The 56,790-nt window shown below is 62.3% G+C and carries 53 protein-coding genes (1 of these 53 only partly in view); 33 read left to right on the forward strand and 20 right to left on the reverse strand.

Annotation, left to right across the window (positions count from 1 at the left end; all coding sequences use genetic code 11):
• The 6 genes from dhaL to LD110_RS14165 all read left to right on the forward strand — a co-directional run.
• Positions 1–52: the end of a dihydroxyacetone kinase subunit DhaL gene (gene dhaL / locus LD110_RS14140; protein WP_225499457.1), read on the forward strand. Its footprint begins 1,703 nt before the window's first position; 52 of the gene's 1,755 nt are visible here — the last part of the coding sequence; its start codon lies beyond the left edge, outside the window; its stop codon occupies positions 50–52.
• A complete protein-coding gene (locus LD110_RS14145) occupies positions 49–546 on the forward strand; it encodes a ribose-5-phosphate isomerase (protein WP_225499458.1) in 498 nt (165 codons plus the stop codon). The genes dhaL and LD110_RS14145 overlap by 4 nt, the downstream gene beginning before the upstream one ends.
• Before the next feature lie 3 nt (positions 547–549).
• Positions 550–1,512: a 3-hydroxyacyl-CoA dehydrogenase family protein gene (locus tag LD110_RS14150; protein WP_225499459.1), complete on the forward strand. Its 963-nt coding sequence runs from the start codon at positions 550–552 to the stop codon at positions 1,510–1,512.
• Between the two features lie 20 nt (positions 1,513–1,532).
• Complete coding sequence (locus tag LD110_RS14155; RefSeq protein WP_225499460.1) at positions 1,533–2,300, forward strand: SDR family NAD(P)-dependent oxidoreductase; 768 nt, start codon at positions 1,533–1,535, stop codon at positions 2,298–2,300.
• A gap of 248 nt (positions 2,301–2,548) precedes the next feature.
• Positions 2,549–3,898 (forward strand): MFS transporter, encoded by a 1,350-nt coding sequence (locus tag LD110_RS14160; RefSeq protein ID WP_225499461.1) that lies wholly within the window; start codon positions 2,549–2,551, stop codon positions 3,896–3,898.
• Between the two features lie 7 nt (positions 3,899–3,905).
• Complete coding sequence (locus LD110_RS14165) at positions 3,906–4,835, forward strand: triose-phosphate isomerase family protein (RefSeq protein WP_225499462.1); 930 nt, start codon at positions 3,906–3,908, stop codon at positions 4,833–4,835.
• Here the strand turns inward: LD110_RS14165 and LD110_RS14170 are convergent.
• Positions 4,737–8,348, reverse strand: coding sequence for a TM0106 family RecB-like putative nuclease (locus LD110_RS14170; RefSeq protein ID WP_225499463.1), 3,612 nt, complete (start codon positions 8,346–8,348; stop codon positions 4,737–4,739). The genes LD110_RS14165 and LD110_RS14170 overlap by 99 nt on opposite strands.
• Positions 8,349–8,465: 117 nt before the next feature.
• On the opposite strand from LD110_RS14170, the gene LD110_RS14175 reads away from it, so the two are divergent.
• A complete protein-coding gene (locus LD110_RS14175) occupies positions 8,466–8,909 on the forward strand; it encodes a nucleoside deaminase (protein ID WP_225499464.1) in 444 nt (147 codons plus the stop codon).
• Between the two features lie 102 nt (positions 8,910–9,011).
• Here LD110_RS14175 and LD110_RS14180 read toward each other — a convergent pair whose 3' ends face one another.
• Positions 9,012–11,312 carry a hypothetical protein gene (locus tag LD110_RS14180; RefSeq protein ID WP_225499465.1) on the reverse strand — a complete coding sequence of 767 codons (2,301 nt, stop codon included), beginning with the start codon at positions 11,310–11,312 and terminating at the stop codon, positions 9,012–9,014.
• A 331-nt stretch (positions 11,313–11,643) separates the two neighbouring features.
• On the opposite strand from LD110_RS14180, the gene LD110_RS14185 reads away from it, so the two are divergent.
• Complete coding sequence (locus LD110_RS14185; protein ID WP_225499466.1) at positions 11,644–12,072, forward strand: CBS domain-containing protein; 429 nt, start codon at positions 11,644–11,646, stop codon at positions 12,070–12,072.
• Positions 12,073–12,161: 89 nt separating this feature from the next.
• Here LD110_RS14185 and LD110_RS14190 read toward each other — a convergent pair whose 3' ends face one another.
• Positions 12,162–12,458, reverse strand: a complete 297-nt coding sequence (locus tag LD110_RS14190) for a hypothetical protein (RefSeq protein WP_225499467.1) — start codon at positions 12,456–12,458, stop codon at positions 12,162–12,164.
• Between the two features lie 88 nt (positions 12,459–12,546).
• Between LD110_RS14190 and LD110_RS14195 the strand changes: the two genes are divergently transcribed.
• From LD110_RS14195 to LD110_RS14230, 8 genes are all read left to right on the forward strand, one after another.
• A complete protein-coding gene (locus tag LD110_RS14195) occupies positions 12,547–15,111 on the forward strand; it encodes a Tex family protein (protein WP_225499468.1) in 2,565 nt (854 codons plus the stop codon).
• A 244-nt stretch (positions 15,112–15,355) separates the two neighbouring features.
• Entirely contained in the window at positions 15,356–16,210 is an 855-nt protein-coding gene (locus tag LD110_RS14200) for a MurR/RpiR family transcriptional regulator (RefSeq protein WP_225499469.1), read from the forward strand.
• Positions 16,211–16,281: 71 nt separating this feature from the next.
• Entirely contained in the window at positions 16,282–17,214 is a 933-nt protein-coding gene (locus LD110_RS14205; protein WP_225499470.1) for an NAD(P)-dependent oxidoreductase, read from the forward strand.
• A gap of 12 nt (positions 17,215–17,226) precedes the next feature.
• Positions 17,227–18,771 (forward strand): aldehyde dehydrogenase, encoded by a 1,545-nt coding sequence (locus tag LD110_RS14210; RefSeq protein ID WP_225499471.1) that lies wholly within the window; start codon positions 17,227–17,229, stop codon positions 18,769–18,771.
• Positions 18,772–18,839: 68 nt separating this feature from the next.
• The gene (locus LD110_RS14215) at positions 18,840–20,003 is read left to right on the forward strand and encodes an amidohydrolase (protein ID WP_374200348.1); all 1,164 of its coding nucleotides are present in this window, start codon (positions 18,840–18,842) and stop codon (positions 20,001–20,003) included.
• A gap of 11 nt (positions 20,004–20,014) precedes the next feature.
• Positions 20,015–21,514, forward strand: a complete 1,500-nt coding sequence (locus tag LD110_RS14220) for a DUF3100 domain-containing protein (protein WP_225499473.1) — start codon at positions 20,015–20,017, stop codon at positions 21,512–21,514.
• A 166-nt stretch (positions 21,515–21,680) separates the two neighbouring features.
• Entirely contained in the window at positions 21,681–22,016 is a 336-nt protein-coding gene (locus LD110_RS14225; protein ID WP_225499474.1) for a helix-turn-helix transcriptional regulator, read from the forward strand.
• Positions 22,013–22,495: an SRPBCC domain-containing protein gene (locus tag LD110_RS14230; protein WP_225499475.1), complete on the forward strand. Its 483-nt coding sequence runs from the start codon at positions 22,013–22,015 to the stop codon at positions 22,493–22,495. Before LD110_RS14225 ends, LD110_RS14230 begins: the two co-directional genes overlap by 4 nt.
• A 26-nt stretch (positions 22,496–22,521) precedes the next feature.
• On the opposite strand, the gene LD110_RS14235 is transcribed toward LD110_RS14230, so the two are convergent.
• Together LD110_RS14235 and LD110_RS14240 are read right to left on the reverse strand one after the other, a co-directional pair.
• Positions 22,522–22,911, reverse strand: coding sequence for a DUF1622 domain-containing protein (locus LD110_RS14235; RefSeq protein ID WP_225499476.1), 390 nt, complete (start codon positions 22,909–22,911; stop codon positions 22,522–22,524).
• A 50-nt stretch (positions 22,912–22,961) separates the two neighbouring features.
• The gene (locus LD110_RS14240; RefSeq protein ID WP_225499477.1) at positions 22,962–23,822 is read right to left on the reverse strand and encodes an NAD-dependent epimerase/dehydratase family protein; all 861 of its coding nucleotides are present in this window, start codon (positions 23,820–23,822) and stop codon (positions 22,962–22,964) included.
• A 225-nt stretch (positions 23,823–24,047) separates the two neighbouring features.
• Here LD110_RS14240 and LD110_RS14245 point away from each other — a divergent pair, with 225 nt between their 5' ends.
• The 6 genes from LD110_RS14245 (at position 24,048) to LD110_RS14270 (ending at position 29,435) form a co-directional block, all read left to right on the forward strand.
• Entirely contained in the window at positions 24,048–24,656 is a 609-nt protein-coding gene (locus tag LD110_RS14245) for a hypothetical protein (RefSeq protein ID WP_225499478.1), read from the forward strand.
• Positions 24,657–24,733: 77 nt separating this feature from the next.
• Positions 24,734–25,759, forward strand: a complete 1,026-nt coding sequence (locus LD110_RS14250; RefSeq protein WP_225499479.1) for an adenosine deaminase — start codon at positions 24,734–24,736, stop codon at positions 25,757–25,759.
• A 198-nt stretch (positions 25,760–25,957) separates the two neighbouring features.
• Positions 25,958–26,848, forward strand: a complete 891-nt coding sequence (locus tag LD110_RS14255) for a glycosidase (protein ID WP_225499480.1) — start codon at positions 25,958–25,960, stop codon at positions 26,846–26,848.
• Between the two features lie 421 nt (positions 26,849–27,269).
• Positions 27,270–28,088 (forward strand): hypothetical protein, encoded by an 819-nt coding sequence (locus LD110_RS14260; protein WP_225499481.1) that lies wholly within the window; start codon positions 27,270–27,272, stop codon positions 28,086–28,088.
• Between the two features lie 118 nt (positions 28,089–28,206).
• A complete protein-coding gene (locus LD110_RS14265; RefSeq protein WP_225499482.1) occupies positions 28,207–28,959 on the forward strand; it encodes a hypothetical protein in 753 nt (250 codons plus the stop codon).
• Between the two features lie 161 nt (positions 28,960–29,120).
• Complete coding sequence (locus LD110_RS14270; RefSeq protein ID WP_225499483.1) at positions 29,121–29,435, forward strand: acylphosphatase; 315 nt, start codon at positions 29,121–29,123, stop codon at positions 29,433–29,435.
• Between the two features lie 101 nt (positions 29,436–29,536).
• Here the strand turns inward: LD110_RS14270 and LD110_RS14275 are convergent, their stop codons facing one another.
• Positions 29,537–30,400, reverse strand: coding sequence for a ribokinase (locus tag LD110_RS14275; RefSeq protein ID WP_225499484.1), 864 nt, complete (start codon positions 30,398–30,400; stop codon positions 29,537–29,539).
• A gap of 33 nt (positions 30,401–30,433) precedes the next feature.
• Complete coding sequence (locus LD110_RS14280) at positions 30,434–31,216, reverse strand: GntR family transcriptional regulator (protein ID WP_225499485.1); 783 nt, start codon at positions 31,214–31,216, stop codon at positions 30,434–30,436.
• 156 nt (positions 31,217–31,372) lie between these two features.
• Here LD110_RS14280 and LD110_RS14285 point away from each other — a divergent pair, with 156 nt between their 5' ends.
• From LD110_RS14285 to LD110_RS14295, 3 genes are all read left to right on the forward strand, one after another.
• Entirely contained in the window at positions 31,373–32,836 is a 1,464-nt protein-coding gene (locus LD110_RS14285; RefSeq protein WP_225499486.1) for an MFS transporter, read from the forward strand.
• Between the two features lie 192 nt (positions 32,837–33,028).
• Complete coding sequence (locus tag LD110_RS14290) at positions 33,029–34,024, forward strand: nucleoside hydrolase (RefSeq protein ID WP_225499487.1); 996 nt, start codon at positions 33,029–33,031, stop codon at positions 34,022–34,024.
• A gap of 186 nt (positions 34,025–34,210) precedes the next feature.
• Positions 34,211–34,564: a GNAT family N-acetyltransferase gene (locus tag LD110_RS14295; RefSeq protein ID WP_225499488.1), complete on the forward strand. Its 354-nt coding sequence runs from the start codon at positions 34,211–34,213 to the stop codon at positions 34,562–34,564.
• A gap of 105 nt (positions 34,565–34,669) precedes the next feature.
• Here LD110_RS14295 and LD110_RS14300 read toward each other — a convergent pair whose 3' ends face one another.
• Complete coding sequence (locus LD110_RS14300) at positions 34,670–35,422, reverse strand: metalloregulator ArsR/SmtB family transcription factor (protein ID WP_225499489.1); 753 nt, start codon at positions 35,420–35,422, stop codon at positions 34,670–34,672.
• 29 nt (positions 35,423–35,451) lie between these two features.
• Between LD110_RS14300 and LD110_RS14305 the strand changes: the two genes are divergently transcribed.
• On the forward strand, positions 35,452–35,619 hold the full coding sequence (locus tag LD110_RS14305) for a hypothetical protein (RefSeq protein ID WP_225499490.1): 168 nt from the start codon (positions 35,452–35,454) through the stop codon (positions 35,617–35,619).
• Positions 35,620–35,711: 92 nt separating this feature from the next.
• On the opposite strand, the gene LD110_RS14310 is transcribed toward LD110_RS14305, so the two are convergent.
• On the reverse strand, positions 35,712–36,626 hold the full coding sequence (locus tag LD110_RS14310) for a hypothetical protein (RefSeq protein WP_225499491.1): 915 nt from the start codon (positions 36,624–36,626) through the stop codon (positions 35,712–35,714).
• A gap of 615 nt (positions 36,627–37,241) precedes the next feature.
• Here LD110_RS14310 and LD110_RS14315 point away from each other — a divergent pair.
• Together LD110_RS14315 and LD110_RS14320 are read left to right on the forward strand one after the other, a co-directional pair.
• Positions 37,242–38,357 carry an FHA domain-containing protein gene (locus LD110_RS14315; RefSeq protein ID WP_225499492.1) on the forward strand — a complete coding sequence of 372 codons (1,116 nt, stop codon included), beginning with the start codon at positions 37,242–37,244 and terminating at the stop codon, positions 38,355–38,357.
• Between the two features lie 60 nt (positions 38,358–38,417).
• Complete coding sequence (locus LD110_RS14320; RefSeq protein ID WP_225499493.1) at positions 38,418–39,779, forward strand: MFS transporter; 1,362 nt, start codon at positions 38,418–38,420, stop codon at positions 39,777–39,779.
• A 53-nt stretch (positions 39,780–39,832) separates the two neighbouring features.
• Here LD110_RS14320 and LD110_RS14325 read toward each other — a convergent pair whose 3' ends face one another.
• Positions 39,833–41,050, reverse strand: coding sequence for a multidrug effflux MFS transporter (locus tag LD110_RS14325; RefSeq protein WP_225499494.1), 1,218 nt, complete (start codon positions 41,048–41,050; stop codon positions 39,833–39,835).
• Positions 41,051–41,618: 568 nt separating this feature from the next.
• Between LD110_RS14325 and LD110_RS14330 the strand changes: the two genes are divergently transcribed.
• Positions 41,619–42,503 carry a patatin-like phospholipase family protein gene (locus LD110_RS14330; RefSeq protein WP_225499569.1) on the forward strand — a complete coding sequence of 295 codons (885 nt, stop codon included), beginning with the start codon at positions 41,619–41,621 and terminating at the stop codon, positions 42,501–42,503.
• 98 nt (positions 42,504–42,601) lie between these two features.
• On the opposite strand, the gene LD110_RS14335 is transcribed toward LD110_RS14330, so the two are convergent.
• Positions 42,602–43,939 (reverse strand): amidohydrolase family protein, encoded by a 1,338-nt coding sequence (locus tag LD110_RS14335; protein ID WP_225499495.1) that lies wholly within the window; start codon positions 43,937–43,939, stop codon positions 42,602–42,604.
• A 572-nt stretch (positions 43,940–44,511) separates the two neighbouring features.
• On the opposite strand from LD110_RS14335, the gene LD110_RS14340 reads away from it, so the two are divergent.
• A complete protein-coding gene (locus LD110_RS14340) occupies positions 44,512–44,835 on the forward strand; it encodes a hypothetical protein (RefSeq protein ID WP_225499496.1) in 324 nt (107 codons plus the stop codon).
• Positions 44,836–44,838: 3 nt separating this feature from the next.
• Here the strand turns inward: LD110_RS14340 and rox are convergent, their stop codons facing one another.
• Together rox and LD110_RS14350 are read right to left on the reverse strand one after the other, a co-directional pair.
• The gene (rox, locus tag LD110_RS14345) at positions 44,839–46,260 is read right to left on the reverse strand and encodes a rifampin monooxygenase (protein WP_225499497.1); all 1,422 of its coding nucleotides are present in this window, start codon (positions 46,258–46,260) and stop codon (positions 44,839–44,841) included.
• Positions 46,261–46,401: 141 nt separating this feature from the next.
• Positions 46,402–46,794, reverse strand: a complete 393-nt coding sequence (locus tag LD110_RS14350) for a TetR-like C-terminal domain-containing protein (protein ID WP_225499498.1) — start codon at positions 46,792–46,794, stop codon at positions 46,402–46,404.
• A 352-nt stretch (positions 46,795–47,146) separates the two neighbouring features.
• Here LD110_RS14350 and LD110_RS14355 point away from each other — a divergent pair, with 352 nt between their 5' ends.
• Positions 47,147–47,542 (forward strand): hypothetical protein, encoded by a 396-nt coding sequence (locus LD110_RS14355; protein ID WP_225499499.1) that lies wholly within the window; start codon positions 47,147–47,149, stop codon positions 47,540–47,542.
• Positions 47,543–47,563: 21 nt separating this feature from the next.
• Entirely contained in the window at positions 47,564–48,154 is a 591-nt protein-coding gene (locus tag LD110_RS14360) for a hypothetical protein (RefSeq protein WP_225499500.1), read from the forward strand.
• Positions 48,155–48,206: 52 nt separating this feature from the next.
• Here LD110_RS14360 and LD110_RS14365 read toward each other — a convergent pair whose 3' ends face one another.
• Entirely contained in the window at positions 48,207–48,881 is a 675-nt protein-coding gene (locus LD110_RS14365; RefSeq protein ID WP_225499501.1) for a hypothetical protein, read from the reverse strand.
• 615 nt (positions 48,882–49,496) lie between these two features.
• On the opposite strand from LD110_RS14365, the gene LD110_RS14370 reads away from it, so the two are divergent.
• Positions 49,497–52,589 carry a DEAD/DEAH box helicase gene (locus tag LD110_RS14370; RefSeq protein ID WP_263855251.1) on the forward strand — a complete coding sequence of 1,031 codons (3,093 nt, stop codon included), beginning with the start codon at positions 49,497–49,499 and terminating at the stop codon, positions 52,587–52,589.
• Between the two features lie 386 nt (positions 52,590–52,975).
• Here the strand turns inward: LD110_RS14370 and LD110_RS14375 are convergent, their stop codons facing one another.
• The 6 genes from LD110_RS14375 to LD110_RS14405 all read right to left on the reverse strand — a co-directional run bounded on the left by LD110_RS14375 (position 52,976) and on the right by LD110_RS14405 (position 56,606).
• On the reverse strand, positions 52,976–54,250 hold the full coding sequence (locus LD110_RS14375) for an NAD(P)/FAD-dependent oxidoreductase (protein WP_225499503.1): 1,275 nt from the start codon (positions 54,248–54,250) through the stop codon (positions 52,976–52,978).
• Complete coding sequence (locus LD110_RS14380) at positions 54,240–55,010, reverse strand: alpha/beta fold hydrolase (protein ID WP_225499504.1); 771 nt, start codon at positions 55,008–55,010, stop codon at positions 54,240–54,242. The genes LD110_RS14375 and LD110_RS14380 overlap by 11 nt, the downstream gene beginning before the upstream one ends.
• A 260-nt stretch (positions 55,011–55,270) precedes the next feature.
• Positions 55,271–55,483 carry a hypothetical protein gene (locus LD110_RS14385; protein ID WP_225499505.1) on the reverse strand — a complete coding sequence of 71 codons (213 nt, stop codon included), beginning with the start codon at positions 55,481–55,483 and terminating at the stop codon, positions 55,271–55,273.
• Between the two features lie 165 nt (positions 55,484–55,648).
• Complete coding sequence (locus LD110_RS24085; RefSeq protein WP_374200345.1) at positions 55,649–55,915, reverse strand: transposase; 267 nt, start codon at positions 55,913–55,915, stop codon at positions 55,649–55,651.
• Between the two features lie 35 nt (positions 55,916–55,950).
• Entirely contained in the window at positions 55,951–56,343 is a 393-nt protein-coding gene (locus tag LD110_RS14400) for a type II toxin-antitoxin system VapC family toxin (RefSeq protein WP_225499506.1), read from the reverse strand.
• Positions 56,340–56,606 carry a type II toxin-antitoxin system Phd/YefM family antitoxin gene (locus LD110_RS14405; protein ID WP_225499507.1) on the reverse strand — a complete coding sequence of 89 codons (267 nt, stop codon included), beginning with the start codon at positions 56,604–56,606 and terminating at the stop codon, positions 56,340–56,342. The genes LD110_RS14400 and LD110_RS14405 overlap by 4 nt, the downstream gene beginning before the upstream one ends.
• Positions 56,607–56,790: the final 184 nt, after the last annotated feature.

Raw genomic sequence — 56,790 nt, forward strand, 5'->3', positions numbered from 1 at the left:
TCACATCATCTCGACCCGGGCCGCCCAGGTCCCGGAAGGAGCGCAGGCATGAGCGCAGGAAACGGCTGGCGGATCGTCGTTGGCAACGATGAGGCAGGCGTCGAATACAAGGAAGCACTGAAGGCGCTGCTGGAAACTGACCCTCGGGTGGCATCCGTGGAGGACATCGGAGTCGGCACGAATGACTCGACGGCGTACCCGCATGTCGCCGTCGACGCGGCCCGGCGGGTTGCCGACGGCGCTGCCGACCGCGCTTTGCTGATCTGCGGCACCGGACTGGGCGTCGCTATCGCGGCGAACAAAGTTCCCGGAATCCGCGCCGTCACCGCCCACGACAGCTACTCCGTTGAGCGATCAGTCCTGAGCAACAACGCCCAGGTCTTGACCTTTGGCCAGCGGGTGATCGGCTTGGAACTGGCCAAGAAACTGGTGGGTGAATGGCTTGACCACCGCTTTGACCAGAACAGTGCGTCCGCTGCCAAAGTGGAGGCCATCTGCTCCTATGAACCCGAGTACACAGCATCCGAAAACACGAAGGCATCCTGATCAATGACTGAGAATCCCATGAAAAAGTTCGCCGTAGTCGGATCCGGCTACATGGGTGGCGGCATCGCCCAGGTGCTGGCCCTCGGCGGTGCCCGCGTTGCGCTGGCCGACGTCTCCGCCGAAGTGGCGCAGAAGAACTACGAGCGTCTGCTTGTGGAGTCGGACCAGTTTGTGGCGGACGGGCTCTTCCCCGAGGACGCCACCGCCGTCCTCAAGGAAAACCTGTGGGTGGCCAAGGACATCGAAGAGGCCGTGGCGGATGCTGACTTCATTGAAGAGGCCGTTCCCGAGGTCATCGAGATCAAGCACCAGACCCTGGCTCGCATCAGTGCCGCGGCCAAGCCAGAGGCAATTATCGGTTCCAACACGTCCACGATTTCCATCGCGGAACTGTCCAAGCCTGTGGCCAACCCGGAGCGGTTCCTGGGCGTGCACTTCTCCAACCCGTCGCCGTTCATCCCGGGCGTGGAGATCATCCCGCACGCCGGCACGTCAACCGAAACCGTGGCCGCCGCGCGCCAACTGGTCCACGGCGCGGGCAAGGAAACGGCTGTGGTCAAGGACGTCACCGGCTTCGTCCTCAACCGACTGCAGTACGCACTCTTCCACGAAGCTGCCCAGCTGGTGGAGCAGGGCGTGGCGACGGCCGAGGATGTGGACACCCTGGTCCGCACCACCTTCGGTTTCCGGCTGCCATTCTTCGGCCCGTTCGCCATTGCGGACATGGCTGGCCTGGACGTGTACAACTTCTGCTACAAGTCCCTGCAGACCGATTTCCCGGAGCGCTTCGCAACGCCGAAGATCCTCAGCGACTTGGTGGAGGCCGGCAAGCTCGGCACCAAAACCGGGGCAGGGTTCCTCAACGTTCCGGCTGAGCGCACGCCTGAGCTGGTCGCCTACCGCAACAAGGCCTACGTTGCAATGCAGAAGCTCATTGAAGAGCTTGGCCCGGCACCAATCAACTGACCCTTAATCAGGAGAGACCTTTGACTAATTTCCCCGCTGAACGCACCGCGATCGTCACAGGTGCCGTTTCGGAGCGTGGCATCGGCCGCGCAACCGTTAACTACCTGGCCGCCCAGGGCTGGAACATCGGCATCATCGACTTGGACGACGCCCTCTGCAAGGCAGCCGCCAAGGAAATCGAAGCCGAATACGGCGTCAAGGCCCACGGCGTGGGCGCCAACGTAGCCAGCGAAGCCGCTGTCCGTGCCGCGATCGACGAGATCGAGGCCGAACTGCCCCAGATTGTTGCGCTCGCGAATGTGGCGGGCGTCAGCTCTCCCATCGCTTACCTGGAGCTGGAGCCGGCCGAATGGGACCGCGTTCTCAACATCAACCTCAACGGTGTTCACTACGCCACCCGCCGCGTGGCTGAGTCGATGGCGAAGAACCGGATCGGCCGGATCGTGAACATTTCCTCCGTGTCTGCCCAGCGCGGCGGCGGAACGTTCTCCAAGACGCCGTACTCAGTGGCCAAGGCTGGTGTCATCGGCCTGACCCGCGCCACGGCACGCGAACTCGGAGAGTTCGACATCACTGTCAACGCGATCTCCCCGGGTCCCATCGACACGGACATCATGGGGGGAACGCTCAGCCAGGAACGCAAGGACGAACTCGTCAAGGACCTCGTGGTCAACCGGGTGGGCTCCACCCGTGACATTGCCGCCGCCATCGCCTTCCTCGTCAGCGAGGACGCCGGATACATCTCCGGCCAGACGCTGAATGTGGATGGCGGTCTATACATGCACTAGGTCACGCACGCATGAAGACCTGGAACCGAGTAACCAGTTTGAGCAAGGAACGCAAGATCTACTTGGCCATCGGCGTGCTCGCCTGCCTGGTGGGAATTGTGCTCATAGCCTATCCCCGCTGACGATCCGCCGGAAAGCCGGCGGACCCTTAGTGGGCCTACTTTCGAGGCCGGAATTCCGGCCCCCGACATCACCATGGGCCGGCACTCACCGGCACACCCCAACCCAATTACTCAATGAGGAGTTAGATGTCTGTCGCAACTACATCCACACAGGAGCTCTTAGAGACCCCGGTCCTCAAATCGGCCATCTCCAAGGCCTCGCGCCGGCTGATGCCAATGCTGGTGATCCTGTACGTAGTGGCCTTCCTTGACCGCACCAACGTTGGCTTCGCCGAAGCTGCGCTGCACGTGGACAAGGGAATCACCGCTGGTGCCTACGCCCTGGGCGCCGGAATTTTCTTCATCGGCTACGCCCTGTTCGAAATCCCCAGCAACCTGCTCCTGAACAAGTTCGGTGCGAAGGTCTGGCTGGCACGCATCGCCATTACCTGGGGCATCGTGTCCTCGTGCTTTGCCTTTGTGCAGGACGAGACGTCCTTTGTGATCCTCCGCTTCCTGCTGGGCGTCACCGAGGCCGGCCTGTTCCCGGGCGTCATCATGTTCCTTGCCGCCTGGTTCCCCAACAAGGTCCGCGTGAAGATGTTCGCCATTTTCTACCTGGCACAGCCCTTCTCCCAGATGATCGGTGCCCCGCTGTCCGGCTGGCTCATCAACATCGGTGACCAGGTCCCCGGCATCGCGGGTTGGCAGGTTATGTTCTTCGTTGAAGGTATGCTCGCGGTCCTCGCAGGCATCGCCGCGTACTTCTTCCTTATCAACGGCCCGCAGCAGGCCAAGTTCCTCAGCCAGGAGGAGAAGAACGCCCTCACCGAGGTTATGGCCCTTGAAGACACCGTCAAGGAAGAATCCGGTCCCCGTGGCGTGCTCGCCTCCATGCGCAACGGCCGGGTCTGGTACTTCACCGTCATCTACTTCTGCCTGCAGATTGCCGTGTACGGTGTGACGTTCTACCTGCCGCAGCAGGTGTCGCAGCTGACGGGCCAGAAGGTGGGTCTCGCCGTCGGTCTCCTGGCCGCCATCCCGTGGTTCTTCGGAATGTTCGCCTGCTACTTCATCGGCAAGGCTGCCAACACGGTTGCCCGCCGCCGCATCTGGGGCACCGGCCTGTTCATCTCCACCGGGGTCTGCATCTTCGGTTCGGCCTGGGCCGGCTCCAACCACCTTCCGGCGCTTGGCATCATCTTCATCACCCTGGCCGTGTGCAGCTTCCTCTCCACAGGTCCGATCTGCTGGGCCTACCCGACGGCATTCCTCACCGGTTCCGCCGCCGCGGCCGGCATCGGCCTGATCAACTCGCTGGGCAACCTGGGTGGCTTCGTGGCCCCGATCCTGCGCACCACGGTCAACGAGGTCACGGCTTCGGACACCGGCACCATGGGTGTCTACGCCCTGGGTGTGCTGCCCTTCCTGGCGGCACTGATGATGTTCGGAACACGCGTGTTCAAGAACAAGGCCGACGAACTGCTGGGTAAGTAAGCAATTCATGAAGCAGCTGTTGCCCGAAAATGCCCTCGCAAACGCCGAACTGTTTGTTGGCGTGAGCACCAAGATGTACCTCGGCTACCAGCGGTCGCTGGACTGGTTGGCGCAGCTGCGCGCAGAAGTGGACTCCCGCCCGGCCGTCGCGGCCGGGCGGGTTGTCCCGTTCGTCATCCCCTCGTTCCCTGTGTTGCCTGCGGCGGCGGAAATCCTGGATGGTTCTCCGGTGCTGCTCGGCGCCCAGAATTGCGGGTGGGCGGACGGTCCATGGACGGGTGAGGTCTCGCCATCCATGCTCGCCGAACTCGGCGTGCGGGTCGTCGAAATCGGGCACGCGGAGCGGCGCCGCCACTTCGCGGAGGATGACGCCGTCGTGGCGCGCAAGGTCCGTGCAGCGATCGACGCCGGGCTGACGCCTCTCTTGTGCGTCGGCGAAGACGCTGCGCCGGGTGCGTCTGCAACGACGAACGATTCCAGTGGAGGCCACCGCTCAGGTGGCTGTGGTACCGAGACGCAGGAAGGCCTCCTGTCCGAACGCGAGGCTGGGCGATCTTCAGAGCAAAGCGGTCCCGCCCAAGCAGCTAATGTCGTCTACCGGCAGATCGAGGCGGCCGTGGGCGGCGACTGGGGACTCGCCTCGCATCTGGTGATCGCCTATGAGCCCGTTTGGGCCATCGGCGCGGCCCAGCCGGCCAGCCCGCGGTACGTGTCCGACGTCGTTCTTCGGCTCCGCGCGCTCCTCGCCGACCGCGACCACGGCACCTCCCTGGCTGGGCTCCCCGTCATCTACGGCGGTTCCGCCGGGCCTGGCCTCCTTCCGTCGCTGGATGGGGTTTCAGGACTGTTTTTGGGCAGGTTTGCCCACGATCCTGCGAACTTCGGGACGGTCCTGGACGAGGCTCTGGCGCTGGCAGAGGGCCACAAAGCCGCCTAGGTCTTCCAAGCCGTCGGGATGGAACGGCAGGTAATTTGTCAGTTCCGGTGACCGAACCAGCACGGCTCGCCACTGACCCCGTGAGATGGCCACGTTTATTCTGTTGCGGGACAGCAGGAACCGCATGCCACGCGGTACTTCCTTTGGGGCCGAAGCAGCCATGGAAACTATGACGACTGGTGCTTCCTGGCCTTGGAACTTGTCCACGGTCCCAATACGGACCCTTTTTAGACCGGCGGTACGAAGATGCTGCAGGATGAGCTGGACCTGGGCGTTGTAGGCGGCAACAACCAGAATGTCTTCCTCGTCCAAGGGCCGCACATCGGGGGAATTCCGGGGATCCAGCCACGGTAGTCCAAGGTGCGCCCTGACTTGGCGAACCACTTCCTCTGCCTCTTCCACAGAATGGGTGGAGTTCCCGGTGTGGCTGACGTAGACGCACTCCATACCCGCAGCCGCCCCTTCAAGTTTCCGGGACGCCGTGATGGGAGCGGAGTTGAGCCGTCCGTCATAGGACAGCTCGGATACAGCTGCACAAAGATCCGGGTGCATCCGCCACGACTCCGCCAGGAAGTAGCCCAAATCCGCGGGAAGGGTGTGATGGCCGTCCGACAACCAGCCCAAGGCGGAGCGGTCGACGGGCTGCGGGTGTATGCCTGTGGTGACCTGCGGGAGTTGCTGTGGGTCACCAAGCAGGAGCATTCGCTTGGTGCAGCGGCTTACCGCCAGGGTATTGGCCAGGGAGAACTGGCCAGCCTCGTCGATGACCAGCAGATCGAGGGACGCGGGAGGCACCGCAGCTCCAGTCATGATCCAGGCGGTCCCACCAATGAGGCAGCCTCCCGGCTCGGACAGCAACTCGGCCACGTCGTCTTTGGTCCTGCGGCTCCAAGGCATTTCGCCATCATGCTTCATGTCCTTGGCCACGATGTTTGGATCAACCCCCGCCTTTTGGATGGCGGTACACAGCATGTGCTCGATCATCTCGTTCGATTGACCGATTACGCCGACCTTCCATCCGCGTTCCACCAAGCGGGCGATTACTAGTGAACCCACATGGGTTTTGCCTGTCCCCGGAGGACCCTGCACCGCCAGATAGGAATGATCCAGGTCGGCCACAGCCGCTGTGATGGCGTCAGCGTATCCATGGGGGCCAGGTTTCACTGCCGGGAGTGAGGGCAGGCTCGCAAGTCGCGGTGGCCTGCGCCGCAGCAGGTCCAGGGCAGGATCCCTCGGCCAGGACGGCAGGAGGGACCGGACCCTGTGTGCAAGCTCGGACAACGACTCCCGCTGCCCCTTGGTGTTGACAGGCGCGTCCGGAGTCAGCGCCATGGGAAGCTGCGCGAAAGGCTCTGCCTTACTGGGGAGTATCTCCCGGACCACCAACGTCTCGGGTGAATCCTCGGGGGCATCAAGGATTTCGGTGCCCCACCCGCCCGATCTTCCTGCGGCACTCAGCTGCTTGCCGTTGAAGGCCTCCGGTACCGGCGAGTCGTACATGCGGAAGTACGTCTTGCCAGCTTGGAACCCTGAACCTTCAGCCGGGTGGCCGGTCAGCCTTAGCTCCCGGGAGGGGTTCCGCTTCCCGGGCAGAAGCGCCCAATCCTGCAAAACCTCGCACTCGTGGACGACGAAACAATCCCGGGTGTTCTCCCACTCCGCTACGGGCTGGTCCAACCGATCGAAATGGCCCCACCAAAATTGCTTGTCTTCCCGCCGGTGATAGCCCACGGACGCAGCCACCATGGCAATGGCTCGTGCATCTGGAGTGGCCTGCTCTTGGTCCGGCAGCTCAGCCACATACGCCAAAAGAGCGGTTTCTTCCGGCGCGGCCTGGTACTTCGCCGGTTCGGTTTCCGGACGATGTTCCACGGCAGGCTCGATTTCACGTCCAATGGAGGCCTTTGCTGCCAACTCCAGCAGCCAGTCACGGAGCCTCAGCGTGGAAAGGCAGTCGTACTCGTTGTAGTCCCGGATGCTCTCCAGAATGAGCGCGGCTTCGGCAGGATTTCCGGTGTCCCGGGCCGTGCAATAGTCCGCGTAGGCCACCACGGAGGCACCGGCGTCGGTCACGTCTCCAGAGCGCAGGTGCTGCCCCATGTACAGCGGCTCAAGTTTCTTGATGCTGTAGGAGCGTTCGGAGATCCGGATGCTGTGGCGGACGGTGTCGTAGAGATCCACCAGGACTCCGTCCCGCAGGAGAGTGTCCACGGCGTCCTCACCCACGGTATGCCTCAACGAGAGATGCCGCAGCGCAGTTTTCTCATACGCGGCGTAGTGGTAGATGTGCATGTTCGGGTACTTCTCCCGACGGTCCGCCACGTAGGCAAGGAAGTCCATCAGGGCCCGACGTTCCTCCGAGCGGGTATGCGCCCAGAAAGGCCGGAATACGGTCTGCCCGCCATCCTCAACAGGAGGCTCGATGACCCCGAACAAATACTCCAGGCCCCACTCACTGGTCACCGGGTCCTGCCACAGCGGATCGCCTTCGAAATCAAAGAAAATATCCCCTGCATCCGGCTCAGGAAGGCGGCCAAGCGTGTTGCCTTCGCGCAGCTGGTAGCTGACGGTCCGGACGCCGCCGTCCTTGTCCGGCGCCTGAACCGTCCCGTCCGGTTCTTCCACCCCGGTTTGCATTCGGGCCTGGGCCCGAAGGCGAAGGAATACGGAGTCCCCGCTTGCTTCTGCTTCGGCCAGCTGGTCGATGGTCTGGATACCGCTTTCGATGAGCTTCTTCCGACGGGACATCCCCATACCGGCCACCAGGAGCAGGTCCCGGTGCAACTCAACCTGCTCCGCGCAATACGGGCACCGGCCACAGGCTTTATACCGAGGATCTCCCCAAACCACCGCTTCCGGCGAATCCACATGCGCCTGGGCCAAGGCCAGGAAACGTGCCCTGCGCTCACGGAAGACCGGGAGGATGTCCGCTAGTCGGTGGCTGCTGTGCTCACCGCTGCCGAGCACCAGGGTCACGTCCGATGCGGGTTGGATGCCTTCCGCCAACAATTGGTCCGCATAGGCGGCCAACTGCAGAAGGGCAGTGACCTTGGCATGGCGAGCCAGCTTTGTGTCGTACACGGCGTAGGAGCCATCCGGCATCTTTACCAGGAAGTCGGAGCGGCCGTGGAACTGGCCGTCAAAAAACGCAGCCTGGAAGACCACGTCCGCGCCGGCACGCAGTGCCGCCATGGACTCCTGGTGCTTGGCACTCAAGGTGGCTCGGTCCATGTCGGTCGCCGGAACGACGTCGTACACGCCCCGGGCAGTGGCCGGATCCCAAATACCGAAGTCCGCCACAAAGCCTTCCAGCACGCGATGCTCATGCAGGTCCCCCAGGCGTGCAGTCCGCTCCAGCATGGCGTCCTCCGGAGCCTCGAAAACCGGGCTACGACCAAGCTTTTCGTCCAGTTTCCGAAGGATCTGGTACTCGCACTGGGAAGCCGTGACAAGGTCGCTCGCCGAAAAGACGAGGTCCTGCCCGGCGGCATCCACCGACTCCAGAAAGAACATGACGTTCCCCGATTCCCTAACCCGTGCCCTTGGCGCATGAACATTCCCATGCCCGTTGGTATCTTTGAGCCAAGCTACCAAAGGCCTCCGACAAGATAACCCGGAAGGCGGACCACGATGCCCGAAACACCAGACCCAGGTTTCGAAGCGGCCTTTGACGCTGCAGTCCAAAGCCTCAGCGAGGGCGGAATCCCCATCGGCGCGGCCCTCACCCGGGAAGGCGAGATCATCGCCGTCGGGCATAACGAACGCGTCCAGGAAGGTGACCCGATAGCGCACGGCGAGATGTCCGCGCTGCGGGCCGCAGGCAGGCAGCAGAGCTACCGCGACACCACCCTCTACACCACCTTGGCACCGTGCGCGATGTGTGCCGGAACCATCATCCAGTTCAAGATTCCGCGCGTCATTGTAGGGGAGGACGTCACCTTCCCCGGCGAGCTCGAATGGCTGCGCTCGCGGGGAGTCGACGTTGTTGTGCTGGGTGATCAGCGCTGCATCGACCTCATGCGGGACTTCCAGGACGCGCGTCCGGAGCTGTGGGCCGAGGACATCGCCGAATAGGCCGCTCGTCGAAGATCGGGCAGGGCTGGGGGGCCCCGCTCAGCGGAACCCCTCAGCCCTGTGTGACGGTTTTGGCCAGCGACCCTGGCCCAGCGGATTCGGTTACTTGTTCGTCTTGCGGGTGGTCCTCCTTGCCGTGGTCTTCTTTTCAGCGGTCGGCGACGGCGCCAGCTCCCGTACTTGGGCCACCACATTGGGGTTCGCGCCACGCTGGTCCAGATCGTTCGCGAGGGTCTCCACCTCTGCCTGCGCGGCTGCGGTGTTGTCCGCCTTCACGTGCAGCGCTGCGCGGAGTTCCACGAGATCCCTGTAGGCCAGGTTGCTGGCGGGCGACGTCGACTGGCGGTAGCTTTCCAGGCCTGAATTGGTGAGTTCCAGCGCCCTCTCCGGATCCGCGGTGTGATGCTTCACCATCGCGTCGTCCTCCCGCCGGTAGAAGTCGTCACCAACGCACTGCGCGACGGCGGTGGCCGCCTTCACGCCCAGCGGCTCGCCGGCGAAGCGCTCGGCCGCCTCGGTCAGCGCGTCGAGTCCCTTGGACAGATGCGGTGACATCGAACCATCAAAGGCCAGCGTGAGCCCCACTTGGCGGGTGAAGAAGTCCGGGGCGAAGCGGTCCTCTTCCTTGCTGGCGGGATAACCGATCCGGATGGGGAGGGTATTGGACGTCTGCAGCATCCCGTCAGTGTGATAGACGGCCCGGACCAGGTATTGGCCGGGCTCGTCGAAAATGAAGCCGCCTGTTCCGAAGGCCAGTTGGATGAGTTGGCTGTGGCGGTCTTCGCCCTGGGTTTCCTGGCCCGGTGCCAACGTAACCATCTCCGGTATTCCGTAGAAGCAGACCACGGATTCGTACAGGACGGTGGAACCATTCGGCCTCTGCACGAACACCGTGGTGTTGCCATAGCGCGGATCCAGCCGGCCATCCACTTGCAGGGGCATGCCACTGACGTTCCGCAGCCGGAATTCCAGGGCAACCGGCTCCATGAAGTCGAAGTGCTTCTTGCCCGTCACCGTGAACTCGAGGTCAGTGTCCGGACTGGAAACCGACATGGCGCCGGGAGGCGATTCGAGGTGCCCGCCGGAAGCCCAGGGGTCGCCGCCCATGATCACCGAGGCACGGTCGCCGTGCCGCATGTGGATCAGTTCATCGTCGTCGAAGCGGAAGCGGAAGTTTGCCCAGAAGGTGTCCGCGCCGTTGATCTGGTCGTACTTCCAGTCGTAGTTCATCCAGGACAAGGAGCTTGGCCGGGCCTTGTTCCAGGAGTGCAGGAAGTTGAAGGCGTGCCCGGCTTCGTGGACCCAGGTGTAAAGGAAGTGGCGCATTGCCCAGGCCTGATCCTGCGTAGTCGGCGAGGACACGAGGTTGGTGAACCAGGAGTGGTTGCGGAAGACGGCGAAGCCTTGCCGGTCCGGGCCTTCGCCGGCGCCGCCGAAGCCTGCCGCGGCGTCGAACATGATGCCGCCGACGCTTGAGGTGTCGAACGTACCGGCCTGGACGCCCCAGAGGTTCCAGGCGGGCCAGCCCGAATTGAATTTGCCGAATGAGGTCTCCATGGCGTCATGGAGTTCACCCACGCTCCAGGTAGCGAAGCCAGCCGCGCTGTCATCGATGACGGTGTGCGTGGGATCGATGGTGACGTTGATGCCGGCATCCCGGTAGGCGGATTCGATGGTGAGCGTTCGGTCGGAGAGGTCGGCCGGGCGATTGTTGTGCATGTGCGTGCCGTACACGGGAACCTTTGGTTCCACGTCCACCGAAGCGCAGTAGTCGAGTTCCAGGTTTACATCCCGGAAGCAGTCGGACTTGAAGCCTAGGGCAAAGGGCTGTTCCACGGTGCCGCCGGTTGTGAACGTGGCGGTGGCACCAGTGATGGCGCCCATGAACCAATTCACTGTGATGTCCACCGTGGTGGGCGGGTGAACGCCTTGCCAGTAACGCACAGTACCCGTGATGCGAACCCGGCAGCGCGACCAGGTGACAACGGGATTGTCGACGATCCAGGATTCGACATATGTCTTGGTGACCCTGAACTTGGGGAAGCCACCCACGAACCGGCGGGCGTAGAAGTCGCCGCTGACCTTGTTCATGGCGGGGGACTCGGAGTTCTTCCTGGGGTCGATGTCCAAGCGCATGTCAAGGGAGCGGCCAAGGAGGTATCCGCCTGCCTGGTCCCCTTCATATCTCCCGCTTACGGCCGAGGCACGCCAGCACTTCCACCGGTCGTCCGGTGGGAAGGGTATGGGTCCCGGCACGGGAAAGGGATCCGGGTGGGGGAGCGGGATCGGGTGGGGGTCCGGCAGAGGTTGCGGAAGGGGCTGTGGGGGAATGGGGTTCGGGCCGGGGATGGGTCCGTCGGGGGCAGGGGTGTAGGAGGAATCTGGGACGTTGGGGATGTCCATCGTGGGTTCTCTCTCGCTGAGCCAAGGAAAAATAGGTGCGATGCCGACTGTGAACTGCGGCAGTGACGGAGTCAGGGCGGGCCCTTAGCGAGTGGCGGCGAAAGTCCCGGAAGAAGTCAGAGGTGGCCTATGCCCAGAAGCCGTGAGTAACCAAAACGGAACAATACTCCATCGAATGGATTATTGCCAGAGTCTGCGAGAAAATCCTTAAAGAGCCCTCTGGCCAGCACCGAAATTCAGCTAGCCATCGAATGCCCCTCGGCGTAGGCTGACAGCATCGGCGCCGGAGCCGAGGCCCTGCGTCGGTGAAACCATTGACGAAGGAGGACCCATGAGCGTTGTACGTGAATTCATGACCACGAATGCCCAGTGCATCCGGGAAGACCAGACATTGATGGATGCAGCAGTCCTGATGAGGGACCAAGACTTCGGTTCGCTGCCCATTTGCGGTAGCGACGGGAAGCTGAAGGGCTTCATCACGGACAGGGACATTGTGCTCAAGTGTGTGGCTGAGGGCCTTGATGCCAGGTCGACACTGGCGAGGGACCTAGCCCAGGGTAAGCCGTACTGGATTGACGCAGATGCAAACGTCGATGACGCCATCCGCGTCATGGAGGAACACCAGGTCAGGCGCCTACCCGTCATTTCCGATCACAAGCTGGTCGGCATCATTAGCCAGGGCGACATCGCCCGCAACTACACCGAGCAGCGTGTTGGAGAACTGGTCGAGCACCTGTCGGCCAAGCCCACCACTGCCTGACGCCTCACGGCGCCAGCCCGCAAACCAGCGCCACGGATGCTATCCGTGGCGCTTTGTTGTGCAATTGCCTTGGTCCGCCAATGCGCCGGCTACAGGAACGCCTCCCTGCCGGTGCCCTCCCTGAGGACCAGTTCGCCCTCCTCTATGGAAGCCAGCAGGCTTTTGGGCTTTCCGTGCAGTTTCACAGACGCCTCCAGCTTGCGGCTGGGAACTTCGACGGCGATAGTGGCGCCTTTCGCGGGCAGCTCCACAGTCATTTCCGTCGCCATTCCGAGGAGAAGCCTGGTGGACACATCCTTGTCCCTGGCTGCTTCCTTGCCATTGACAGTGACCACCACCTCATCCGACTCGAATCCGTCCTGGAGGATGACTAGGAGTTCCTGCATCCTGTCACTCAAGCACCGGCGGTGGCGATTGTCGAGTAGCAGCAGGCGGTGCTGTGGGCTGCGGGCACATCCGCCCGGGTTTTCGACAATGTCAGACCCCCATGGGCACAATGACGGAGTGAGCCAACACCTTCAGAGTCCCGACGCCGCTATCCACGCCCAGATCGCCCAGGAGCTCGGCGTCAAGCCCTGGCAGGTCAAGGCCGCCGTGGAATTGCTCGACGGCGGTGCAACTGTTCCGTTTATCGCCCGTTACCGCAAGGAAGTCACCGGCACCCTAGACGACGCACAGCTTCGCCAACTCGAGGAACGGCTGCGCTATGTCCGCGAACTTGAGGACCGCCGTCGTACTGTCCTGGAGTCGATTGCCGCCCAAGGCAAGCTGACCCCGGAACTTGAGGCCGCCGTCGTCGCCGCTGACACCAAGGCGCGGTTGGAGGACATCTACCTGCCCTTCAAGTCGAAGCGGCGCACCAAGGCACAGATCGCCCGCGAGGCGGGGCTGGAGCCGCTGGCGGATGGGCTGCTGGCCAATCCTGACCTTGACCCCGAGGCTGAGGCGGCCAAGTACCTGAATGCGGAGCACAGCATCGACGACGGCGCCGCTGCACTGGCGGGCGCTCGCGCCATCCTGGTGGAGCGGGTGGCGCAGGATGCCGACCTTGCCGAGGACCTCCGCGAGCGGCTCTGGACGTCGGGCCGTATGGTGTCCCGTGTGAAGGCGGGCATGGAAGCCGAAGGCCAGAAATTCAAGGACTATTTCGAGTTCGATCAGGTCCCCTCCGGGATGCCCAGCCATCGTGTCCTCGCGCTGCTCCGCGGCGAGAAGGACGGTGTCTTGGAGCTGGACCTCAGCGAAGCGGAACCCAACGACGACGCCGCCTTGGCGGCCGCGCGGACCCGTTACGAGAACGCTGTGGCTAAGTGCCTTGGCGTCGCCGACCGTGGTCGTCCCGCCGACGCATGGCTCACGCAGACCGCCCAGATTGCCTGGCGCGGCCGGCTCATGGACAGGCTCGCCAACGACCTGCGCGGGCGTTTGTTCGCTGATGCGGAGGATGAGGCCGTGCGGGTCTTTGCGGCGAACCTGAGGGATGTGCTCCTCGCGGCGCCCGCCGGTAACAGGGCCACGCTCGGACTGGACCCAGGACTCCGGACGGGTGTGAAGGTGGCCGTGGTTGACGGCACCGGCAAGGTGGTTGCAACGGATACCGTCTATCCACACGCACCAGCCAACAAATGGAATGAAGCCCTGGCTACATTGTCCCGCCTGGCTCGGCAGCACGCCGTCGAACTCGTGGCTATCGGCAACGGCACGGCGTCACGCGAGACGGACAAGCTGGCCGCTGAGCTGATCAAGGCAGAGGCGTCCTCGGGCGGCCGTACGCTGCAGAAGCTGGTGGTTTCCGAGGCTGGCGCGTCAGTGTATTCCGCGTCCGCGCTCGCGGCTGCTGAGCTCCCGGGAATGGATGTCTCCCTGCGTGGTGCGGTGTCCATCGCTCGGCGCCTGCAGGATCCGTTGGCAGAACTCGTGAAGATCGAGCCCAAGTCGATCGGTGTTGGGCAGTACCAGCACGACGTCACGGCGTCCAAGCTGGACCGCTCGCTGGATGCCGTGGTGGAGGACTGTGTGAACGCCGTGGGCGTTGATCTGAACACGGCCTCGCCGGCACTGCTGAGCCGTGTGGCCGGCGTTGGACCGCTGCTGAGCGAGAATATCGTGGCATACCGGAATGAGAATGGTCCGTTCGCCAAGCGATCGGACCTGAAGAAAGTGCCGCGGCTGGGTGCCAAGGCGTTCGAGCAGTGCGCGGGCTTCCTCCGGATCACCGGGGGAGCGGAGCCATTGGATGCCTCCAGCGTGCACCCGGAAGCTTATTCGGTGGCCAGGAAGATCGTGTCGGCGGCGGGTGGACGGCCCGTGAGCGAGCTTGATCCACAGGGATTTGTTGATGGCACGTTCGGTCTGCCCACGGTGCGGGACATCATGGCCGAGTTGGAGAAGCCTGGCCGCGACCCTCGGCCGGCGTTCAAGGCGGCGTCCTTCTCCGAGGGGATTGAAAAGATCTCCGACCTCAAGCCGGGCATGGTCCTGGAAGGAACTGTCACCAATGTGGCAGCTTTCGGGGCGTTCGTGGACGTCGGGGTGCACCAGGACGGCCTGGTCCACGTTTCGGCCATGTCCAACCGGTTCGTTTCCGACCCGCGGGAGATCGTCAAGTCCGGCCAGATCGTGAAGGTCAAGGTGCTGGAAGCCGACCCCGAGCGGAAGCGGATCTCCCTCTCACTCCGGCTCGACGACGAACCGGGCGCTCCCGGCGGAGGCGGGCAACGCGGCGGACGGGCTGCAGGCGGCGGCCGTGGTGCTGATTCCGGTGTCGGCGGCGGACAACGCGAGCAGCGCGGCGACCGGCGGGGCGGCCAGCAGCGCGGCGGTTCCGGCGTCGGGCAGTCCAGCGCACAGCGCGACGGCGGGCAGGAGCGCGGCAACCAGCGCGACGGCGGCGGGCAGCAGCGCGGCCGTTCCGGCGTCGGGCAGTCAGCGGGTCAATCTGGTGGTCAGCAGCGCGGCGACCGGCGGGGCGCTGCCCCGAAGCCTCCGGCTGACACGGCATTGGCCGACGCCCTACGCCGCGCGGGCCTCACACGGTAGTCAGTTCTTTGCCGATTACGTCCCTGAGCCGCAATTTCGTCGCCCTGACACATGGGGCCCTCGACGAAACAGCGGTTCAGGGACGTTTTGGTTTCACGACCTTCGCAAACGCATTTGCAAAGGAAGTGACTCAAACCACTTGCTTGCAAACACGTTTGCAGACTAACCTAATTGCAATTGAGATTGCCATCACGTTGCGGACCATCAGATCCGGATCCGGCAATACACTGCGAATAGGACCCCAATGCCCCTCGACGAATCCCCTGACGGCTGGATCGACGATCTCCTGCCCCAGAATGGGCTGTCACCAGCCCAGCGCCGGGTAGCGGACATCATTGCCAAGAACCCGCAACTGGCTTCGTACGCGGACATCGCCGAGATCGCCAAGCGCACAGCCGTCAACAACTCGACGGTGGTGCGCGCGGCCCAGGCCATGGGGTTCACGGGTTGGCCGGACCTGCAAAGAGAGTTGCGGGCGCGCTACTTGGTGCAGATCTCCACGGAAGAGACCCTCACGGTCCACGGCAACTACCGCAGTCCCGTGCATGACGCCATCAACCATGACCTTGAAAACCTCCGGCTGACCCTTGAGGCGAACGCTCCGCAGGACGTCCAGGACGCCATCAAAACCCTCGCCGATGCGAAGTCCATCATGGTGATCGGCATGGGCTCCTTTGCCGGCCCCGCAAGCGTAATGGCTCACCTCGGCTCCACCATGGGCTACAACATCACATTGGAAAACCGGGGCGGCGTGCACCTGGCCAGCGGAACCAACGCCGTGGGGCCGGGCGATGTGCTAGTGATCATCAACATCTGGCGCTCCATCAAGCAAGTCATCCTCGCAGCCGAAGCCGCCCACAAGGCGGGCGCGAGGGTAGTTGCCATCACAGACCTTCGCAAAGGACGTCTCGCCGCCATCGCGGACCACTCCTTGGTGGTTCCAAGCGAAGGCATTTCCTTCTTCCAGTCCGTTACGGCCACCACGTCAGTGGTCTACGGGCTCCTTGCGGGCATGGAAGCCGCGCATCCGGAACGCAGCCGCGCCGCAATCCGCCGTACGCAGCAGCTGTGGCAGGACCTCGATATTTACCTCGACTGAGGATTCCAACCCACCTGAGTCATCAACTCACCTAGCCAGCAACCCCAACAAGAACCACCAAGGGACGCACCATGACCAATGAACTTAACCGCCACGCCGCCGTCGTCGGACTCGGATCCATGGGCGGCGCGATGGCCGCGACGCTCCACCGCGCAGGCTGGAGTGTCTCTGGCTTCGACCCGTCATCCGAGGCCCGGTCCGCTGCGGCCGCAAACGGAATTGCCGTCGTCGAGGACGTTGCCGAGCTGGCCGGCACTCCGTACGTGGTGCTGTCCCTGCCGTCCGCAGCGATCGTCCGCGCCACCGTTCCGCACCTCCTGACGAAACCTGGCACCGTGGCGATCGTGGACACCACGACGTCGGAGCCCGCCACAAGCGCGGAAATGGCGGGGCTGGCCCAGCAACACCGGGCCCATTTCGTGGACAGCCCGGTGTCCGGCGGCAACGCAGGTGCCGCGACTGGCATGCTCAGCGCCTTCCTGGGCGGATCCGAGGACTCGATCGAAGCCGCCAGGCCAGTGCTGGACGCGCTGACTGGCGGCCAATACACGCACATCGGACCCATCGGCTCAGGGAACGTGGTGAAGTTGCTCAACAACATCCTCTGCGCCACCAACCTCGCTGCTGTTGGCGAAGCCCTGGACATCGCCGCAGCCTATGGGATTGACCTCGGAATCGCGGCTCAGGCCATCAGCGGTGCGTCCGGTGGCAGCAAAGTTTCCTCTGCCATGTTCCCCAACTGGATCCTCTCCGGCACGTTCGACTCCGGCTTCGCATTGGGACTCATGGCCCGCGACGTGTCGCTTGCCCTTGACGTCGCAGCCCAGCACGGCGCCGCGCCACAGGTGCTGTCCGGAACCAACCAAGCCTGGCAAAAGGCCCTCGCTGAACTCGGCCCTAAGGCCGACTTCGTGCAGATGCCTTCCACCGTGACCACTGCTACCGACGCGCTCTCTCCCACGGCCATCAACGCCGCCAAAGAATCCGCCTCCGCTACCCGCTAGGAACTCCCCAACATGAGCCTGACCATCCCCACCGTTTCCGGGGCACAAACCGCCCGCGATGTCCTTGCCGCGGCCTTCCCCAACGGCCTTGGCGCGTTCGTTGACGGCCGCGTCCAGCAGGGCAGTGGCGAACCTGTCACCCTGACTGCTGCCGCCACAGGCGAGGCCTTCGCCAGCTACAACGACCCCGGAACGGCAGGCGCCGATGCTGTCCTGGCGTCCGCCGTCGACGGTGCCGCGCTCTGGGGCGCCATGAACCCCTTCGAGCGCGCCGCTATCCTTCGTAACGTGTCCCACGTGGTCGCTGAACACGCCGAGGAATTGGCCATCCTGGAGTCAGCCACCACGGGCAAGCCCATCCGCGATGCCCGCACCGAGGCCGCCAAGGTGGCCGAGATGTTCGGCTACTACGCCGGCTGGGCAGACAAAGTTACCGGCAGCACGATTCCCGTGCCGGGGGAGTGGCTCGCGTACACCCAGCGCGTGCCGTGGGGTGTCGTTGTCGCGGTCACCCCGTGGAACGCGCCGCTCTTCACCGCCGGCTGGAACTCCGCGGCCCCGCTCGCGGCGGGTAACGCCGTCGTCGTTAAGCCCAGCGAGTTCACGCCGGCCTCCACCGTGCGGCTTGCCCAGCTGGCCGTCGAGGCGGGCCTGCCCGCGGGGGTCTTCAACGTCGGTGTTGGGCTCGGCGCCACCATGGGAGCCGCCTTCACCACGGACCGCCGTGTGGGCAAGGTCAGCTTCATCGGTTCGGTCCCCACCGGCCGACGGGTTGCCGTGGCAGCCGCCCAGGCTGGCATCCCCACTGTCCTCGAACTCGGCGGCAAGAGCGCCAACATCGTCTTCGCCGACGCGGATCTGGACTGCGCCGCCGACGGCGCAGTATCTGCCATCTTCTCCGGGGCAGGCCAGTCCTGCGTGGCCGGCTCTCGCCTGCTGGTGCAGCGCAGCGTCTACCGCGAGTTCGTGGACCGTGTCGCGGAGAAGGCCGCCAGGCTGCGCGTAGGCGACCCGTTGGCCTCGAACACCGAGGTGGGACCGATCATCACCGCTCCGCAGTTCGCCACAGTCACCTCGCTGATCGGACAAGGACTCGACGACGGCGCCCGTCGCCTCACCGGCGCGGCCCTACCGGAGGAGCTCGCTGCCGGGCCCTATTCCGGCGGCCACTGGGTGCTGCCCACAGTGCTCGACGGCGTGACCCCGGCGAACCGTCTTGAAACCACCGAGGTCTTTGGTCCGGTTGTGGGGGCGGACGCGTTCGACACCGAGGCCGAGGCCATCGCCCGGGCGAATGCCACCAGCTTCGGCCTCGCTGGCGCAGTGTGGACCGCCAACGTCACAAGGGCCCACCACGTCGCCCAGTCCGTCAAGGCCGGCACCTTCTGGATCAACGCGTACAAGACCATCCACGTGGCCGTGCCGTTCGGAGGCTTCGGGGACTCGGGCCACGGCCGCTCCTCCGGCCCCGGAGTGCTGGACGAGTACACGCAGACCAAGGCCGTGTGGGTTCCCACGCAGGCTGCCGGTGCACCGTTCCCGTCGCTGAGCTACTGACTTCTTGGAGGAAAACAATCGTGGAACTTACCCGGACCGCTGAAAGTCCTGAAGCCGTCAAAGGACGCATCGAGGAGACCCTGCAGGAATGGCAGGACCGCGTGCTGGCCTTGAGCCGCGCCATCCACGCCCAGCCGGAACTGGCTTTCGAAGAAGTCAGGGCCGCCGCCGCGGTCACTGCTTTGCTTGAGGAAGCAGGCTATGACGTCGAACGCGGCACGGCCGGCCTGCCCACCGCCTTCACCGCCACTGCCGGCACCGGTGAGCTGGTGGTCGCGTTCTGCGTCGAATACGACGCCCTTCCCGACGTCGGCCATGCCTGCGGACACAACCTGATCGCCGGCGCTTCCATCGCCGCTGCCCTGGCGCTGCTGCCGTACGTGGACGAACTCGGCATCACACTGAAGGCCATCGGCACGCCGGCTGAGGAACACGGCGGCGGCAAGGCGCTCATGCTGGAACGCGGAGTGTTCGACGGCGTAGCGCTGGCAATGATGGTCCACCCGGTTCAGGCGGGCATCACCTACAACCCCGCCGGCACCTCCGCGCAAGCGGTAGGCCGCTACCGTGCAACGTTCCGCGGCCATGCCTCGCACGCCGCTGCAGCGCCCCACCTGGGTGTCAACGCCGCTGATGCAGCGACTATCACCCAGGTAGCGGTTGGCCTGCTACGCCAGCAAATCCCCGGCGATCACCGCATAGCGATGTTCATCCAGGAAGCCGGTCACGCCACCAACATCATCCCGGACCTGGCCGTCGTCGAATTCGAATGCCGCGCATTCACGCTGGACGAATACCACGCCCTGCTGGAACGCGTCCGCAAGTGTTTCGAGGCCGGAGCCCTGGCCACCGGGACAACACTGGACATCGAATCCACCGAGCCGCTCTATGAACCACTGATCCAGGACGAGGACCTCGCCACCCACTGGACCGACGCCATGGCTTCGTTCGGCTATGACGTCTCCCCGTCCAAGGGCCTTGGCGGAGGATCCACGGACATGGGCAACGTGTCGCAGGTCGTCCCCAGCCTGCACCCGTGGCTCAGCATCCCGGGCGCCGACGTGCCCATCCACTCGCATGGTTTTGCGGCCCTCGCGGACACCCCCGAGGCCTACCGAATGATGTTCCAGGGCGCGCTCGCGATGGCCTGGACCGTGGCCGGAGTCGCCCACAATCCCCAACAAAAGAGCCGATTCATCGGCGCGGCAGCCGCACGGCCTGCCACGATCTAGGAAGGTGCCGCATGAGTACCAAGCCTGCTTCCGCAGTAAGGACCATTGAGGTCAAAAAGTCGCTGCCCATCGCGGCGCTAGCACTTGCAATTGCTGTGACCGTGCAGCTGATCGGGCAACTCAAACTCGACGTAGGCATCGGGTCAATCATTGTGTTCCCCATGGTGTGGGGCCTGATCGCCGGTGTACTGTTCTCCGTCCAGAAGTTCAAGCCTCTTGGCATCGACCTGCAGAAAATCGCTGCCGCACTGGTTGGCGTTGCCGTGATGCTGCTGGTGGCACGGCTGGCGTTTACCATCGGTCCCAGCCTGCCAACCTTGGTCAAGGCCGGCCCGGCCCTGCTCTTGCAAGAAGTCGGGCACCTGCTCGGTACCGTGTTCCTCGCCCTCCCGCTGGCCGTTCTCCTGCGCATGGGCAAGGCCACCGTCGGCGCAACCTTCTCGCTGGACCGCGAGCCCTCCTTTGCCATGGTTAGCGAGAAGTACGGCCCAGACTCCGATCAATACCGTGGCGTCCTGGCCATGTATGTATTCGGAACCCTCTTCGGCGCTGTGTACATCACCCTGCTCACGTCGCTGGTCTCCAACTGGCGAATTTTCGACCCGCTTGCGCTTGCCATGGGTTCGGGCGTGGGCTCCGGTTCCATGATGGCGGCATCCGCGGCCAGCATCACGGCGGCCTATCCGGGCGACAAGGACGCCATCCTGGGCATGGCCGCTGTGTCCAACCTGATCACCACCATCTTGGGCGTGTACGTGGGCATCTACATCGCGTTGCCGCTGGCCGACCGGTTCTACCGGCTGCTGACCCGCAGCCAAGGCGCTCGCGAGGAAGCCCTCGCCAGCGTTCCATCAGCGGGAGCAGCAGCTGCGGCCGCCGCTCATCTGGGCGCGGCCCACAAGCCCTCCGCGCACTCCGCAAGCCTGCGTAACGTAACCGGGCACGACGGCGACACCTCCACGGGTGGGGAGCACACCGTCGTCGAACATCGAGGTGATGCTGCACCTGCAGACGCGGAGGCTTCCGCTGAGGCCAACCGGCGCTTTCGCGAGCAGGTGGCGGCAAGCACCGAGGAAGTCCGGCTCCCGCTGTGGGCTTCGATGAGCATCCTGTCCATCATCGGTATCGGCACGGCTTCCGTGGCTGCCAAGGGCTTCAGCCTCTCAATCGTGGGTGGTTACGCAGTGCTGGTGGGCCTAGTGCTCCTGAGCATGCTGCTGGCGTGGGCAAGCCGCAAGATCTCCGCGATCGTGTGGGCCACCACCCTTGGTGCCCTGATCTCCAGCCCGTGGTCTCCCGTGGCCGGTGTGCTGGGTGACCTGGTGAAGAGCGTGGACTTCCTCTCCATCGCCACGGTTGTCCTCACCTGCGCCGGCCTGTCGCTGGGCAAGGACATCCCGTTGCTTCGTCAGATCGGCTGGAAGATCATCCCAGTTGGACTGGTTGCCATCACGGCGTCGTTCCTGCTTTCGGCAGTGATTGCGGAATTCGCGCTCGGGCTGTGGCACTAATTCGCTTAGAACCTTTGGCGCCGTCACGGCGCCGTCCATCCCCCCCAATAGGACTTCGTCCCTTGGCCGTTCTTTCGTTGCTTCCCAATAACGAAAGAACGGCCGAGGGACGAAGTTGTTTAAGAAATCATTGAACCAAACGGTTCACTAAGCTATACTGAACTACATGGTTCAGCAAGAGATCCTCGATAAGACGTTCGCAGCCCTGTCGGATGCGACGCGTCGGGCGATCCTGGTCCGGCTTGGCCAAGGGCCCGCCAGCATTGGCGAACTCGCGGAGCCAGCCGGCATGACCCTGACCGGCCTCAAGAAACACGTGCAGGTGCTGGAGGACGCAGGGCTGGTGGTCACGGAGAAAGTAGGGCGGTCCCGCGAGTGCCGCCTAGGGACGGAGCATTTGGAGGAGGCCCTGGGGTGGATCAACCGCTACCAGCGGCTGTGGGAGCGGCGCCTCGATGGGCTCGAGGCCTACTTCCTGCTCAAGAAAGGAACTGAGCAATGACGTACAACCTGACTGTTTCCCGCGTCATTCCGGCCAGCCCGGACGAAGTTTTCGATGCTTACACGGACGCGGAGAAGGTCAAGACCTGGTTCAACCTGCTCAATGACGAACCGGGCATAGCGGAAATCGCGATCGACCTCCGTGTTGGGGGCGAATGGGTGAGCGTCTGGGGCAAAAACCCCAACGAGCTCTACCAGGAGACGCAGATCTTCCGCATCATCGACCGGCCCCGCCGGCTTGTGACGACGTCCACCGGCAGCGACCCGAGCGGCGACTCGCTCACCACCGAGGTGGACGTCACCTTTGAAGAGCACGACGGCGGCACGCTGATGACCGTCGTCCAGACCGGCTTCCCCACGGAAGAGATGCGCGACTTCTTTGCAACGATGGCATGGAATGGCGCCTTCGACCGGATCGCGGCCTTCTTTACACAGGGCCACGCCTACGCGGACGGTGCCACGAAGGGCGAATCTTCCTAGGGCGCAGCCTCCAGGCAACGCTGTTCTTATCGCTGTGCCGGCGCCGGTTCTGCCGGCGCCGGCTCCTTTTGCCAGGGCCAGCGTCCGGTGATTTCGAGTTCCAGCGAGAAGCTGAGGAAGGTCCGGATCGCCACGATGATTGCCAGTACCCCAACGCTTTCAAACGTCGGGGTCACGGCGACTGTCCGGATGATGTCGGCGGCCACCAGGAGTTCCAGGCCCAGGAGGATGGACCTGCCCAGCAACTGCCGATACGTGCGATACACCGACATTTTCACGCCAGCTGCCTGGGCCCGTTTGGGCTGGTAGCCCCTTAGCGCCAAAGGGATGGACACCACGGCGCCGATCACCATCACGGCCACCCCCGCGAAATCCACCACCCGACCTGTTGTTTCAATAATCAGCTGGAAATCCATGCTTCTCCTTTTTGCGGCAGTTCACGCGGGGGATTCTGGTGAACGTTTAGCTAAGGGTGGCGGACGCCTTTTCCGGCGAGGATTGCCCGATAGCCTGCCACATAGCTCGGATACTCGAATTCGAATCCTGTTGCCCGTAGGCGCTGGCTCGAACATCGTTTATCGCCGCCCCGGGCAATTGCCAAGGGCCCGGTTTGTGGTTCCTCGTACCCCATTTCCTTGGCCAGGAATCGCAAAACGTCACCCAATTCAGCCGGGTCTTCGTCGACTCCCAGATATATGGCACCCGGTTCGCTGGCCATAGTGGCGAGGTGGACGATTGCTGCAGCTGCGTCGTCGCGGTGAATGCGGTTTGTGTGACGGGGCTGATCTGGAATTACGGCTTGTCGGCTGCGAACCTGGTCGATTAGCCGGGTGCGGCCCGGACCGTAAATTCCGCCCAGCCGCAGCGCGATTCCCGCCGTGGCTGTATTCGCGAGAGTGGAACGAAGCAATTCCTCGGCTTCAAGGATGATGCGGCCACTGAACGACCCCGGCTCCGCGGGTGTGGTTTCGTCGACAACAGCTCCGGCCGCATCGCTGTAAACCGCCGTCGAGGAGACAAATAGCAAACGGCGGGGTGTGACGCCGTCGCGCTTTAGGGCGCGCAGAACATTGGCCAGCCCCTCAACATAGGCGGCCCGGTACGCCGACTCCGTTGCGGTATCCGCCGCGATGGCAACGACGACGACGTCAACGTCTGCCGGGATCGGCGGCAGTTCCGCTGTGGCGAGGTCGGCGGCTGCGCCCTCTATTGCCGTCGGCAGCTTGCCTGGAGAGCGGCGCCAGCCGATGACGCGGTGCCCCGCCGCCGCGAATCGTAGCCCAGCCTCGGTTCCCAGGTCGCCGCAGCCGGCAATCAACACAGTCATGAAGCCAGTTTGCCATTTGCTAAAGTCATCACCCCCAATCCCCGCCCAGCCACGGCCCGGCAAGTGAGACAAAGTTGGAAGTCCACATGGTGAGACGGGGGAGACTGTGACTTGCGGAATGCCTTAAGGTAGCCGAAATCCGTTTCGTCGGATTTGGGCCGGAGAGGGTCAAAGGCGCCCCTCCTCTAGCTCTCCACTAAGTGCCGAATTCTTGAAAGTTCCACCATGACAACTTCCGACTCCATGCCGAAGGCCGCTGTCCCGGCGAATGTAAATCCGAAGTATGGCCGAAAGCTGGAGCCGGAATCCGAGGGATTTGTGCTTCTGGACGAATTCACTTTTGACCCAATTGCGGCAAAGGCCGAGCACCATCGAATTACTGCTGCCATTGCCAAGGCCGCTGCCGCAATGCGCAAAGTCCTTGCCCTCCGCGTCATCATCGCTGTTGTGGCTATTGCAAACCTCCCGCTCTTCCTGCTCAATAGCGGCTGGTTCGTTTACGCCATCGCGTTAGCCGTCGTCGTGGCTGTCCACGTATCTGTCTCGTGGCTGAACAAGCACGAGCCGCGTATTAGGCATCGCGGCCAGCAGGAATTGCGCAAGCACAGTGACAACAGCGCAAACTATCGCAGGCTTCGCGACGGCGTGAAGTATGTCATCGACAAGCCAGCACGAATCAATGAGCAGCTTTACCTTGAATTGCTCGCCGCCAAGCGTGTTGCCCTACATATGGCCGTGGGTACGCACGCGCTCCTGGACACCAGCGACGATTCCGCGTGGAAAGTGCGCATCATCAGGGAGATCCCGGGCGCGGCGAAGGCTTCGCTGAACTAAGTTCCACCGCGGAACCGGGCTCGCCGAGGCGCTGGGTTGACGGGTGTCTCAACCAGGCCGCCCACTACGGTTGAGGAATGGACACTTTTGGCGAGACGCACACCCCAGCAGCCCTGCCCGTCGCTGAACTTCATCTTCATATAGAAGGCACACTTCAGCCAGAACTGATTTTCGCCCTGGCTGAGCGCAACGGCATCGAGCTCCCCTACAAGGACATCGACGAGTTGCGCGCGAAGTACGAGTTCACGGATCTGCAGTCATTCCTGGACCTTTACTACGCCAACATGGCCGTGCTGCAAACCGAGCAGGACTTCGCGGACATGACCCGCGCCTACCTCCAGCGCGCCGCCGATGCCGGGGTGCGCCACGCCGAGATCATGATGGACCCCCAAGCACACGTCCAGCGCGGCGTGCCGCTCGCCATCTGTGTTAACGGCGTGGCTTCGGCGCTTGCGACGTCGGAACAGGACTTTGGTGTTTCGACCCTTCTGATTGCCGCCTTCCTCCGCGATATGCCCGAAGACAATGCGATCGACGTCCTGAACCAGCTCATCGCCATCAATGCACCCATCGCCGGCATAGGACTCGACTCGGCAGAGGTGGGCAATCCGCCGTCGAAATTTGAGCGGCTGTTCCGGCGGGCCAAAGACGCTGGGCTGCACCGGATCGCCCACGCCGGCGAGGAGGGGCCGGCGTCGTACATCACTGACTCACTTGACCTGTTGGATGTGGAACGCATAGACCATGGGATTCGCTGCATGGAGGATGAGGCGTTGGTGCAACGTCTCGTGAAGGAGCAAGTGCCGCTGACTGTGTGTCCGCTGTCCAATGTCAGGCTGCGTGCAGTCGACACCCTGGCCGATCATCCGTTGCCGGCGATGCTTGCTGCAGGGCTGAATGTCAGCGTCAATTCGGATGATCCTGCATACTTTGGCGGCTATGTGGACGACAATTTCCGCGAACTGGTCGGGGTCCATGACCTTTCGGTGGGGGAAAGGGCCCTTCTGGCTGCCAACTCTGTCCGCTCGGCGTTCTTGGACAATGCACGCAAGGAGGCGCTGCTGGCTCAAATCCATCGCTGGGAGATCGCGTCCGAGGACTAGGCGTGAATAAGGTAGCATCGCAAATGTTGCATTCAAAAAGTGACCTTAGCTGAGACCCGTCAATCAGTTTGGGACCTTCCAAGCCGCTTAACCCGTAACAGTCGGTCACGACACACGCTGTTAACCCATAACAGTCGCCGGATTTAACAGAACCTTGGCAGACTGCCCTTGGATCATTCGTGCCTGTGAAGGAGACCCATGGCGAAGAGCACCTTGGAAAACACCAACGCCCGGTTGAAAGTCGTTCTGGATGTCCTCGAAGAGGAGGTGTGGTCAGGTTCGACGCTCAATGCGGGTCAGGTGCTGGCTGAGGCTATCGTTCGTGTCCCGTTCACTGACCACGAAGGAGAGCTGCTCTCAGGCGGCATCCCGCGTGGACACAAGAACCTGACCACCGCAACGGCCAAGCTGGTCAAGGCTGGCTGGCTCGTGAAGGGCCGCTCTGGCTGGAGCATCACCGACGAGGGTCGCAAGGCCACCGTTGCATTCCCCAGCCCAGAGGCTTTTGACGCAGCCCTGACCACCGGTACGCCGGTTCCGGAGGACACCCCGTTGCCCGCTGAAGCCCCGAAGAAGCCTGTCAAGAAGGTCGCGGCTGCCAAGACCGCGGAGAAGGCAACCGCTAAAGCGGACAAGAAGGCGCCCGCAAAGAAGACCGCTTCCAAGGCTGCCCAGGCTGTCGAAAAGGCTGCCGAGGTTCTAGAGGAAGCCGTCGCACCCGTTGCCAAGGCAGTCCGCTCCAGGAAGGCGGCCAAGGCAAAGGACGAGGCACCCGCTGCTGAACTGGTTCCGCAGCCCGAGGCCGTTGCTGTTGCCGGTAACTTCAACATCCTGCTCGGTTCGCCGGAGGATTGGGCGCCGCAGTACGACCAGGCGCAGATGGGCTTCGAGGCCGAGAGCCAGGTCTGGAAGATCACTGCAGACCTGCCTGCCGGTGCCTACCTGTTCAAGATCGCGCTCAACCGCTCCTGGGATGAGAACTACGGAGCCTTCGGCGCTCCCGATGGAGCCAACCACGAGCTTCACCACGCGGGCGGCCCGGTCACAATCACCTACAGCCACGCCACGAAGGACATCGTCTTTTCGTAAGGGCGTGGCGGGCGCTCCCATTGCGGGCCCCGTAATTGAAGTACGACGGCGGGGGGGGGGGGGGGGGGGGGGGGGGGGCCCCCGGGGGGGCCCCCGTTTTTCCTGTGCGGGGGGGGGGGGGGGGGCCCCCCCCCCCCCCCCCCCCCCCCGCCGTTCTTGTGTGAATTGTTATGGGCCACAACTCTTTGGCGGCAATTCGCAATGGATAGGTTCTTGGGGCTCCCGGGGATTCAGAATTAAATGCATTCCTTGCGCTTTGAGGAGGCGGGGTATGCGCAGGCCACGAGTTCCATTGCCGCATCACGCGCTCCGGCCTGTGGTGGCTGCCTGGATGGCAGCGGTCGTGGTGCTCGCATCTTGCGGGTCGCCTGTTGTCCAGCCGGGAAGCGAAAGCAGGGGCGAATCCGGCCAAAACGCAGGCATGGGCGACTCAGCGGCGAAGCCTTTGCCTCCGGATTCGACTCCCACCCCGCTTGGTGTTCCAGCTAAGCCGGCCGATCCTCCCGTCGGTGCATCGGACCTTCCAGCCGCAGCCGGGCAAATCCAGCAGCCCAACCAGCAAACTGGACCAACGCAGAGCAGTGCGCCATCAGCCACACCCAAGCCGACGCCGCAAGCCACCGCAGCCGCCGGTGGCGGAGCCGCCGCCGGGGAAAGCGGAACTGAACCTGCTAACAAAACCGGCGTCCCGTCGTCGTGGGTCACCTACCGGACGCCGGATCGGACCTTGGAATTCAACCTTCCGGTGACTTGGCAGGTCGATGAAAACGCTGGAACCGCGGCTCCCGGCGGTGTTTACATCCAGGTGTCGAACGCTGCCGGAAAGCCGATGGCGACCCTCCGCACCAACATGGTCACGGGCTCTGAGTGCGTGCAGCGGTACCCCTACGCAGTGTTCGACCAAGCCAAGATGACCGCACTGGTTCAGGGCGACAGGGTTCCAACGTTCGTCTTCGAAGGGCGCGGTGACGCAACGGCCGCATCGGCGGATATCGCAACCAGCGCGGCGTATGGCATCACGTCGATTCCGTCACCCACAGGGCAACGGGCCTGCCCCATCTTCCATCTCTTTACCTGGCCACCGAGCGCAGCGATGTTCGGCGCCCAGTACGACCCCCAGAACAACGCGACACCCGGGGATCCGTCGCTGCCCTATTTGGAAAAGGCAAAAAACTACGCCGCCACCCAGGAGTACGCGGATATCAAAGCGATGATCACGTCCCTCCGCCCCACCCAATAACGAAAACTCGACCGGAAATGCGCTATCCGTGATCCAGACAACATTTCTATATCGTTTGGATTTACTACTTCCGGCGCGACACTCAGAGCCCCACAATTGAGAAATCACCCGCGGTCTCATGACATTTCAGGAGATTTACGTGCACCGTTCAGCATTATCCGTGGCCACTTCAGGCGCATTTTTCCTCGCACTCGCCTTGTCCGCCTGCGGACAAGCCACGCCCGGCCCAGGTTCCACAAGCAGCCCGACGGCGAGCAGCGCCACCACAGCGACGCCGACCGCCACGATGTCGCCGTCGGCCTCAGCTACAGGGACGAGCGCCTCAACCTCCGCGTCCTGGAGCAAGTTCACCACGAAGGATGGCAAGCTCAGTTTTGACTACCCCTCAACATGGACCATCAAGGATCCAGCCGGAACTGCCCCGGAGGGCGGATCATTCGTGACCGTCTCCACAGATAAGGGCAAGCAGGTGGCGACCCTGCGGACCAATGTGGTGACAGGCTCTGAGTGCACCAAGAAGCACCCCTACTCAGTCCTGGACACGCAACCTTTGCCGGCACTGGCCCAGGCAGGCGCGACACCCCGCTTCACCTTCGAATCGCGGATGGATTCGAGCGCCAAGGATCCCGCAAAGATGAACGTTCTCGCTTACGGAATCACGTCGGCACCGGAACCAGCCGGCCCGGATGCATGTCCCATCTTCCACTTCTTCACGTGGCCGCCCAGCGGGGCGATGTTCGGGGGCGCTTACAACCCGATGGATACAACGGGTGGCGGAATGCCGGGAGTAGATACGCCTGAGGCCTACATGCAGACGCAGGAGTACAAGGACATCAAGCGGATGATTACATCGCTGAAGCCTGCGTCCTAGCCCATGCCATCAGGGCGCACCGCCGATTCGATGGTTCCCTACGCACGCGACGTCCCTCGACACCGAAGACGCAGGGAACCATCGAACTGACCAATCTTGACAAAGGTCTGGCGTCGGCAGGGCCCCTGTTAGTGCGTGGACCCCGAGGCTAGATTTGGACCATGGTCAGTTGGAGAAGGTCCAGACCGCAAGCATCCCCGCCGGAGGTGCGACTCACCGCCCGCGTTGTTGGAATGGTCCAGGGCGTCGGCTTCCGGTACCGCACCGCGATGAAGGCTTACGAACTCTCTCTCACGGGAACTGTGAAAAACAACGACGACGGTTCGGTTGGCGTGGTTGCGGAGGGCACCACAGACGCCGTGGACCAGTTCGTGGATTGGCTAAACTCACCACGCGCTCCCGGTCGGGTGGCAAAAGTCGAGCAGTCAACGTCGCCAGCGTCGGGGGAATTCACGGACTTCGACATCATCGCCTAGCTAAGGCCGCACACCCCGGATTCTGCAGTAACGACCCAGTAGCTTGCTCCAAGTTTTCTCCAAATCCGAATTGGGACTTGGAGAGAACTTGGAGAAAGTTTTCACCGGGTTGGCGCTGCGGCGGCCACGTAGTGTTGCAATTCCTTCAGGGCAGGCTGCGAAGAAGCATCCCTCACGGCGTCCGCGCCCACGGCATTCGCCACGGCGAGCGCCTGCGAGTAGTCCAACCCAGAGCGCAGCGCCAGAACCAACGCGGCACAGAAAGCGTCCCCGGCACCAATGGTGTTGGCCACATCGAGCACCACCACGCCAGCAGCCTCCGCTACTCGAACACCGCGCTCGTAAATTGCTGCTCCGTCCGCGCCATACGTCACGGCAACCAATGCAGCGTCGCGCAGTTCCGGGATCAGCTCGTATTCTGTCTCGTTGACGATCACCAGGTCGCAGCGTTCCAGCAGCTCAGCGGGCAACGGCATGGCAGGAGCAGCGTTCAAGGCGAAGAAACCCCGTGCCGCACGCGCGGCCTCCAGCACAACTGACATGTCCACCTCGAGCTGGCAGAGCACCGCCTCGTCCTCGCCAAACTCAACCCCAGCAACAGAAACTTCAGCGTTCGCGCCGGGGCAGACAACAATCGAGTTCTCTCCCTGGCTGTCCACCAGTACCAGGGCGGTGCCCGTCGCGGCGTCCACGCGGGCCACGTCGGTTGTGTCGACACCCACCGCAGCCATTGCGTCCAGAAGGTTCCTGCCGGCGTCGTCCATTCCTACGGCACCCACCATGCGCGAGCGGCCAGCGAGGCGCGCGGCGGCTACCGCTTGGTTGGCGCCCTTGCCGCCGGGCTGCTGTCGGAGGACTGCGCCGCCGATGGTCTCGCCCGGCAGGGGGAGGCGGCTGGCGGTGGCGGTGATGTCGAGGTTGATGCTGCCCACAACCGTGAGCGCAGGGTGGTGCGTGGTGTTCATGGTGTTCCGTTTCGAACTGGGGACAGAAAAAATTCAGGAGGACTGGATGACGGAGAGGTGGCCGGCCTTCGCAGCCACCAGGCATTTGGCGAGGTAGTAGGGCGAGCCGGCACGGCGCACATACTGGGTGAGAACCAGGACAGGATCGGACGGCCGCAGTGCGAGCAACTTGGCACGGCTCGGTCCGACGGTACTGAGGCTGATTTCGCATTCACCCGGACCCAATTGCTGCCCGGGCAACCCACTGAGGACTTCGAGCAGTGTGGAGGCTCCCAGCGAACTGCTCGCGGGGCCGTCGACGGCGGCAGTTAGTTCGGGTGTGTCTTCCGGCGTCGCGGGGATGTGCTCCTGCAGGTGGGCGATCGGCTCGCCGTCGCGGATGAGGACGCTCTCCCAAAGCCAGCAGTCGACGTCAGGTTCCACACCCACGCCCGGCGCCACGAATTCCGACGCCGGCTGCCGCTCAGCGGCGACACGCCGCACCTGGAGGTTTTGCTCTGCCCCGCCGAGGAGCTGGTCGAACGGTCGGATGCGCTCGATGCCGATGCGGGGGAGCGAGTCGGCCACAAAACGACCCACTCCACGCCGGGCCCTTGTGAGGCCGTCTTCTTCGAGCAGCATCAGCGCTTCCCGGATTACGGTTCGGCTGACGTCCATCATGACGCCCAACTCGGTTTCGGTGGGCAGGAGCGATCCAGGAGGCAGCAGTTTGGTGCGGATTGCCTCGGCGATGCGCGAGTAGGCGGCCACACGCAGGGGCAGTCCCGGCTGCGGGGTGATGGGTCGGGACAGGAACTTGACGGCGTTGTCGCTCACAGGGCCTCACTCAATCTGGGTTGGTGCCACTGTACCGGAAAAGTTGCACAGGTTAGTAATACATGCTTGTATAACAACTCACATCTACATCGCGCCCTTCCCAAGAAGCCCTGTCAGGACCGGATAGCAAGCGCGAATCGGACAAAGGAGTTTGATGTGAACATCCCCAACACTGTTACCGCGGACCCAGTAAGCGCTGATACTAGTGGCGACGCGACCGCCGTCGGCGTTCATCCAGTTGCCCCCGCCAAAGCCCGCGTCGAAGGGCGCGCCGCCGCATTCCTCATCACCACGCTGGTCCTCGCAGTTTTGTCCTTCCAGCTCAATGCCAGCATGATCACTCCTGCCCTCCCGCACATCGGCGAGTTCTTCGGCGCGACGCCCGAGGCCGTGGCGCAGGTCCAGTCGATGTTCTTCCTGGCCGGTGCCATTGCCGGTCCCGTGATAGGTCGCTGGAGTGACTTCATCGGCCGAAAGACTGCGCTGCTATTGGTCCTTGGCATCATGGGCGCCGGGACCGTGCTGTGCGTTGTAGCGCCGAGCCTGCCGCTGCTGGTTGCCGGCCGCTTCATGCAGGGCGTGTCCAGCGCGATCTTCGCTCTGTCCTACATCCTCCTCAACGAGAACCTGCCCGCCCGGCTCTTCGGTACGTCCGTGGGCATCATTGCCGCGATCAACGGGGGAGTGGGCGGTGTCGACGGTTACTTCGGCGGGCTCATGGCTGAGACCCTGGGCTTCCAGTCGATCTTCGTCGCCGTGCTGGTGCTGGCCGTGATCGCGGCGGTGTGCGTCATCAAGGTGGTTCCGGGCGGCCGACCGGAAACGGCCACCGGCCGTATGGACTGGTGGGGTGCCGGATCGCTCTCCGTGTTCCTGGTCTTCATCACGTACTTCGTGACCACCGGTTCCTCCGCCGGCTGGACCGCCCCCACTACCTTGGCCCTTCTTGCTGGCAGTGTTGCGTCCTTCACCGCGTTCTGGCTTATCGAAAAGCGCCGTTCGACGCCGTTGGTCGCCGTCCATCACCTGCGGTCGCGCCAGGTCTGGCCGGTTATCGCGACGACGGTCCTCACCCTTGCGGGCATCTTCGCCATCATCAACTTCACGGTGGTGCTGCTCAGTCAGGACAAGACCGGTGGTTTCGGCTTGAGTGCATCAGTGTCGGCGCTGTTGTTCCTGACGCCTGCCGCATTGATCGGCGTGTTCGCCGCGCCGCTGGCGGGCTGGATCGCCGACCGTCGTGGCTGGATCAAGACCGTCCGCGTGGGCACCTTGGCGAGCTTGGCCTGCGCAATTGTTGCCGCCTTGTTCGCTGACAACCAGATCCTTGTGCTGGTTGCCATTGCCTCCCTGGGCATCTTCTACAACGGCTTCTTCCTGACCTCGATCAACGGCCTGTCCGTCCTGCTCTCGCCCAAGGAAGCGCCCGCCGCCCTCGCCTCCATCAACGGCGCCTCGTTCGGCATCGGCGCGAGCCTCGGCGTGGTGGTGGTGGCACCGTTCGCCGGACTTGGAACCGCTGAGGGGTATTCCACGGCCCTGTGGATCTCCGTTGGCATCACCGTGCTCGCCTTTGTGGTCAGCCTGTTCATCGCTGCGCCGAAGGGCGAGAAGCTCTAGCCCGGTATTCTCTTTCTCCGTTTCGATGGTTCCCTGCGCACACGATGCTTCGCACCATCCGATGCTCAGGGAACCATCGAACTGGCCAGTCCGACGCCGGTCGGCCGCCGAGGTGTGCAATGCGCGTGTGGCGCGTGCCGCCGTCGTACTTCCCCGACTCCCCAACCGCACCCCCTCCGAAAGTAGGAACCCATGACCCAGAGCACTGCCAGCCCCTTCTATCTCGATTGCGACACCGGAATCGACGACGCTCTCGCCCTCGCTTATCTGCTGGCCTCGCCGCGCGCTGAGCTGGTGGGTATCGGGACCGTGAGCGGCAACATCGGCGCGGCCGGGGGAGCGCGGAACACGCTGGACCTTCTGCACCTTGCAGGGCAGCCGGACATCCCCGTGGCTGTTGGTGCGCACGATCCCCAAGTCGGGACCTTTCACGGTGGTGCTCCGCACGTGCATGGAGTCAACGGGATTGGTGAGGTGGAGTTGCCGACGTCGGACCGCGAGACTGTTGCGGAGTCGGCGGCCGAGCTGCTGGTGCGCCTAGCGCGGCAGTTCCCGGGTGAGCTGCGGGTGGTCGCGATCGGTCCACTGACCAACATCGCGGAGGCGCTGCGGCTGGAACCCGAGCTGCCCAGGCTGGTAGCGGACGTCACCATCATGGGTGGTGCCGCGCTGGTGCCCGGGAATATGACTCCGGTTGCGGAAGCTAACATCGTCAATGACCCGGAGGCTGCCGCTGAGGTGTTTGCCGCCGACTGGAACGTCACTCTCGTGCCCTTGGATGTCACCATGACCAACGTCCTGGAGGAATCGCACCGGCAGGAATTGCTGTCTGCCGGCCACGCCGTTCCGCAGGCACTGGGCGAGATGCTCGGCTATTACTTCGGCTTCTATGTGAGCCAGTTCGGCCGCGAGTGCTCGGCCATGCACGATCCGCTCGCCGCCGCGATTGCCGTTGGCGGTGTGGAGCTTGCCGTGGCGCCAGTGGTTCACGTGGAGGTGGACACCACCCACGGACCGGGTCGCGGCCAGACTGTGTGCGATCTCCGCGGGATCTACCAGGGATACCCCGCTGTGGAGGGTGCCCGCTGTCGGGTGGTGCTTTCGCTGGCCGAGGAGTTCGCGCCGCACATGCTTGAGGTGCTCGCGTCGCGCTGGCCTGCTGTTCGCCCTGAAGGCGCAGCCGCCTAGCGTCGGCGCTTGCTTTGACTCCCGCCGTCGGGTTGAAAATCCCGACGGCGGGTGGTGCCGCGCTGCTGTCTGATGGGCGGCCGCGCGGCGCCCTTGGGTTCCCAGGACTGCTACGGTCGGAAACAACACCGTGCCGACAGTTGTTAGCAGTAAGTGCTGAACAAGCCGCAAACAAAAGGAGCCCGCATGAACGACATCACCATCCAACACAATCCCGAGCGCGAGCGATTTGAAGTGCTCATTGCCGGAAACGTCATTGGTAAAGCCGCGTACAAGACCTTCGACAGCGGGGAAAAGGTCCAGCGGATTTTCTACCACACGGTCATCAACGAGGAATACGGTGGCCAAGGCCTTGCTGGCAAGCTCGCCACCGTGGCTCTCGACGAAACCGTTGCGGCTGGTCTCAGGATTGTGCCGGTGTGTCCGTTCATCAAGAAATTCCTCACCAAGCACCCGGAGTATGCCGCGAGCGTAACCGCTGTGACGCCTGCGCACCTGGAGTTCTTGGATTCGGCACTTGAGCAAAGGACTCGGGCCTAAGTCGGTCCCTAGGTCCAAACCGAGGCGGCGCGGCAGCCGACGCAGCTGTCACGCCGCCGTCGTTGACTCCCGTCCCAACCCACGCTTTCCGCACGCCACGAGTCCTCAGGTGTACAGCAATGAGCCCGGCGTGGTGAGCTTTTCGCCTGTTTCCAACCAAGTCTTGAGGCCGGAGAGGATCATTGGCCAGCCACCATAGAGTTGGTCGTTGGCGCCTTCGCGCAGTTGGTCGTGCGTGACAGTGAGGTGGCAGGAGTCGTCGCCAACGGGCTCGATCTCCCACGTCACGCGTGAAGTGCCCTCTGCCTTGACGTCTTCTCCCCACAGAGCGCGCATGGATTGCACCAGTCGGCGGGGTGGATCAACCTCAAGGTTTTCACCTTCGCCCAGGGGCGCGCCGCCGTCGGATGCCATCACGAATCGCGAGCCGGGAGTCCAATCCGACTCGAGGCGCATTCCGAAGCTGTATTTGCTGCGTATCTCGCTGTTTGTAATGGCTTCCCAGAGACGTTCCGGAGTGGTCTTGATATAGATTTCGAAAATCTTTTCCATGGGACTTTCCAATCTGGATTTGAGGTCGCTGAGCGCAGCGGCCCATGGTTCTGCGTATTTGCTCACCCAGCGGTCGTGGATGAGCCGGATAGGCACTGGATTCAGGAAGTGAAGTTTCTCGCGGCCTTGTTTTCGGGCGACCACGAGACCGGCTTCCTCAAGGATTTTGAGGTGCTTAGAGATGCCGAATCGCGTCATATCGAAACCCGCCTCCAAAGCGTTGAGCGTTTGCCCATCTTCCTTGAAGAGCTTGTCCAACAGATCTCTGCGGGTCGGGTCGGCCAGTGCCTTGAACACTGAGTCCATGGCTCCAGAATAGGTGACCATTTAGTCACATGTCAACAAGGATGAAGCTGTCCTTCGAGCTTGAAGTGGTCGGGAACGGCAGTGGCTATGGTGTCGTCGCGGTCGCGGTCGCGGTCGCGGCTGTAGTGCCCGACGCCGTCCTGGCCGCCGTCGTTGCTGGTGAATTGAGTGGTCCTGCGCCCAAATTTGAGTGGTAGATCGGCCTTCGCACAGAAAGAACCGGATTGATACACGTATCAATCCGGTTCTTGACCTGGCCCGCTGCGCTTCAGACGATCATGGTCTGCAATTAGAGTCCGGCGATCCCATTCGGGGTACCTACCCCTGTTGGCCCGTCCCAACCTGTGCCGGCGACGCACCACTGGTTCGTGGGGCAGCTGCCTGTTGAGCCGGATGCGATGTCATTGAATGTGCCGGCGTTTGTGTATGGGAGGGAGTTCGCCGGCGCCGTAGCGCTGCCGGAGTTTCCGGAAAGCGCATACACAGCGGCGATCAAGGGCGAGGACAGGCTCGTTCCGCCGTACTGTGCCCATGACGAAGTCGTACTGCTGATTGGCGCGTACACCGACAAGCCGGTCTGCGGGTCTGCGACGGCGGCGACGTCCGCTGAGGCGCGCTTACCGCAGCCCGTGCCAAACGTGGCCGCCGCCTGCAAGGCGGCATTGACGCTGGAGCATCCGGATCCCGAGCCGGACCAGGCCGACTCGCTCCACCCGCGGGAACTGCTGTCCTTAAACAATGACGTGCCACCCACCGCAGTGACATAACTCGACGACGCCGGGTAGGACGAGCCAGTGTACCCGTTGTCGCCCGTGGATGCCGTTACGGCGATGCCGGGGTGGTTGTAGTACGCGCCATAGCTCGCGTCGGATAGATCACCACCGCCGTAGCTGTTGGAAATCGCGACGACTCCTGGCTGTTTGGCGGCTGTAGCCACGGCTGTACCGAGATTCTTGATGCTGGCTGTAGTGGCCTGTACAACGAGGATCTTGCAGTCGGGGCACGTTGCGGAGACTGTATCGACGTCGAGGGCGGTTTCGGCGGCCCAGCCGGAATCGAACCGCGGGAGCTTGCTCCCTCCATTTTGGTTCATGATGGTCAGACAACCGTTGTTGACTGTGCAGGCCGGAAGGCCGAACTGCGAACGGTAGATGGCCAGATCGCGCTCAAGGTTCGGATAGCCGTAAGCATCTACAATTGCCACGGTCCGGCCGCCGGATTTAAGACCTGTGAGATTGTAGGCGCTTTGGATTTCCGCAGGGGTTTTACCAGTGGAGGGCGGTGTGGTCGCAGCGGGAGTGATTTGCCCACGTTGTGGCACTTCCTTGGCCGAGCCCGTTGAATCATCGACGTACTTGAGCGCAAAACAGGACGCATTACCGGCAGGGACATCGGCGCAAACTCTCTCCGCATGCCAATTGGCCATGGGAGACGGTTGGGCAACTGCCGCCGGCGCCGCCGTCGAGAATGCACTTGTCAACAGCAACAAAGCCCCGGAAACGCTAAGAAACTTCTTCACGAAACCTCCCTGAGGATCAACAAGGTCGGCGTTGGCACACCGTCACTCGGGCGACAAGATTTACACCAAAACTCCATGCTTGTCACCACCTCATGCCGCCTTACGGTGAACGGCACAGCTTGCCGGCGCCGCTACCAAGCGGTTGAAGTCCACACCAACCCGCGTACGGGCCGCGGCAACTCTCGATGCCCCTGGCTGGCGTCGGTCAGCGGCGTAGCAGGGGAGCCATCTTGCCTGCCCTTCCAACAGGGAGGAAACTCAAAGGCACGTCCCACTAGGCTTCGCGTGGCAGGGGGACCGATGGACGCCTCCGTTCGTAAGAACGAGTTTCATATTGTCGGCGGAAATGAAGCCGGTACAGTGCTGCGCATTCCGCCGGGCAAAGTCACCATCGGCAGCGGCGATGAGGCCAACGTGCAATTGCAATACGGGGGAGTGAGCCGCCTCCACGCCTCGCTGACGCCCATGAGCCAGCGCATGATCCTCAGAGACAATGACTCCAAATACGGCACCTGGGTCAACGGCGAGCAAATCACCACTCCTACCGAAATTGTCGACGGCGACCTGCTGCAATTCGGTTCGGTCCGGGTTCGTTTTCGGCAACGGTTGGTGACCGTTCAGAAGCGCACTCGGGACAATCGCAGGATCAAGGATGTTAAGGAACCGAAAGAGAAGGTCGGCGTCGCCATTCTTTTCGCTGCCGGAATCAATATTCTGGGCCTCGCCGGCAATGCAGCAACCTCCTTCCTGACGGAATTGACCCCCACATGGAGTTGGTTCATCACCCCAGTCATTGGCCTTGTTGTTGCAGTGATTACCGAGGTCATTGGCCACTACCGCAAATCCCCTGAGCCGGCACCTCGACCATGGCCGGGCGGTCCACCGCCGCCTCCGCCAAGAAGAAGCGCGCCCCTGGTTGCTACAGTTCTCGCCACGGTGATCCTCCTGGGCGGCGGAACTTGGCTGATCACCGCCGGGGTGAGTTACGCCGTCGGGTTTTTCTCCGGTAATGAAGCAGGCGTGCAGCGCCTCGAAATGCAAACAACCCGCGAGGTGCAGGGCGTCAGCGTGACCGTTCTTGGCGTGACAAGCACTACTAATTTCACCCGGGTGGAAATTCTCATGCGGAATGGAACGGACGCCACCATCAGCGTCCCGCTGTTCCAGAATTGCTCGCTAACATCCGACGACGGCACCACGCTTGATGCCGACACCTTCCGCAGTTCGTGGGGAACCGACATCGCCGCAGGATCGCAGCGCAAGGGCATCATCAATTTCCCCGGCCAAGTCGCCAAAGAAGGCGGCAGCTATGCACTGCATTTCTCCACCATCTTCGCGCAGGGTTTCAACGCGCCTCGTTCCATTTCGGTACCGAATATTAGATTGACCGCCATCCAGGCCGAAGCCCGGCGTTGATACCGTGCATTTGGTCACGGATTTCGTAACCCCGGGCAACCATGTACCAAACTTAGGAGGGTGACTTCCAAAACCCGCCCCGGACTAGCAATCGCAGCGCTCAGTGTCGGGACGGCGTTGAATCCCCTGAATTCGTCGATGATCGCGGTTGCCCTGGTGGTGCTGCGCCACGATTTCGCGCTCGACGTAGCCGCGGTCACCTGGGTCATCACGGCCTTTTACCTTGCCTCCGCGGCCGGCCAGCCGCTTATGGGTCGGCTGGCCGACCGTTTCGGTCCGCGACGGCTCTTCACCTTCGGCATGGCGGTGGTGGCGATTTCCTGCGCCTTGGCGCCGTTCTCACCGAACTTCGCGCTGGTTTGCGTGGCCCGCGCGCTCATGGCGGTGGGTACCGCGACGGCGTACCCCAGCGCCGTCGTTATGGTTTCGGAACTGAGCCGGCAGGCGAACATCAGCACTACCCGGCCGCTCGGCCGGATCCAAATGGCAAATACTTCGGCAGCCGCCGTCGGGCCTGTAGTTGGCGGTCTGTTGGTGAGCCTGGTCGGCTGGCAGGCGCTGTTCGCGATCAACGTTCCGCTGTCCTTGATCGCCCTGCTGGTGGTGCACCGGGCAGCGCCGCCCGACGTCGGGCGGGAAACCGGGAAGCTGTCCGTCCTGATCCGCGACTCGGACATCCCCGGAATCCTGGCGTTCATCGGCTCGCTCATGCTGGCGATGATGGCGCTCCTGAACGTGGCGCCCGACTACCGCTGGTGGCTGATGGTGGGCTCGATAGTGCTGGCGGGGCTGTTTGCGTGGCGCGAGTTGTGCTTCGCCCCGCCGTTCCTGGACCTGCGCCTGCTCGGACGGAACCGGCCCCTGCTGCTGATGTACTTGCTTTTCGCCGTTTTCAGCGGCGTCTATTACTGCTCATTCTTTGGCTTGCCGCAGCTGCTTCAGGAGGCCGGAAAGTACGACGCCGGTCTGGTGGGCCTGCTGATGCTGCCCCTTGCTGCCGTGTCGGTTTTGGCGACGCCCCTTGCGGTTCGGCTGATTGAGCGTTTCGGTGTCCGTTCGGTGTTGATTGTCGGGGTGCTGGTTTTGGCGCTGGCCTCCGGCGCGCTTGGGCTGCTGACGCTCTCGTTCTGGCCGCCGCTGGTTTTGTTCCTGACGGCGCTCATGGGTATTCCATACGGGACCGTGAGCACGGCTTCGAACCAAGGTTTGTATTTGTCGGCCCGGCCCGAGGAGAGGGGAGTGGCGGCTGGCATCTTCCAGACCTGCCGCTACCTTGGTGCGATCACGGCAACGGTGGTCATAGGTGTGGTGTACGGCTCGGGAGTTAACCAACCCAATTGGGGATTGATGGTGTTGACCATGTTGGTGCTGAGCGCGGCGGTGTTCCTGTTGACGGTGGCTTGGCGGCAGCCTGCGGAGTAATTCGCTTGCGGCGTCTGGCTCAAGGATTTAGTTATCTCCAACCCGGCAGGGTATTAGAGATTCCGACGCCGGCGGAACACGAGTCCAATGCACAATGCCGCGGCCGTGGCTGCGGCGAGCGTGACGACTCCAAATGGAATCGCATTTGTGGCACCCGCAATGCCAACCAACGGAGCGGCCACGCCGCCGAAAGCGAACCGCGCCAGGCCCAGAAGCGAGGAGGCCGTACCTGCGATTTCCGGGTAGTCCTTGAGCGCCAGGGATGTTGCGGGCGGGCTGGTCACGGCGGCCCCGCTGACCATGGTGAACAGGGACAGAATGATGGCGATCAGGGGCAATTGCAGAAGTGCTGTCATCAAGAGGCCAAAAGACCCAGCGAACGTCATGACCAGGCCCACCACAAGGGTGCCCCTTTCAGACCAGCGTTCTGCCACTCGTCCGCCGATGAAACCGAAGACCATAAAGCCCAGGGAATTCAGGCCGAAAGCGAATGAGTAACCCTGCGGAGAAAGCCCGTAAAGCCCCTGCAAAATGTACGTCGCGCCGCTCAGGTAAGCGAAGATCGCCGAATAGGTAAAGCCAGTGATAAGCACTGCGCCAATAAACACAGGGTCAATGAGGAGCCTGCGAAAATCGCGAATCGTGTGGCTCAAGCCGCCGGTGACGCGCCGTTCCGAGGGTAAGGTCTCCCGAAAAATAACTATGCAGGCCACCAGGATGGCGACTCCTATGGCGGCGAGGAAAAGGAAAACACCCCGCCAGTCGGTGACATTTGCAAGCTGTCCGCCGATTACTGGGCCGACGATTGCGGCCAGGCCGCCCAGCACAGTCAACCGTCCGTAGTAGCGAAGCAGCTTACCGCCGGAATAGACGTCCCTGCCCGCTGCCTGGGCGGTCACGATGCCAACAGCCCCGGCCAAGCCTTGAACGAACCTGGCGACCACAAGCATTTCGATCGAAGGGCTGAGCGCGCAGAGGACAGAGGTGACGACGTAAGCAACAACGCCCACCAGGAGTGGATTGCGTCGGCCGAAGCGGTCGGACATAGGGCCAGCGATCACCTGGCCGATGGCCAGGCCCAGCAGGCACGCTGTAATCGTCAGCTGAGCGGCCGACGTCGAGCTGTTCAGTTCCAGCGTCAGGGCAGGGAGGACGGGCAAATAGAGGTCCATGGAAATTGGACCGAAAATGGTCAACAGGCCCAGCACGATTGCGAGAGGGCGGCCGACTGTCTGTTCTCGAGTCGGGGCCGGGGTATCGACTGCTGTCACGCGGGCTCCATTTCTACTGTGTAGGTGTTTCTGGCTTACTTCCATGGAACCGGTGAATTCCGAACGCAGGGAGAGCACTGCTTATCCGGGGTCTGCCAGTACCTCCCTCATGGAATGCAGGGGGTGTAGCGTGATTCGCGCTCGCGGCTTTCCCAGCCATCCCTGCCTCGGGCATCAGGCGAGCGACTGCGGCGGCTGGCGAGTTGGCAGCAACTCAGGGAATCAGAGCCGTTTGCGCACCACGAGACTGGTGTGCAATCATTCCCGTGATCGTGACCATCGGCAGGAGGTGAGACCCATGAACGCAGTATCCGCAATGGGTGCTCCCCTGCAGGACACGATCGCGCGACTGAGGTAGTCGCCACCGGGAGCCCCTACAGGCAATCCGCGAAAGGCGACTCCCATGAACACAACTCCTTCTTCTTCAACCCCAGACTCCACGTCGGCAACAGCCGCAGACCGGCCAGAGTCCGACCAAGATCAGTCCGACCAGGATCAGTCCGACCAAGATCAGTCCGACCAAGATCAGTCCGACCACGATCAGCCGCAAGTCGACGCCACAAAGCGCATGCGCCCCGTGGGCGAGCGAGCATTGGTCCTTGGTGGCGGCGGATCAACGGGCAACGCTTGGCTGATCGGCGTCATCGCTGGCCTGTTCGATGCCGGGCTGGATGTGACCGGGGCTGATCTGGTCATCGGGACTTCGGCGGGGTCCACCGCCGCGGCCCAGTTAGCTGGCGCGAGCCCCACCGAACTGCTTTCCGCTATCCTTGCCGCCGCACCACAGCAAAGGACTGATCCGGTCGGATCGGGCAGTGGACGCGTCAGCTCAGCGGCGGGGTACATGGACAGAACAGCCAAGATCATCGCCGCCGCTGAAGATGCGGCTGACATGCGACGCAGAATGGGCGCGGCAGCACTCGAGATGGATGCGGCGTCGGACGGTTCCGGTCAATCGCGGTGGCGCGCTACAGTCGCCGCGCGGCTGCCCATTCAGCGTTGGCCGCAACGAACGGTGCTCATCACCGCGGTCGATGCCCAAACGGGTGAACCTGTGGTGTTCGACCGCCATAGCGGCGTCGAGCTGGCTGACGCCGTCGCAGCAAGCTGTTCCAGTGGCTTCGCCTACAGGATCGGGGACCACCGATATATCGACGGCGGCTACCGACGCAACGAGAATGCCGATCTGGCAGCGGGATACGGGCGGGTGCTGGTGCTGTCGCCATTTGGAGGGAGGACACGGACTCCGTTGGACTGGGGCCTGCACCTTGCAGCACAGGTAGACGAGCTACGCGCGCGCGGCAGCAGGGTGGCAACGATCTTCCCGGATAGCGACTCCGAGTACATGTTCGGCGCCAATGCGATGGATCTGTCGCTGCGTCCTGCCGCTGCCCGTGCTGGATACGAGCAAGGCAGGGCCCTTGCCGGGCAGCTCGTAGAATTCTGGCGCTGACGTCCACTAGACGGCGCCGCGATGGCGCCGTCTAGTGTGCACCAGAAAGGGTGTGGCTGGATTCCGAACATGCACCGTTCGAATCCAGCCTGCGTCGATCAGAGCCCGTTCCGGACCACAGCTCCCTGGGCCACAACGGCGCGGACCTTCTCCAGGGCCGAACCGTCGGACAGCGGATCGGCGTCGACCACCACGGCGTCTGCGTAAGATCCAGGCACCAGTCGACCAGCGGCGTCGCCCAAGCCGAGCAGCCTGGCCGAGTGGATGGTGGCGGACCGGAGTGCCTCCAACGGGGACAGACCGGCCTCGGTGAGCAGGCGCACTTCGGTACCGATCGGCGTCACGTCGGTACCGAACGAGTCCGTGCCGGCCACTATCGTCACGCCTGCCTCGTGTGCGGCACGCACCGCAGCCTTGAGGATAGGCGTGTATTCCTTGCCGCGCGCAGCGAGGATCGGATTCGTGGAGGTCGCCATGCCGGTGATGGCATCCATGGTGGGCGTGAAGAACGTTCCGCGCCGGGCCATCTCGGCAATCGTCGCCTCGCTGACGAACACACCGTGCTCGACGCTTCGCACCCCAGCACGGACGGCGCCGTCGATCCCTTCCGCGCTGTAAGCGTGGCACAGGACGCCTGCGCCGTTGGCCGCCTTCACCACCGCGGAGATCTGCTCCTGGTTGTAGACGAGTTGGCGGGGATCCTGCTCGGCGATGCCGGCGCGCGGATTGGCCCGGGTCTTGATGACCTTGGCGCCGCGCTGGAGGTTGACCCGGGTCAGGTAGGCCAGGTCGGAGGTCTCCTTGACGCCGCCGTGGAGAGTGGCGAGCGGGGCAAGATCCGGGTCGGCAAGGACGGAATCGCCCAGTTCCGGGGAGATGAAGAGACCGGCCGGCGTCATGCGGGGTGAGACACCCGGCGCCCAGCTTGGGAGGGCAGCGAGCGCAATGTCCTGGTAGAAGCTGCTGGAGCCGCTCCTCACGCTGGTTGCGCCGCCCTGCAGAAGGAGGCGGGCATCGGCCAACGCGTTCGCGTGGACGTGTGCGTCGATGAGTCCGGGGACCACCCAGCGCCCTGTGGCGTTGAGGATTCGTGCCCGGCCAGCGACGGCGGCAACTGCCTTTCGCGTCTCGTCCCGGGTTCCGACGGCGGTCACCTTGCCGCCGTCGAGCACCAGCACGCCGTCGGCGATCGCGGCGCCGGTCTTCGGGTCCACGATGGTTCCGCCCTCAATGATCAGGGGCGGAACCGTGAGCGGGCTGCCGTGGTAGTTAGGGCCCGACGGCGGTTCTGCGGCTTGGGAGGCCGGCGCGCCGGCGAGTTGGGCGGCGATGCTGGCCGCCGAAATTCCGGCGAGGGCGGCGGCCCCGGCCAGGATGCCGCGGCGCGGGAGACCGGCGGTCGGCCGCGGGGCCGAAGAATGGTCGTGAAGGCACATCGTTGTACTCCTTGGGGAAGTGCGCTCGGGGGAGTGCGCGAATGAAGCCACGATACATTGGTATCCCAAATTGGTGCTAGTTGGCCTTTGCGCGTTCATGCACGAATGTGTCTCGGATGCCAGAATCCAAGGAAAATGCGGGATATTCTTGGTTTGAGGCGTGAGGCTGTCGGATCCGCGGCGAGTTTCTTGGTACTCCAAACTGGGGAAGTGTTCGGCGAGGCGATCTTTGATCGCGGACCCGTGGACGGTGACGACCCGGCCGGACCAGCGCCTAGACGTTTCGAGTATGTCCACAGGTGGCCCTTTTGTGACGCGTCGGTCGATGCTTGAGCACCTAATACAGCGCGTTCCACCACCTATTTTTGGTGCTTTCACCACCTAGACGGCAGTAGTGCGGATTAGCCTCTTTGAACAGGTGTGGGCAAGGGCAAGTTGGTGGATACATGGTTATTTCGGAATCGCGAATATCAGACAAGCACAGGGCGGTCTTGTGGAGTATCGTCGGTGCTTCCTGCTTGTTGACCGTTATCACGGCCCATGTGGGAGACATTCTGTGGGTGGGATTGCTGGTGACTGCTGTGATTCTGATCTTCACAATGCCAGTTCTATATATGCGGGTTGTCCTGAATACGACAGAAGAATCGGTAATTGTTCGATGCCTGCCGCTTTACTCCGTGACGATTCCGCGTGCGGATATTGTGTCCACCGCAATAGGCAGCGAGACCGGAATGGCTCACGGATTCGGATTCCGGTACCTCGGCCCGAACATCCGGGGCGTTCTTGTGGGCGGCCCGACTATCCTGCTCCAGACAGCCCGGAGGCGTTGGATCATTTCCGTTGTTGACCCAGAGCGGGCGGTCTCGAGCCTGCAGGCACAATTCGGAATTCAGTAGCGGTCACGTTGCTTCTCCGAACCACCTCGGCATATGCGCGAGCAAATCCTGCTGATCGTCCCCGACCCAGGCAACGTGGCCGTCCGGCCGCAATAGCACGGCGGGCATATCCAGTTCTTCGCTGACGTCGATCACGTGGTCGATCCGATCTGCCCATCCGTTCACCGAAAGCCTGCCGGTCTGATCGAGCAAAAGACCGCGACCAGCGCGCATCACCTGGTAGAGGCGTCCTTGCTTCAGACCCACATCCCGCATCCGCCGGCCCAATAGCGGGTGCCCGTCGCCGAAGTCATAGCGAATACCAATCGCAGCGGTCTTCTCTGCCAGGTACCGGTTCACTTCGTCGAAATCCATCAATTCCGACAGCAGCCGGCGTACTGCCCGGGGCCCCGGTTCCGTGGACAGCAATTCCATCTGGGCGCGTGTAGTTTCCAAGACGTCAGCAGCCACTGGATGCCGTTCGGTGTGGTAGCTGTCAAGAAGCCCGTTTGGCGCCCACCCATTGATTTCCGCGGCAAGTTTCCAGCCGAGGTTGAATGCGTCCTGAATACCGAGGTTAAGGCCCTGTCCGCCCACTGGTGGGTGAATATGCGCAGCATCACCGGCTAGTAGCACTCGGCCGGTCCGGTAACGCTCCGCCTGCCGGGTGGCGTCGCCGAATCGGGAGAGCCAACGCGGTGAGTGCACGCCGAAATCCGTACCGGCGACGATTCGCAGCTGTTGCCTAAACTCCTCCAGAGTTGGTGCTGTCCTGTCCTCGGCCACCCCAGCCGCGGGGACAAGGACCCGGTACAAGCCTTCCCCTAATGGCCCTAAACCAAAGCGTTTCTGGGTCTTTCGGACTTCATTCACGACGGCGGCAATAGCCTCTGGCTGCTCGGTCACCTCCATCTCGCCTATCAGCGTGTCCACCTTGGTGGGCTCACCGGGGAAGCCGACGCCGAGGATCCTGCGCACTGTGCTTCGGCCACCGTCGCAGCCCACGAGGTAGCGGGAGCGCAGCTGGGTACCGTCCGCCAAAGCGGTTGTCACCCCCTGATCGTCCTGGCTCAGCCCGACCAGCTCACTGTTGCGCCGGACCTCGACGCCGAGCTCCGCGGCGTGCTCGGCCAGCAGCCGATCAGTGATGGGTTGTCGGATTCCGAGGATGTAGGGATGGGCGGTGTCCAACTGGACGGGCCGCTGCTTTTCGATGCCAGCGAAGAAGCCACCCAGCGGGTGCTTCTGGCCGAGCGCGAGGAAGCGGTCCAGTAACCCGCGCTGGTCCATGATTTCGATGCTTCGCACATGCAGCCCAAGTGAGCGGACAAAGGTGGTTGGCTCGGGTTCTTTCTCCAGTACGAGCGCATGTACGCCGTGCAGCTGCAGCTCGCAGGCCAACATCAAGCCGGTTGGTCCGCCGCCAGCGATGATCACATCAATCATGAAAACCCCATTCACAAAGTCTGCATTTCGGCCGATTTCTTGGCGCAGTCAGAGATTCTCCGCCACACCCCCGGGCTTGCCGCAAGCCCCCTCGTGAGATGTAGATTGAAAATGCAGGACAATTCTTCGGGGAGAAACGCCCTACCTCCGCAACGCCCCTTCCCACACCAACTTGACTGCGTTCCGAAGCCGCAACCGAGTTGCCGCCTCGTCACCCACAGAAGGGGCCGGCACCACGAACTGGTAGTAATACAGCCCGTTGATGAGGTCGAACATGGCCTCGACGTCCAGCGATGGATCGAGTTCACCAGACTCGATGCCTCGCCGGATCTCGACAGCAACCGGCTCACGACGGCGCGCAACATGCCGTTCCCAGGGCAGTTTCCTGAGCTGCTCGTTTTTCAGGCCCATCGCCACGCGTTTCTTCACGAGCTTTCCCACGCGATCATCCACCGCCAACGAGGCCCGTTCATAGCTGCCCAGGATGGACTCCCAAGTGGTGGCGCTGAGCATGAGCTCGAAGCCGGACCGCATACGGTCCAGTGCGGGACTCTGAATGGCGGGGAGGTTAACAGTTGCTCGATTGTATGGCGGCGGTGCTTGAGGTCGCGTTGGCATGTCCCCGCATGCAACTTCCGATTCGTGCTGCTCGGCCGGGAGACCAGAAGGCTCGAAAATGCCGAGCCCAGGTGCTGCACACTCAGGCCTTAGAGAATTTTCTGGATGACGCCACCTACGATTCTGATCGAAAATCCGAGAATAACACTCATTTTTGCGGATTTAACCACTCAAATTTGAAGAAATACACACTCAGCCGTTCAGAACGTGTGCTTAGACTCTGCAAAAGGCGTCTCAAAACGAAGATTAAGACTTGAGGTTCTGATAAATGACTGAGCAAAGCAGGAATTTATCTATTCTCGCATTTAGCGCCTGCTTGGTGATGCTCACAAGTTGCACTCAGGACAAGCAGAAATTGTCATCTCCCGAAGCCTGTGCGTCGCTGGAACTTGTCCTGCATCGAGCAGAAGTGTCATGGCCAGTTGCAAACCAGCGAATCACCACGAGCAGTTCAGAGGCCATCATCGATGGCTTCGAGGATGTGGCTGTCCAGACGCAGGGTGATATGCGCGCGACATTGGACGCATGGATAGGTGGCTTTCGTCTAGTGTCCCCCTACCTGGTGGCGAATGACTTCGAAGGGGCCAAAAAGGCAATAAACGATGTCCAGGAGGAAATCATCCTTTTGGCCAACACAAATCTGGCTACTTTGTGTCACTGGTAGCCACAAAACAAGGAGGGTTCCATGAAAAGAAATATCGGGAGTCTGTTTATTGCAATCCTTGTTGCCGCTGGTTCCATAATTTCGGCGCCTGCGGCTACGGCTGCCCCTCGTCAGGATTCTTGGGAGCAGGATACGAAGGCGACTCCAGCAGAGGTTGCCGAATTAAAGAAGCTGCAGAAAATCGCGGGAAAGCCTGTGACCTATCAGCCATCACTCAGTGAATCGGATAATGGATTGCTTACAACTGCGTCTGTGGATCTGTTTGTGTGCGAACTCCATCCATCGGTCGTGCACCTCCGGTCATCTTCTGGCAATGGTGCCGTCGGTGCCAAACCTTACACGAAATGCCTAGCTGGAACGCCCAGCCAGATTACACACGACAGTACGCTCTACATGGTTGAGTGGTTTGGTCTGTCCTATGTATCTCTCGCAAGCAAGAGCCAGACAGCTTACAACACACTCAGCATGACTTTGACGTCGTTGGAATGGTGGTGCAGGAATACGAACAACTCGAAGTTCGTGCAAAAAACAAATGGCTCGAGCGTGCAGGCTGGCAGGACGTACTATGCGTCGGTGTCAACTGTGCAGTCGACCTTATCCTGTGGCAAATAGCTAGATAATTGCTGAGGGTGCCGCACTGATAGACGGGGCACCCTCAGCATCGCTATGGCGCCGGTCGAATAGACGATGTCAGATCTGTGGATCTGCGGACCGGAATGCATTCCAAATCTGAAAGCTGTTTCACAGTTTCCACCAGCGATGAAGATCCGGCCAGAATGCTCGAATCAAAGTCGACGTTGGACACCAATAGCCAACTCTCATCAGTAGGCCAGAGGTAGTTTGGCGTTAACCCGTTGCCCGCTTTCCACCCCAATTGCGGGAACTGCAGGAAGGCAGCCGCGGCAAGATCCAGCTGGGAGAGAACGTAAAACAAATAGGATTCGCCCTGAATAGAGACGGTCTGCCCTAGGCGAATCGCCTCGGCACTTTCAGAGTATTCCGATAGCGGTTCCCAACCGGTCCAGAATCCGGCATAAAACGGACCGTCCGAAGTTTCGGCTAGCAGGTCGGCCAGAGCCGTGAAGCCGGGGCAATCGAGTCGGCCCTCCTCAGGCGGGTACACGGTTCCAACTCCTGGCACGAGTGCGGGTTCCCCATACTTGCCGGACAAATCAGCCCAAAGGGTCTGTTCTTCAAGGTTCCTTCCCAGCGCAGAGGCTACAGTGCCCCAGCTGATCAGAGGATCGGGGCCGGTACCAAGCCCCGGCTCGGACGTTCCGTGTCCCTTGTGGAGAATACGCAGATGCGATTCGAATCCCGCCGGGACGATTCCAGCCACTTTTGCGGAAGGGCTAAGTCTTGCTAGTCGGGTGGCCAAGTCGTGGCTGGTTTCGCTGGCTGCGTTCAATTCCATAGCTGCCTCCTCCAGACCGTCTCAACGTATCTGCACATGGATGAAAACTGTTATCTGCACATTCTCCTGGTCTCCCCACAACCAGAGTGGGCGGCAAACCGGGTCCCGTGAACCCTTTGCTGAGCAGAACTAAGGAAAGCATAAGAATGGGATTCCTCGCCTAGGTGTACGTTTACGCAGGAATGAGTGGCTTCGAACAAAGAATTGAGTGCCAGCTTGATGCCGGCCGGGCGCCATGCTGAGCGTTGTGATGCCGGAGCCGAAAGCCTTCGTCTTTGTGTTGACTTTGGCACGGCGTTGGGCAGCGGCGGCGTAGCAGTTCAGCCACCTTGCCGGTCGTGTCGCCGGTTTGGCGCCCGCGCAACCGACCTCGGAAAGAGCTGGCCGTACTCGTTCAAAGCGACCGCTGGCATCGCACCTCTGTTGGCCATTGTCACACCCACCAAATACCCTGGCGCAGTGAACACATTCGATGGGGGACTGGCGGCACAGCGGCTGCCAGAGGGACTGTACGAGCTACTGAATACCAGCGCTCTTGAGATGCGCCTCGGGGAAGTGCCGGAGCTGCAGCCGGCCTTTGCTGACATTGACGAAGAAGATGCCCCGGATATCCTGTCCCGCCACGTCGCGGAAGCAGTACGGCAAACCCTTACGGCAGCGAAGCCCAGCGAACGCGTCGACCTCGCCAACCGCCTGCTCCAAGAGCTCCGGCACGAAGACAGGGTCGTAGAAGGCCCCACCCAGCTTCAATCCCTCCACCGTCCGGACAAGCTCAAGCGCCGAAACCTCCGCCGCCCTACCACAAAGCTGAGCGACTCAGCACTCCTCACCAACAGCAAAGACGATCCCAACCTTGCAGCGGAACTCCGCACAGAGATTGAATCCGCCAACACCGTAGATCTTCTATGCGCCTTCGTCCGCTGGACCGGCCTGCGCCTCCTTGAACCGGCACTGGAACAGCTCAGCGAACGTGGTGGCAGGCTGAGGGTAATAACAACCACCTACATGGGCGCCACGGAACGCCGTGCCATAGATGAGCTCGTAAGACGCTACGGCGCGGAAGTAAAGATCAACTATGAAACCCAGGCAACCCGTCTCCACGCCAAGGCCTGGCTCTTCCGTCGTGATTCGGGTTTCGACACAGCCTACGTTGGAAGCTCCAACCTCAGCCAAGCCGCCTTGTTGGACGGCCTGGAGTGGAATGTCCGACTCAGCTCTGTGGCCACGCCCGCTCTTCTCAAGAAATTTGAGGTGACCTTCGACAGCTACTGGGAACAGCGGGCCTTCCAGAGCTACGACCCGGACCGCGACGGCGAGAAGCTGGATGCAGCACTGGAACGCAACGGTGGCAAGCGCACAGCCGTGACGGACGCGCCAACAGGTCTTGAGGTCGAGCCATACCTCCACCAGGAGGAGATGCTTGAAGACTTGGAGGCTGAACGCCTGAAAGGGCACAGCCGGAACCTTCTTGTTGCCGCCACAGGCACTGGCAAAACCGTCATCGCCGCTCTGGACTACAGACGTCTTTGTGAGGCGGCGGGTCGTGACCTTAAGCTCCTTTTCGTCGCCCATCGTCAGGAAATTCTCCAGCAGTCGCTCCGCACTTATCGGGATGTCATGCAGGATGGCGCCTTTGGCGAGTTGTATGTGGGGGACCACAAACCGTCCGAGTGGAAGCACATCTTCGCGTCCGTTCAGTCACTTAATGTCCTGGGAATTGAGCAGCTGGAGCCGGACTTCTTCGACGTCGTGGTGATTGATGAGTTCCACCATGCAATGGCACCCACCTATCGAAAGCTTTTGACTCACTTCCAGCCGCAGCAGCTCCTCGGACTGACCGCAACGCCGGAACGCGGCGACGGTGTCAACGTGGCGCAGCAGTTCTTTGAAGGCCGCACGGCAAGCGAATTGCGGCTTTGGGATGCTCTCGACGCCGACCTGCTGGTCCCGTTTCACTATTTCGGCGTCTCGGATGACGTTGACCTGCGTCAGGTCGAGTGGAAACGCGGCAATTACGACGCCGCCCAGCTGGATCGGCTGTATACAGGCAACGATGCTCGTGCGGCCAAGGTCATTCGCGAGCTACGGGACAAAGTGACTAGCACAGAGCACATGCGTGCGATCGGCTTCTGTGTCTCTGTTCAACATGCCTACTACATGGCTGAAGTCTTCAACCGTGCCGGTATCAGATCGCTGGCTGTCGACGGAACAACTAACGACGACGACCGCCGGCTCGCACTGGAAAAGCTTCGGCGTCGGGAGGTCAACTGCATTTTTGCTGTTGATCTTTTCAATGAGGGTCTGGACATCCCGCAGGTGGACACCATCCTGATGCTCCGGCCAACTCAGAGTGCTACTGTTTTCCTGCAGCAGCTTGGCAGGGGACTGCGTCGAGCCGACGACAAAGCTGTGTTGACGGTGATGGATTTCATCGGCCAACAACGACGTGAATTCCGCTTCGATCTCCGTTACCGGGCGCTCACAGGCTACGGTCGCAAGGAACTCGAAAAAGCCGTCGAGGACGAGTTTCCCTTTCTGCCCTCTGGATCACAGATCGTGCTCGATAGGGTGGCCCAGAAAGTCGTATTGGACAACATAAAGGCCCAGCTTCGCTTCAACCGCGTGCAGCTTGTGCAAGACATCGCTTCTTATGCAGAGACAGAACTGGAACATTATCTTCGGCGGTCGGGCAACGACATCAAGACCATCTACCGCTCGACAAAGGATTCGTGGACGGGCTATTTGCGCCAGGCCGGGCTCCTTGATAATCATCGCGTTGGTCTCTCGAAATCCCCAGCCGAGGATTTCATCAGGGACCAGCTAATAAGCCAAGCGGACGACGCTGAGAAGAACCTCCTGGGTCGAATGGCTGCTCTGATCCACGTGGACGACCCCGAACGTGCTGAAGCGTACTCGATGCTCGTGAGCGGCGACGCGCCCCGTTACGCGGAGCTCGGATTGCGTGAGCAAACTTTCGCTCGGATGCTGTTCTACACACTCTGGGATGATGCCGGCGGTTTTGAATCTTACGATGCTGGACTGGACCATTTGCGTCACTATCGGTTCGTATGCAGCGAGATTCAGCAGCTTGTGAAGCTTGGCGTGGCTGGATCCAAATATGCTGCGAAGGGACTAGGAGTCGGACTTCAGCACATTCCTTTGCTCTCGCACGCCACCTATCGACGTGAAGAAGTCCTTGCAGCCCTTCAATTCGGGTCCCTAGAGCTCGGCAAGAATGTCCAACACAGGGAGGGCGTGGCCTGGTGCCCGGCGACATCGACGGACGCCTTCTTCGTGACCCTGAACAAGGACGATCGCAAGCACTCAGCCACCACGATGTACCAGGACTATGCGATCAGCCCCGAGCGGTTCCACTGGGAGTCGCAGAACGCGACGTCGCCGGAAAGCAAAACAGGCCGGAGGTACCTTGACCGCGTGGCTCACGGGTCACATGTTGTCCTGTTCACCCGAGAGACTGCGGAAGACGAAACAGGTCTGACGGTTCCGTACACATGCCTTGGACAACTTGACTACGTCCAGCACTTGGGCTCGCGACCGATCTCGATCACGTGGAAGCTTCATCGGCAGATGCCTGCAGACGTGTTCGCTACCGCGGCGGCGGTGGCCCAATGACGCAAACCTATGAATGCCCCATGTGTTCGAGGGAGTCTAAAGGTGTTCACAGGCATTATCCGCGGAGGACGAGTCGAGGCGACCTGAGTGACTTCGGGGCGGCATCGCCTCCTCCGGGAGTACTGCAAACATCGAGCACGGATCTTTTCACTTAGACCCCTAAGTGAAATAGTTGAGGCGTTTCCCGACCGTCTAGAGCGGCCCGGCGACGGTGAAGGGCTTCGACAAGTTCAAATGCGGCCGACGTTGTCGCGCATGAAATACTCGCGGCATTGGATGCTTTTGCTGAACGATCGAGGCGTCGGGGACGCCGCTAAAGATCGCTAACTCTCGGCTTCACCGTCCGCAAATGTTCGCTCGGTTCCTCTGGAGCTTGGCGAAAGACTTCAAAGTCCCGCAATTCGCTCCGCGACGTATTCCGCGTCCAAACCCACCCCGCCGAGCAGTGATGAGTAGTGGCTCGTCAGCCAAGGCAATCCAACAGCATAGAGTCCCGGATGCTCCGTAACTCCCCGAGAATGCCTGGGATAGCCCCAGTCGTCCAGGACCGGTATGTCCACGAAGCGCAGATCCAGTCGATAGCCGGTGGCCCAAAGCACCGAACTGATGTTCTCCGCTGCCAGGTCCAAACGCGCAGGCTCGGAAGGCAACCAATCGTCCTCAACCTGCGTCGGCGACTGCGGGGCTGCGTCAATGCCAGCAGCCGCAATGTACGCCTCAATCGCTCCCAGCATGCGCAAACCAAAACCGGCTTCCACAGCAGCCAAGCGTTCAGGGAGGTCGTCGGTAAAGGTGACTTCGCCGTCGTCGACTCCTTCTAGGTGACCATGCAGGTGCATGCCGCGGCGGCCCAAATCCCTGAGGTGGATGTTGTGTCCGCCGTCGGTGCCGGAGACGAGCGGGTTGCACGCGAAGCGGGCGGCGGGGGAAGGCAGTGCCTCCACTTTGAGTGCGTTGATGCCGTAGTCGGGCCCTTCCTTGGCCGCTTTCAGGAGCCAATACATGATGTCCTTGCCGCGATAGCGGCGGGGTGCCTCGGGACACATGGAGACGGCCAGATGGATTTCACGGCCGACGGCTTGCAGCTCTTCAGCGATCTGGCCACCGGACTGGCCCGTGCCAACAATCAAGACGGCACCGTCAGGCAGTTGCTCCGGATTCCGGTAGTGGTGCGTGTGGAGTTGCATCACGCCGTCTGGCAACTTTGCCGCAAGGGGAGGGATCTTCGGAACCTGGTAGGCACCAGTCGCGAGCACCACGTTGCCAGCGTGCCAGGAACCGCGGGAGGTCTCCACGCTAAAGCCTCCGTCAGCCGCCGAGACCCGCGTGACATCCGTACCTGTGTGGACGGGCGCGTCGATCTTGCTCGCGTACTCGCGGAACATGGCGATGACATCGTCGCGAGGCATAAACGCCTCAGGCTCGGGACCTGTGTAGGGCATCCCGGGCAGGTCGGTCGCGAAGTTCGGCGTGTTCAGGATGAAGGCGTCCCAGCGGTCCTGCCAAGCGCCTCCCAGAGCGGGCCGTCGTTCAAGCACCACGTGTTCCACGCCCTTTTGGCTGAGCCAGTAGCTCGTGGCCAAGCCTGCTTGGCCGGCGCCGATGACGAGAGTGTGGACCTCGTTGGACGGTTCATCTACTGGGCCCTGTTCACGTTCCATGACGGGCCTCGGCGCGCTTCCAATGCTCGCGCAATAACCCGGCTAGCCGTTCCGGCTCAATCCGGTGCGGCGGGTCGAAATGGTGGCGTTCCTCGAATACCTCGAGGCGGAAGTTGTGGAAGACCTTCGACAGTCGCTCGGCCACTTCGCCGTAATCCACCGGGTTGCTGAGCCCGCCGAGCGCCAGGAACACCGGGCGCTGGAATGATGCCAGCTTTTCGCGGTCGAGATCGTAGTTCTTGAACGTCCGCATGAACGCCCTGATGCCGGCTGGCCGCTTGCTCATCCACGGCGGCGGGCTGCCGGGCGGCGGAGGCGACAGAACGACGTCGGGCTTTACACCCAACCGCATGAAGGCGGCCATGAACTCATCCGGGGGAAGCAGATCCAGCTCGTCGTAGTCTTCCCACAGCTGCCTATGGGCAGGGCTCCAATCCCAGCTTCCAGCCCACGCGGGCTCCAGAAGCGCGAGGCTCTCCAGCCGCTCCGGATGCTTGGCCGTGAACGCGAGGGCGGCAGCGCCGCCGCCGGAGTAGCCGACCAGATGGAAGGTGTCCCAACCGCGGGAGTCGGCTTCGCGGAGCACACCTTCTATCTCCGTGTCGAGGCTCCAGCCGGGTGGTGGTTCGTCGGGTGCATAGAGTTCCAGGTCCTTGGCGACCGCGTCGACGTCCGGACCCAGCGCGTTGATCAGTGCGCCATAGGCCGGCTCTGCGGGAAGGACACTACCAGGGAGGAGGATAACCCGCTTCGGTTCCATGGGAGAACTGTACGCTCGGGGGTGGTGTTGCGGGAGGTGGTTTGGTCAGGCTGCGAGAGCAAGGTCGCTCGGGAATGGCATGCAGCCACTAGGGCATCCGATGGGCCACGGAAGCTCGGCTCGGTCATAGCCGACAGGGCCAAGGCTGCGGGGCGGGCCGCGCTGCGGGTTCAGCTCACAGGTATCTGCTTAGCTGAAGTGGCGGTCGCTCATTCGAAAGGCTGACCCGGCCGGCTTGTATAGCCGACCGGGCCAACTTGTCAGTCGATGAGCATCGCGCTGAATCGTGATTCGGCTGCGTCGAACTCGATGACGCGCACGCGCACGGTCGCGCCCACCGCAGCACTGCCACCGCGGACGAGGCCTTGCACACCAGAATCAGACTCAACGAAGAGCCCGAACGGCTTGGCAGACTTGACGACGACATCGATCTCATCACCAGCATTCAGGAGGGTTCCGGCCACATGGCTCACCCCCTCTCCATCCTCAGGGTGAGTCGGACAGCGGTGCAGACCCAGCCCCAGGTTCCTTCCGCAGCGGGGCAGCGCTGGCTCCCGGGCTCTGCCCAGACCTCACGCAAGTAGAGACAGTACAGGCTGACGTCCCCGATCTACAGCCTTGACTATTCCTCGTCCGTGTCACGGGGGATGACGAGGTCCTTCTCCAGCGAGCGGCGCAGCTGCCGCGCCCCGTCGGTGCGGATCATGGAGCCGGGGGCGACGACGCGCTGGCCGAACTTCACCAGCGCGACTGCCGCACTTCGGGCAGACGAACCCCTCCGGCCAGCGCAGCCCTGCCAGATATTCAACGCAGGCATAATCTGTGCTGAACCAGTCCTGGAACTGCCCGAACTTCTTCGGATAGTCCACGCCCGCCTGCCGCATCTGCAGCCACAAATCGGCCATACCTCCGCGCACTTCAGCTAAGCAGACACCTAATACTAAATTCCTGGTGATAGAACCGTGAGGCCTGCGTCTACCGCCGCAGCTAAAAGTTCGATGTCGTAGGCAACCAAAACATCGCTCTGGAGTCTAATAGCCGTCGCCAAATGAATGGCATCCGCGCTTCTCAACCTCCCTGGAAGCGCCGCAGCGTACATCAAATCAGGGCGTGCCACATCGACGAGGTTTATGGCGGTCAGCACTTGATTCACTGGCACCGGAGAAAGACGTCGCCGCCGCGCGGCACAGTGAAGTTCCGTGTAGAGGAGCATCGAGGCAACCAAACGATGTCCTGAGGCGCTCGCCGTCGACAGGTGCTCGGCAAGGGAAGCGGATTCGGGTTCGTCAACAACAAGTTTCAAGACAGCCGACGTGTCGACGTATGTGATCATCGATCCCCGCGTAGATCTGCCAAAATATCCGCAGTCGCCATGTCGCTCTTGGCGCGCGGCACGAGAGTGAAGTCCACTGGTCCGGGCGTAGCAGGGCGGACGGCGCCCTGCTGGAGGAGGCGCTCGAAGGGCGAGACCGACGGGGGAATGAGTGTCGCGGCAATCTCGCCGTTATTAGTCACGTCTATGGTTTCACCGTTTTTAACGCGTTCGAGAATCTTGCTGCTGTTATTGCGGAGTTCCCGATGCGGGATTGTGGTCATGGTTACCTCCGTAGCAATTGTAGCAACCGCAGTCCCGGCAGTGAACTTTGCGCGTGAAGGCCGCGCAGGAGGCGAGGTTCAGTGCACGGTTGACGCCCGCCCTCGATAACCGCAGCCTCGGAGGCAACGTATGCCCGCCGTCGTTGTTCCAGCCTTTGTTGTTGGCCAGGCTAGGGGGCTGGCC

Origin of the sequence: Arthrobacter sp. M4, assembly GCF_020251205.1 — a bacterium.
In the GTDB taxonomy this organism is placed as follows: Bacteria; Actinomycetota; Actinomycetes; order Actinomycetales; family Micrococcaceae; genus Arthrobacter.

Excerpts from the sequence above, each read along its gene's own strand:
- LD110_RS14145 (WP_225499458.1), top strand. The coding sequence starts at position 49 with ATGAGCGCAGGAAACGGCTGGCGGATCGTCGTTGGCAACGATGAGGCA.
- LD110_RS14150 (WP_225499459.1), top strand. The coding sequence starts at position 550 with ATGACTGAGAATCCCATGAAAAAGTTCGCCGTAGTCGGATCCGGCTAC.
- LD110_RS14160 (WP_225499461.1), top strand. The coding sequence starts at position 2,549 with ATGTCTGTCGCAACTACATCCACACAGGAGCTCTTAGAGACCCCGGTC.
- LD110_RS14165 (WP_225499462.1), top strand. The coding sequence starts at position 3,906 with ATGAAGCAGCTGTTGCCCGAAAATGCCCTCGCAAACGCCGAACTGTTT.
- LD110_RS14170 (WP_225499463.1), bottom strand. The coding sequence starts at position 8,348 with ATGTTCTTTCTGGAGTCGGTGGATGCCGCCGGGCAGGACCTCGTCTTT.
- LD110_RS14175 (WP_225499464.1), top strand. The coding sequence starts at position 8,466 with ATGCCCGAAACACCAGACCCAGGTTTCGAAGCGGCCTTTGACGCTGCA.
- LD110_RS14180 (WP_225499465.1), bottom strand. The coding sequence starts at position 11,312 with ATGGACATCCCCAACGTCCCAGATTCCTCCTACACCCCTGCCCCCGAC.
- LD110_RS14185 (WP_225499466.1), top strand. The coding sequence starts at position 11,644 with ATGAGCGTTGTACGTGAATTCATGACCACGAATGCCCAGTGCATCCGG.
- LD110_RS14190 (WP_225499467.1), bottom strand. The coding sequence starts at position 12,458 with ATGCAGGAACTCCTAGTCATCCTCCAGGACGGATTCGAGTCGGATGAG.
- LD110_RS14195 (WP_225499468.1), top strand. The coding sequence starts at position 12,547 with ATGTCAGACCCCCATGGGCACAATGACGGAGTGAGCCAACACCTTCAG.
- LD110_RS14200 (WP_225499469.1), top strand. The coding sequence starts at position 15,356 with ATGCCCCTCGACGAATCCCCTGACGGCTGGATCGACGATCTCCTGCCC.
- LD110_RS14205 (WP_225499470.1), top strand. The coding sequence starts at position 16,282 with ATGACCAATGAACTTAACCGCCACGCCGCCGTCGTCGGACTCGGATCC.
- LD110_RS14210 (WP_225499471.1), top strand. The coding sequence starts at position 17,227 with ATGAGCCTGACCATCCCCACCGTTTCCGGGGCACAAACCGCCCGCGAT.
- LD110_RS14220 (WP_225499473.1), top strand. The coding sequence starts at position 20,015 with ATGAGTACCAAGCCTGCTTCCGCAGTAAGGACCATTGAGGTCAAAAAG.
- LD110_RS14225 (WP_225499474.1), top strand. The coding sequence starts at position 21,681 with ATGGTTCAGCAAGAGATCCTCGATAAGACGTTCGCAGCCCTGTCGGAT.
- LD110_RS14230 (WP_225499475.1), top strand. The coding sequence starts at position 22,013 with ATGACGTACAACCTGACTGTTTCCCGCGTCATTCCGGCCAGCCCGGAC.
- LD110_RS14235 (WP_225499476.1), bottom strand. The coding sequence starts at position 22,911 with ATGGATTTCCAGCTGATTATTGAAACAACAGGTCGGGTGGTGGATTTC.
- LD110_RS14240 (WP_225499477.1), bottom strand. The coding sequence starts at position 23,822 with ATGACTGTGTTGATTGCCGGCTGCGGCGACCTGGGAACCGAGGCTGGG.
- LD110_RS14245 (WP_225499478.1), top strand. The coding sequence starts at position 24,048 with ATGACAACTTCCGACTCCATGCCGAAGGCCGCTGTCCCGGCGAATGTA.
- LD110_RS14250 (WP_225499479.1), top strand. The coding sequence starts at position 24,734 with ATGGACACTTTTGGCGAGACGCACACCCCAGCAGCCCTGCCCGTCGCT.
- LD110_RS14255 (WP_225499480.1), top strand. The coding sequence starts at position 25,958 with ATGGCGAAGAGCACCTTGGAAAACACCAACGCCCGGTTGAAAGTCGTT.
- LD110_RS14260 (WP_225499481.1), top strand. The coding sequence starts at position 27,270 with ATGGGCGACTCAGCGGCGAAGCCTTTGCCTCCGGATTCGACTCCCACC.
- LD110_RS14265 (WP_225499482.1), top strand. The coding sequence starts at position 28,207 with ATGACATTTCAGGAGATTTACGTGCACCGTTCAGCATTATCCGTGGCC.
- LD110_RS14270 (WP_225499483.1), top strand. The coding sequence starts at position 29,121 with ATGGTCAGTTGGAGAAGGTCCAGACCGCAAGCATCCCCGCCGGAGGTG.
- LD110_RS14275 (WP_225499484.1), bottom strand. The coding sequence starts at position 30,400 with ATGAACACCACGCACCACCCTGCGCTCACGGTTGTGGGCAGCATCAAC.
- LD110_RS14290 (WP_225499487.1), top strand. The coding sequence starts at position 33,029 with ATGACCCAGAGCACTGCCAGCCCCTTCTATCTCGATTGCGACACCGGA.
- LD110_RS14295 (WP_225499488.1), top strand. The coding sequence starts at position 34,211 with ATGAACGACATCACCATCCAACACAATCCCGAGCGCGAGCGATTTGAA.
- LD110_RS14300 (WP_225499489.1), bottom strand. The coding sequence starts at position 35,422 with ATGGACTCAGTGTTCAAGGCACTGGCCGACCCGACCCGCAGAGATCTG.
- LD110_RS14305 (WP_225499490.1), top strand. The coding sequence starts at position 35,452 with ATGTCAACAAGGATGAAGCTGTCCTTCGAGCTTGAAGTGGTCGGGAAC.
- LD110_RS14315 (WP_225499492.1), top strand. The coding sequence starts at position 37,242 with ATGGACGCCTCCGTTCGTAAGAACGAGTTTCATATTGTCGGCGGAAAT.
- LD110_RS14330 (WP_225499569.1), top strand. The coding sequence starts at position 41,619 with ATGCGCCCCGTGGGCGAGCGAGCATTGGTCCTTGGTGGCGGCGGATCA.
- LD110_RS14335 (WP_225499495.1), bottom strand. The coding sequence starts at position 43,939 with ATGTGCCTTCACGACCATTCTTCGGCCCCGCGGCCGACCGCCGGTCTC.
- rox (WP_225499497.1), bottom strand. The coding sequence starts at position 46,260 with ATGATTGATGTGATCATCGCTGGCGGCGGACCAACCGGCTTGATGTTG.
- LD110_RS14350 (WP_225499498.1), bottom strand. The coding sequence starts at position 46,794 with ATGCGGTCCGGCTTCGAGCTCATGCTCAGCGCCACCACTTGGGAGTCC.
- LD110_RS14355 (WP_225499499.1), top strand. The coding sequence starts at position 47,147 with ATGACTGAGCAAAGCAGGAATTTATCTATTCTCGCATTTAGCGCCTGC.
- LD110_RS14360 (WP_225499500.1), top strand. The coding sequence starts at position 47,564 with ATGAAAAGAAATATCGGGAGTCTGTTTATTGCAATCCTTGTTGCCGCT.
- LD110_RS14370 (WP_263855251.1), top strand. The coding sequence starts at position 49,497 with ATGCGCCTCGGGGAAGTGCCGGAGCTGCAGCCGGCCTTTGCTGACATT.
- LD110_RS14375 (WP_225499503.1), bottom strand. The coding sequence starts at position 54,250 with ATGGAACGTGAACAGGGCCCAGTAGATGAACCGTCCAACGAGGTCCAC.
- LD110_RS14380 (WP_225499504.1), bottom strand. The coding sequence starts at position 55,010 with ATGGAACCGAAGCGGGTTATCCTCCTCCCTGGTAGTGTCCTTCCCGCA.
- LD110_RS24085 (WP_374200345.1), bottom strand. The coding sequence starts at position 55,915 with ATGGCCGATTTGTGGCTGCAGATGCGGCAGGCGGGCGTGGACTATCCG.
- LD110_RS14400 (WP_225499506.1), bottom strand. The coding sequence starts at position 56,343 with ATGATCACATACGTCGACACGTCGGCTGTCTTGAAACTTGTTGTTGAC.
- LD110_RS14405 (WP_225499507.1), bottom strand. The coding sequence starts at position 56,606 with ATGACCACAATCCCGCATCGGGAACTCCGCAATAACAGCAGCAAGATT.